This is a genomic window from Geodermatophilus poikilotrophus (assembly GCF_900111455.1).
GTDB lineage: Bacteria > Actinomycetota > Actinomycetes > Mycobacteriales > Geodermatophilaceae > Geodermatophilus > Geodermatophilus poikilotrophus.
Genome location: NZ_FOIE01000001.1, coordinates 404877 through 446365, shown reverse-complemented (window position 1 = coordinate 446365; position 41489 = coordinate 404877). Strand labels below are relative to the sequence as shown.

Here is a 41489-nt window from a genome sequence, read left to right as displayed (position 1 = left end):
GGGGGGGGGGGGGGGGGGGGGGGGGGGGGGGGGGGGGGGGGGGGGGGGGGGGGGGGGGGGGGGGGGGGGGGGGGGGGGGGGGGGGGGGGGGGGGGATCGGGCGCACGACCCCGCCCACGTGGGCGGCCGGCCGCCTCTCGCACGGCGACGCCGCCCGCCGGCGACGGCACTGACGCAGCCCGTCGGCCGGCACGGTCGAGGCTCCGTCGGTGGTGACGTGCCGGCTGCCCGCTGGTATCGGAGCGGCAGCGGTACGACTCAGCAGTACCGGACCCCCGGCGCAGGTCGGTGGTCCGAGCGACGCGACCGGAGCCGGGAGACGGGACCCCTGGGCCGTCACGGGTCCGGTTGCTCGACCGAGAGAAAGGACGAGTTCCGTGGACCCTCCACCAGCCACCCGCGTCACGCTGCTCGACGGCTTCGGCCTCGAGGTCCCTGGCCTCGACCGGCGGTCGACCGCCGACCTGCCGCGCGGGGTGCAGCGACTGGTGGCGCACCTGTGCCTGTCGCACGGGCCGACCCGGACCGCGACGGCCGGCCACCTGTGGCCCGACGTGCCGGAGGCGCACGCGCACGGGAGCCTGCGGTCGGCGCTGTGGCGGCTCAACAAGGTGGCGCCCGGCCTCATCGAGGTGTCGGGGAGTGCACTCCGGCTGGCGGCCGACGTCCGTGTCGACGTCCGGGAGCTCAACGCCTGGGCGCAGCAAGCGATCGCCCCTCCCGGAGGTGCCGACGACGTCGCGCTCCCCGACGCGGCGCTCCTCGGCGATCTGCTGCCCGGCTGGTACGACGACTGGGTCCTCCTCGAACGTGAGCGGCTGCGTCAGCTCCGCATGCAGGGGCTGGAGGCGGTGGCAGCGAGACTCGCCTTCCTCGGCCGCCACTGCGAGGCCCTGGAGGCCGCCTATGCCGCGGTCCGCGCCGAACCGCTGCGGGAGAGCGCCCACCGGACGGTGGTCCGTGTCCACTTGGCCCAGGGGAACCTGGCGGAGGCCCTCCGGGCCTACGACTTCTTCCGGACGCTGGTGCACGAGGAGCTGGGCGTGCTCCCGACGGAGCAGATGACCCGGCTGGTCCAGGACATCCCGCGGGTCCGCCGGGCGCTCCCCGGAGAGCGCCCGGCTCTGCAGGCAGCCGTGATCCGGCCCGGCGCGGTGGTCCCCGCGCGGCTCGGACGGCGTCCGACCGGCGGGGGTGCGCCGGCCTGACCCGCCGCGGCGGTGCACGCAGCTGGAGACCGGTCCGCGGGACGGGCGGCCCCGGCGAGCCCGCGCCGCTCCCGCTCCTGCGTCGGACGACGACGCCCCCGTGGTCGGCCGGCGTGGTCCTGGCGTCCCGCGCGCAGCATGCCCGGCTGCGACGCCGGCCGCGTCGGTGGGTCATCCGTACGGGGGACTGCGCCACGGGGCCCGATCTCCCAGCATGGTTTCTCGCACGTTGACCGGATCGCGCTGTTCTCGTAAGCCGGGCTCTGCAACGCTGCGTGGTACCCCAGAGGAGAGGCGACGTGGTCGACCCCAGTGCGGCACTGCTCATCCGCGTCTGGCTCGAGGGCTCCCGGGAGTTCCGGGCGCGGCTCCTCACGTTGCGAGGCGCCACCGCAGGGACGCCTGCGGAGGAGGTGACGGTCGCCGTGACGTCGTCACCCGATGAGGTGCTCGACGCCGTACGGAGCTGGCTCGACGGCTTCACCCGGGACGCCACCACCTGGAACGACCGCCACGGGTGAGCCCTCGGGCGTGACGGGGTGCGAGCACGGCGGTTCCCGCACTCGACGGACCGGCGACCTCCCCAGGTCGCACCCCGGCTGCACCCTGTCGTCCGGGAGGCTCCGCCACCTATGGTCTTCCCGTGTCGCCTCGATCACCTGGGTGGTGGCTGCAGGGCCTCGGTCTGGTGCACGCGGTCGTCGGCGTGGTGCTGTACCGGAAGCCGCTGGCGCAGATCGCCCGGGACGGGTTGATCCACTCCGTGCCGGACCTGGGCGACCGGGCCACCGCGTTCTGGTTCATGGCCGCAGCGCCCACCCTGTGGCTCAGCGGGCGGCTCCTCCGATCCGCCGAGTCGCTCGGTGACCTCGCCGCCCAGCGCGCCGCGGGCGGGGTCCTCACCGTGACCGGCGTCGTGGGTTCGGCTGTGATGCCCGCCAGCGGCTTCTGGGGAGTGGTGGCGGTGGGCATCTCGTCGCTGCGCCGGGGCACCCGGCGCAGGTAGGCCTCACCCCTCGGCCACCGGACCCGTCGCCGGACGCCGTCACGTCCCCACCGCCACGCGCCGGCAGGACGCGGTGTCACGACGTCGAGGCAACGGTCGCCCCGGCGGCTACCTCCGGACGCCCGGGGTGCGAGGGCCTCAGCCCGCCGTCGGTGACGCGGTGGTGAGACCGCGGACGATCCCCCCGAGGAGCGCTGCGCGGGCGGCCGGGTCGGGCACCTGTTCGATGCCGAAGCCGAGCAGCACGGTGTCCTCGGTGGTGATCGCCCCCCCGACCTGCGACTGCGCCCGCACGAAGTCCCCGGCGTTCGGGGGGCTGCCGTCGGGCGCGCCGGGCACCGTCCACGGCGCGAGGTCGGTCTCGAAGCCCTGCGGCTCGACGGCCGTGCCACCCACCACCAGGCGCGTCCGGTCCACGAACACGCCGGCCCCGCCGGTGGCCGGGTCGGTGACGTAGCTGATCGCCACCTCGACCTGCCCGCCGGCGTAGGCGGACAGGTCGAAGCCGACCTGCTGCCAACCTCCGGAGGTGCCGGTGATCCGGTTCCACGCGCCGGTGGTCCCGGTCGGCTGGCAGGGGTCGCCGCCGGTCAGGTAGTGCGAGAGGAACGGGTGCCGCTCCAGCAGCAGCCCGGTCTCGCACCCCGTCGGCGGTTCGCTGTCGCTGAGCCCGCCGACCTCCGGCAGCGTCGTCCAGGCACCGGTGCCGACGGGGTGGGCCTCGACGACGACGTTGTCGTAGCCGGCCTCCACGTCGTGGGACAGCGCGAACTCGAGCGTCGGCGTCTGCGCCGCGGGAACGCCGGTGAGGTCGACGGTGCGGGTGAGCCGCATGTACGAGTTGTCGGCGTGCGCTGCCGCGGCGAACCACTCGCCCTCGAAGGTCTCGAGGCTGCCGGGCGGGCCGCCCCGGTACTCGCCGGACACGGCACTCGCGAACTGCGGGAACCGGTCCGGGGTCAGGACGGCGCTCGTGGGGACGAAGGTCCCGGCCTCGTCGATCGGGTTGCTCGGCGTGGCCGCCAGCTGCGTGCTGGTCCCGCCGATCGGCGCGCCCGTGCCGTCCAGGAACTCCGGCGCCGCACGCGGCGACCGGGTGAACGCGCCCAGGTAGTACTGGAAGAAGTCGTCCGCGAGCAGCAGGCAGTCGCTGAAGGGGTCGGCCGTCACCACGCAGTCCTGGTCCGGCGCGCCGTCCAGTGCGTAGTAGATGCCGCCGAGCCCCGTGCCGAGGGCCCCGTGGTAGCCCGCCGTCTCACCGGCGAGCGCGAGGGTGCCGCCCCCGTTGAGGTAGTCGCGGACCGCCAGGGTCAAGAACTGCTGTCGTTCGGCGACGGCCGCGTCCTCCAGCGGCGCGCCGAGGACGTCGGTGAGGACGTCCTCGGCGTCCTGGGTCAGCCGGTTGTCACCGAGGTACCAGACCACGCTGTCGAAGTGGCCGAGCACGCCGAGGTCGTGGGGCACGCCCTCCGCGGACACGTCCCACACGGCGGAGTCGATCCCGGCGTCGGTGAGCGCGTCGACGTACTGCTGCGCGTACCGGGGTGCGGTGGCGGCACCCGGCTCGCCGGGGTTGAAGCCCTCGTAGTCCTCGTTGGCCAGCACCAGGACCGACCCGCCGTCGTGCCCCACGGTGTAGCTGAACCGCTCGCTGGTGACCAGGCCGCGGCCGGGCCGCACGCCGGTGAACCACACCTCGACGTCCTGTCCCGCGCTCGCGCCGCGGACCTCCCCGCGGAGTTCCGCGTAGTAGGTGTCGCCCTCGTCCCCGTAGCGCTCGCCGCCGGCCCACTCGCGCACGCCGGCGCGCTCCTCGGGCCCGCCGTCGACCCGGTAGCGCAGCTCGACGTCGCGCAGGTCGCGCCGGGCCGTGACGGCGACCGTCTGCGGGGTCCCGTAGGAGACGGGGAAGGGGTCGAGCACGAAGTCCGGCACCGTGCGGCCCACGACCGAGACGGGGTTCGACGGGTCCTGCGCCGATCGGGCCACGGCCAGCGCGAAGGGGAGGTTCTTGTCGAACTCGGCCTGGACCAGCGGCTCCGAGTCGGGGAACTCGAACACGCTCCCGCAGGCGCCGGGCTCGAAGGCGTCGCCCGGGTCGGCTGCGCTGGCCGTCTGGCACGTCGCCATCTCGGGCGTGAACGCCAGCGTGCCGTAGGCCTCCTGCGCGTGCTCGGTCGTCTCCCCGTTGGTGGTGTAGAGCTCGGCGGAGATGTCCGGGTCGTAGCCGGGCACCGCCGGAGCGGCGTCGTCGCCGGCCAGAGCCTCGTAGACGACGTCGTCGGGCGTCGGGGTGGCGACCTGCCAGCCGGTGCCGTAGAGGAGCAGTTCTGCCGCGGAGTGGTAGGTGACGAGGAACTCGAAGCCGACCCGGCGCAGGAGCCCGTCGAGGGCGCGCGTCTCGGGTTCGGACGACGGCGCCGGGCCACGGTGGACCTCGCTGTCCGGCGACGGGGACGAGCCCTCGTCGTCGTAGCCCCAGCGGGTCGGGAAGTTGCGGTTGAGGTCGACGCCGTCGACCTCGGTGATCACGCCGTCGCCGTCGTTGTCGCGCAGGTTCTTGCGCCACAACCGCTCGGTGGTGAACGTGTGGTCGTAGCCGTCCGGGTTCGCCACGGGGACGAACCACAGCTCGGTGCGGTCCAGCAGGTCGCGGAGTCCGGTGTCGGTGCGGGAGCCGTCGAGGACGTGGCGCACCAGCCGCCGGGTCATCTCCGGGGTGATCCACTCGCGCGCGTGCTGGGCCGAGACGTACAGCACCGCGGGGCGGTGACCGTCGGGCACCCGTGGGGCATCGGTGGTCACCCTGAAGGCGAGGATCTCCTGCCCGGTGACGGACCGGCCGATCACGACCTGCTCCACCAGGTCCGGGTGCGCCTCCGCGAGCGCGACGAACTCCGCACGCAGCCCGCCCGCACCGCTCCACGGCCGGAAGACACCGGCCGCCGTCGCAGCGGTCTGCGCCGTCGCCGCCCGCGCCTGCAGCGGCACCCCCTGCGCCAGCAGGGCGTCCGCCCTGCGCTCGCCGAGCACCACCTCCACCCGTACCGAACCGGGGGCAGCACCGGGCGCGGTCAGCACCTCGCGGCGGTCGAGCCCGCTGTCCAGCACCAGGTCCAGCTGCTCGGGCGTCAGCTCGCCCGTGTAGGCGACCGGGCCCCCGCCACCGGATGGCGGACCGGCGTTCGCGGTGGTCGCCGTGCCGGCCAGCACCCCCAGCGCGAGCAGCAGGACCACGAGGGCGGGAGCGGGCCTGCCGCGGAGGCGTCCAACCGTGAGCACCATGTCGACCGTCCAGACCGCGGGGCAGGGGAGCGAGGCACGAGGGCCTGCACAGCGTCCGCGTGCGACGGGACGACCACCCGGTGTCCACGCGCGGGTCGGGGCGAGGCCGGAGCCGGCTCGGGGCGTGCTGCCGGAGCGGCCGCACACCACCACGCTGCGTCATGACCGCCGCCGGGCTCGGGAAGCCCGGCGCCGTCCCGGTCCCTCCTCCGTCACGCTGCGGGGGCGCGGTACGAGCCCCGCCGTCCTGGGGATCCCCTCCAGCTGCTCCGCTCCCGCCGCGGGTGGCACGATGCGGCCATGGCCTCGCCGCGGGTGCCCGCCGGCCGGGGCGGCACCGCATTCGTCCTCGGTGGCGGCGGAGTGCTCGGCGCGGCCGAGGTCGGGATGCTGCAGGCGCTGTTCGAGCACGACGTGCGGCCGGACCTGGTCGTGGGCACGTCGGTGGGCGCCATCAACGGCGCGCTCGTCGCCGCCGACCCGGCGCCGAGCGCGGTGGACCGGTTGCGCGCCGTGTGGGAGGAGCTGGCCTCCCGGCAGATCTTCGCCGGGTCCGTGCTGGCCCGCCTGGGCACCCTGGCGCGGACCCGCACCCACCTGCACCCGCGTGAGCCACTGCGGGAGCTGCTCGAGGCGCACCTGCCGGTGCAGACCTTCGCCGAGCTGCGGGTCCCGTTCCAGTGCGTCGCGGCCAGCATCGAGCGGGCCGCCGAACGCTGGTTCACCGACGGCGCACTGGTCGAGGCGGTGCTCGCCTCCTGCGCGGTACCCGGGCTGCTGCCGCCCGTGGAGATCGACGGCGAGCACTACCTGGACGGCGGACTGGTGCACAGCATCCCGGTCGGCCGGGCGGTCGCGCTCGGCGCCGACACCGTCTACGTGCTGCACGTCGGACGGATCGACCGCCCGCTGCGCCCGCCGGCCCGGCCGTGGGAGGTGGCCACGGTCGCCTTCGAGATCGCCCGCCGGCACCGGTTCGCCGCCGACCTCGCCGCGCTGCCGTCGGGCGTCACGGTGCACGTGCTGCCCGCGGGAGATTCGGCTCCGCCCGGCGCCGGCAACCTGCGCTACCGCGACTTCTCCGCGGTGCCCGCCCGGATCGAGCGCGCGCACGCCGCCGCCCGCGAGCACCTCGACCGGATCGCCGCGTCCCGGGACGGGGTGGTCTGAGGTGCTGCCCCCGCGCCGCGTGCGCCGGGTCGCCGGTCCGCTGCTCCCCGGCGCGCTGGTGGTCGGCGTCGTCCTGCTGCCCGTGCTCGCGGTGGTGGCGGTGCTCGCCTCGGCCTTCCTGCCCGGCCGGCTCCGCGCTCTGCGGCTGTTGGTCTTCGCGCTCGGGTACCTCGCACTGGAGGTGGCCGGGCTGGTCGTCGCGGGGGTGTTGTGGGTGCTCAGCGGCTTCGGTCGCCGCCTGCACACCCCGGCGTTCCGGGCGGCCCACTACACCGTCCTTCGGCTGCTGCTCGACGTCCTCATGCGCCTGGCGCAGCGGCTGTTCGCGCTGCGCCTGGTCACCGACGGCGAGTCCTGGTCGCCGCTGGACGACGGGATCCCCGGCTCGACCAACGCCATGGTCGTGCTCTCCCGGCACGCCGGTCCGGGCGACTCGTTCCTGCTCGTGCGCACGCTGATGGACCGCGACCACCTGCGCCAGCCGCGGATCGTGCTCAAGGACGTGCTGCAGCTCGACCCGTTGATCGACGTGTACCTCAACCGGCTGCCCAACCACTTCGTCTCGTCGGACCCTGCGGTGGGGTTCGGCTCGGAGGAGGCGATCGCCGACCTGGCCCGCGACCTGGGGGAGGAGGACGCGCTGCTGATCTTCCCCGAGGGCGCCAACTTCACCCCGCGGCGCAAGGTCCGGGCCCTCCAGCGGCTGCGCGACCGTGGGCTGGTGGCCGCCGTGCGCCGGGCCGAGGCGATGCGGCACCTGCTGCCGCCGCGGCCGGGTGGCGTCGTCGCGGCGCTGAACGCGGCCCCGCACGCCGACGTCGTCCTCGTCGCGCACACCGGGCTGGAGCACCTGAGCACGGTCCGCGACCTGTGGCGGAGCCTGCCCATGGACAAGACCCTGCACCTGCGCTGGTGGTTCATCCCGGCCGCCGAGGTGCCGCGGGACGAGGCGCAGCTGACCGAGTGGCTGTACCACTGGTGGGAGACGATCGACGCCTGGATCACCACGACCTCCGCTGCGGCTCAGCCGGCGCGGGGCCTGCGGCGGACCGGTGTGCCGGGGAGCCCCGACGTGGCCGGCGCGACCGGGAGCGAGCCGTCGTAGCGCCCACCCGCGGGCGGTGCGGACGGCGGCCGGTGCGTCATCCCTCGCCCGGGAACGGGGGCGCGCTGTCCGCCACGACCGCCCCCCGCGCACCCAGCGGCTGCTCGGGCCCGACCGTCGAGTCACGGGCGGTCTGCCGCTCCGTCTCGGCGTTGACCGCCGCGCCCACGATGACCAGGAAGACGGTCGTCCACAGCCAGAACATGCTGATCGCCACCCCGGCGAGGGACCCGTACGTCGACTGGTAGCTGCCGAGGCGCTCGACGTAGGCGAAGAGCCCCGCCGTGGTGGCCAGCCAGAGCACCGTGGCGATGGTCGAGCCCAAGGTGATCCACCGCCAGCGGGCCTCCTTCCGGTCGGGTGCGTACCGGTACAGGACGGCGAGCACCACGGTCACGAGGACGGCGAGTCCGGCCCAGGACACCACCGGCAGGACGGTGCGGACCGGCCCGGGCACCCCGGCGAGCGCTCTGGAGCCCGCGCCGGCCGCGGCCATGACGGCGCCGAGGAGGAGGGCCCCGCTCAGCACGAACACGAGCGCGAGCCCGCTGCGACGCAGGAACCCCCGCGTCTCGGTCTCGTGGTAGGCGAGGGTCAACCCGTCGATCAGGTAGGTCATCGCGGTCGTCGCCGTCCACAGCGCCACCACCAGGCCGGTCAGCCCGCGCCAGGTGAGCACCTGGGTGGAGGCGGCCGTGATGGTCGTGAGCTGGTCGGCCACCACCAACCGGAGGTCGGCGGGCAGCACCCCCGCCACGCTCGACAGCTGCTGGAGCGCCTGCTCCGGCGTGTTGACGGCGCCGTACACCGAGATCGCCGTCACCAGCACCGGGGCGATCGAGAGGACGGCGAAGAAGGCCACTCCCGCGCTCTGCACCATGAGGCGGTCGCTCAGCACGTGCCCCGCGACGCGCCGGAGGATGCGGCGCCAGCCCGCGGCGGTGATCCGGCGGGGCGAGTCCGCGTCGCTCGGCCGGGGATCGTGTCCTCGCTCCGCTGCCCGCAGGGCGCGCCCGTCGTCCCGAGCCCAGGTCATGGCCCATCCCACCTGCGGCCGGGACGGGCCGCACACCCCGCTGCCGGGCTCAGGCGGGCCCGGTCCCGATCGGCTCCTGGTCGGGCCGGCTCGCGCCGGACCCGGGCCGGGAGAGCGGCGTGGTCGGCCCGAGGACGACGGGCAGGGACTCGTGACCGCGCAGGATGACCGTGCCGCGGCGGCGCCCGGGACCCGCGGGGCCGAGGTCGGGGAACCGCTCGAACAGCGCCTGCAGCGCGACCTCGCCCTCCATCCGCGCGAGCGCGGCGCCGAGGCAGAAGTGGATGCCGCTCCCGAAGGCGAGGTGGTCGCGCGCGTTGGGGCGCGTCACGTCGAAGACGTGCGGATCGGGGAACACCCGCGGGTCCCGGTCGGCCGCGGCGAGCAGGAGGATCAGCCACTCGCCCTCGGCGACGGGGACCCCGTGGACGGTGGTGGGCCGCCTGGCCCGTCGTGCGGTCCGCTGCACCGGGGGGTCGACGCGGAGGACCTCGTCGACCGCGTTCGGCCACAGCGACGGGTCCTCGGCCAGCAGTCGGCGCTGGTCGGGGTGGGCGAACAGCAGGGCGGCGCCGTTGCCGATGAGGTTGACGGTCGTCTCGAACCCGGCGCCCACGACCAGCGCGGCCGTGGCCCGCAGCTCGGTCTCGGTGAGGCCGCCACCGTCCTCGTCGACCGTGGTCACCAGGGCGGACAGCAGGTCCGGGCCCGGGTCCCGGCGCAGTTGCTGCAGGTGCCCGCGCCACCAGGTGTCGAGCTCGGCGAGGCTGCGCTCGACGTCGCGGTGGGTCGACCAGTCCAGGCCCATGTCCAGGACCGGCGCGGCGCGGTCGCCCCAGGCGAGGAACTGCTCGCGCATCGCCACCGGGACGCCCAGCACCTCGGAGATGACCGTGACCGGCAGCAGGCTGGCGTAGCGGGCGGCGAGGTCCACCTGACCGCCGTGCGCGGCGGCCTCGCGCTCCAGGTCGTCGAGGAGCTCGTCGGCGATCTGGCGGGTGCGCTCGCGCAGCCCGGCGACGGCGCGGGCGCTGAACGCGCGGCTGACCAGCCGGCGGTAGCGCGTGTGCTCGGGCGGGTCGACGGCGACCATCGACGGCGGGTCGATGGGGCTCACGCTCGGCCGGGGCCCGGCCAGCCGCAGCGCCAGCCGCAACACCGGCGGGAGCCGGTCGGTCCGGTACGCACCGATCTGCCCGAAGTCCTCGCTGCGCAGGACGTCGGTGCACACGTCGTGGTGCACGCTGACGCGGGCCAGGGCCCCGTCGGCGAAGGGAGCCGCCGTCCGCAGCCGTTCGTAGTGCGCGTACGGGTCCCCGCGGAGGACCGGGTCGGTCATCACCTGGGCGTCCGGGTTGCCCGCGCGGGCCTTCGCCCGGATCGCCACCCGCATCGCTCCGTGGGTGGCCGCCCAGCGGACCGCACTGCGCACCACGTCGTCCATCGCCCTCGCCCCCCTCGGCGGCCGGGTCCTGCCCGGCCGGCGTGCCCTCATCCTCGGGGACACGGCCCCCCGGTGCCAGCGTCGACGGCGCCGATCCCGCGGCAGGGGTCGCTGCCGTCCGCTGGCGGCGATCGCGATCCGCCCCGACACGGCGTACCCCGGCTCCGCTCCGGCCGGAAGCCGGACGACCCGTCCCCGGTTGGCCCCTGCTGTGAGGCTCTCGCTGCTCGACCGCTCCCGGACCCGCGCAGGCTCCCCCGAGGGGGCCGCGCTGACGCACACCGTGGAGCGGGCGGTCGCGGCGGAGGGGCTCGGCTACCACCGGTTCTGGGTTGCCGAGCACCACGGCGTGCCGGGGATCGCGTCGGGAGCGCCGGCGGTGCTGCTCGCGGCGATCGGGGCCCACACGGCGACGATCCGGCTCGGGTCGGGCGGGGTGATGCTGCCGCACCACCAGCCCCTCGTCGTGGCCGAGCAGTTCCTGGTCCTCGCCGGGCTGTACCCGGGCCGGATCGACCTCGGCCTGGGCCGCTCGCTCGGCTTCACCCCGCCCGTCCGGCGCGCCCTCCGTCGCTCCGCCGACGAGCCGGACACGTTCGCCGACGACGTCGTCGAGCTCCGCAGCTACCTCGAGCGGACCGCACTGGTCACCGCGCACCCGGTCCCCGAGGCGCCGGTCCCGCTGTTCGTGCTCGCCACCGGCCGCGGGGTCGAGGTCGCCGCCCGGCTCGGGCTCCCGGTCGTGCTGGGTGGCCCGGTGCTCGACCAGCCGGACCTGGGGGACCGGCTCGCGGCCTACCGCCGCGACTTCCGTCCCCATCGGGATGGCCGTCCGCACGTCGTGGTCTCGCTCGACGTGCTCGTCGCCGACACCGATGCCGAGGCCCGCGAGCTGGCTCTGCCCGAGGTGTGGGCGATGGTCCGCTCGCGGCGCACCGGCGTCTTCGACGTCCTCGAGCCGGTTGCGGCCATCCGCGACCAGCGCTGGGACGACCGCGTCGCCGGCCAGGTCGAGCACGGGCTCGACGCCGTCACCACCGGCAGCCCGGAGACGGTCCGCCGCCGCCTCGAGCAGCTCGCCGATCGCACCGGCGCCGACGAACTGCTGGCCACGGGTGCCACCTACGACCGCGCTGCGCTCGCCGACTCCGACGCCTCGCTCGCGGGGCTGCTGGCCTGAACGGACCAGCAGCCCCGGCTCGAGGCTCCCGTCCCAGGACGCGGTCAGGGCCGGGGCGGCTCCGGACGCCCTCACTGCGTTGACGTCCCGGTGACGTACCGGCCCTAGCGTCGGGCGCCGACGGCACCCGTCCGGCGACAGCTGCACCGGTCAGCACCACCCGCGACCGGGAGGAGCGCCGACCGCCGGCCCCAGGAGGAGACCTCGTGGACCCGTACGGCATCCAGCTCCGTCAGCCGTTGCCCAAGGACCTCATCGGCTCCAGCGTGGCCATCGCCGCGATCGGGACCGCGTTCGAGGCGTCGTACGGCTGGCGCCTCCTCTCCAACGGGCACGAACTCGCCGGGGGCTTCTTCCAGGCCGGTTCGATGGGGTTGCTGGAGTCGTTCGTCCACCACGCCGAGGTCCACACCGACCACATCGGGCCGGCCGACTTCCAGCTGTTCGGGGACGACCCCTCCGGGGAACGGCCGCCGGGCCTGGACACCCAGACGGTCCCCGTTCTGGTCATCGCCGGGATGCGGGGCTACCGGGTGCACCAGGTCGTCCGGGGGGACACCCTCCACGCCATCGCCCGTCAGTACGGCACCGACGTCCGACGCCTCACCGTGGCGAACGAGCTCCCGGATCCGGACCGGATCCTGGTGGGCCAGGTCCTCCGCGTCCCTCAGGACCTGGGTGGGTGAGGACAGCGACGCACGTGTGCGGCCGTCCCGGTGATGCCGCGGTGACGGCTGCCACCCGGCGTCGCCCGGACGCCCGGGCTCCGGGACCCCCGTGACCGCTCGACGCGGAGGGGCGTCAGGGGAGGACGTGCAGACGGCCGGACGTCGATGGGCAACACCGGCCGCACGCCGCTGCGGTGGCGGCCAGTCCGGTCGACCTCGCCCTCCAGGCGAGCCACCGGGCGACCTCCGGCGCGTTACCTGCCGCCTTCTGCGCCGAAGTGGGCCGCCGGATGCTGCTCGCCCAGCTGCACTTCGGGATGGGGGTCCTGCGCCGCGTCGAGACGATCGCCTTTCAGGACGAGCGCAGCGCCGTCAGGGAGATGACCGTCTACCTGCGTGTCCGTGACGACGCAGCGGTCTTCGTCAACGACGCCGGCGTCGAGTACTGGTTGGTGCCCCTCACCCTGATGCGCCGGCGGACGCTGGTCGACTTCCACATGCCCACCGAGGACGACCAGCCGGTCAGGATGCCGGGCCTGCGACTGGCGCAGCAGCTGGACGAGTCGATCCTGATGGCCGCTGCAGCGACCACGACGCGGCAGCTGCATCCGGTCGTCGTCCTCGGACACCCGCCCGTACGACCGCGGACGTCCGTCCATGCCGCGACCCGGGCGGACGCGGCTGCAGCGCCCATGGGGCCGGGTGACGGCGTGGCCGGTCGACCGAGCAGGGGACACCCGGACGTGGTGGAGCCGTCACGCTCGCCCCGCGCCGGGACCGGCGCCGGGAGCCGGCCCGGATCGCCGGCACCCGCGGGCTGCCGTCCCCCCTGTGTGGTCATCGCCGGGCCGCCGAGGGTGAGGCGCCGGAGTCGACCGAGGTCAGGGCGGACCCGAACGGGATCGGCGTCATCGCAGCAGCTCCGCGGCCCGTGGCCCGCTCCGGCGCCCGAGCGACTGGCGGTCGCCGAGGTCACGAACCGCCCGTGGGCGTGTAGGTCTTGCCGCCGACCGAGTCGAAGACGGTCTGCGCCTGCCGGTCGACGAGCCCGGTGAACAGCTGCTGACCCGCGCCGAAGACCACCGCCCAGGCGAGGATCTGGGGCGTCGTGTCGAGTGCCGTCAGCCCGGGGACGAACCCGCCCCGCATCAGCATGAGGCCGAGGACGGCGGTCAACGCCCCGGTGGGCAGCTTGAGGACGATGAGCGCCACGGGGACGCCGAACGGCGTCGACGAGCCGCGCAGGTGGCGCAGGGCGACCGCCCCGGTGACGCCGGCCGCCACCAGCCCGATGACCTCGATCAACGGCACGTCCCACGAGGTCACCGTCTTCCGCACGGCGTCGTCCACGTCCTGCTCGGCGTCATCCGGAGCGGGCAGGCGGCTCTGGCCGGTGGGGCAGACGATCACGCGCTCGCTCGACAGCTCGACCTGGGGTTCGAAGCACAGAGCGACTGCTTCGGGCCGGAGTGCTCCCAGCACCCCCACCAGGCCGGCGATGACGAAGAGCAGGACCGTGGCTGCCGCGAGGACGGTGCGGAAGTTGCGGATCCGCTGTTGTTCGCGCTCTGCGGCCGAACTCGCCGCCCGGGTCGCAGCGATGAGGCTCTCGCGATCCCGCTGGGTCAGGACCCGGCCCTCGTCCCTGAGTCTGCGGGTGAGGTCCTCCACCTGGCTGCGGCGGGGGTCGTCCGCCGGCAGGTGACGCTTGACGTGCGCTTCCAGGCTCGGGAGCTCACCGCAGACGTACTCCAGAGGGGCCCGACGCAGCAGATCGGCTTCGGCGGCGTGCAGGTTGCTCGCGACCCTCCCCAGGCGGGCGCCGGTCCGCATCCGTGGTCCCTCGGCCGTGGCGGCATTCCGGACGGCTCCGATGTGGACCCGGATGGCGTTGGCGAGGTGCCTGTCGGCGCCGTGCTCGGGTTCACCTCGTCTGCCGGGCGGCAGGTCGTCGATCCAGTTCGACAGGGTCTCGACCTCGGCTGCGCGGGCGAGGGCCTCCTCGCGCCAGGCGCGGGTCGTCAGGTCCGGACTCGCGAGGCGTGGTGCGTGCGGGAGGTGTGTGGTCCTGCGTTGGGCCGAGGTCGGCTGACCGGCCTGGGCGGTCGCACCGGTTCGGTCGTCCTGCGGGGAAGTCATCGGAGATCTCGCCTCACTCCACGACGCGGGGAAGACGTCGGCCACGCGACGTGTCGACTGCGGCCGAAAGTCGCTGCACGACCGGGCCGGCACTCGTCCGGCCGAGCGGACGATCCCTCGGGTCCGGTGCCCCGGCACGCCCCGGGAGGGCGGCGTCTCCCGACGGACCGCCTCCTCGCCGGCACCGAGCACGACCGCCGTCTCCGGGACGTGCCGACGGGCTCGTTCACCACTGGTAGAGGTGCTGGTTCCACTCGGGATACCAGCCGGTGCCGTACACGACGCCGCCGTCGGAGTCCCACACGGCGACGTGCCCGCCCCAGTACACCGTCTCGTCGAGCTGGAAGACCGCCCACCAGCCCGTGCCCTCCTGCAGGGTCCGGCTGGTCCGGACCGCCTTGGACTGGAACCACTTCCACATGTTCCGGGCCCGGATCGGCCGCTTCGCCGAGGTGCCACACCGAGCCTCGATGTGGGGGTTGGGAGCGGCCAGATCCGAGAAGCCGGCACTGATGAAGGCGTCGGACAGGAAGTGCGCGCAGTTGTTGGCGTACCGGTCCCCGCCCGCGCAGCTGTCCGTCCAGTGCGCCCCCACGGACTCCAGGGTGGCCGCCGCGGCGAGCTCCACCGTGTCGGTGCGGTCGTCGCCGCGGCCGGGCGCGCGCGCGAAGTCGGCGGAGGGGGGCGGGACGACGTACTCCATCCCCACGCCGAACGGCGAGTGCGGATCGGTGGAGGGCGGGTACGAGTCGCCGACGAGGAACGGCTCGATGCGGAACGCCTGAGCCCCCGGGCGGATCCGGAGCCGGACGCGTCCGTGCCCTGCTTCCTCCTGGTGCTCGACGTCCGCCTTGGGCACGGAGTACAGCAGTTGCGGCGACTGCGCCACCACCACGTTGCCCGGCAGGTTGCGGTCGTCGGCGGCGTACCCCTCGATGAGCAGAGCCGTGGAGTGACCCTCCGCGGCGAGCTCCATCAGCGTGGTCAGGTTCGCGTCCCGTGCTGCCATGACTGTTCCTCCGCTCTGCGGTCACCACGGCCGGATGTCTCGTCGTGCTGTCCCCGGTGACCTGGGCGCGGGCCCGGCCGACTGCCCGTCGGCTCCGGGGCCGCGCCCAGGTCGGGGGAGTGCTCCGCCTCGGCCGGGCCGCCCGTGGTCCCCGGCACGTCGACCGGGCGGGCACGGGAGGAGCGGCGGCCCTCCTCGTCAGCGGTTCGGGAGGCCCCCGTTCCCCGGGAGTCGGAGCGCGACGGAGGAGCTGCCGACGGCGCGGAGGTGCTCGGCGATGTCGCACCGCCGACGGACGAACCGGAGCGCTCCACCGCCGACCGCCTTGACGGCGAACGGGCACCCGGGCCGGTCGACGAGGACCCTGTCCTCGGCGGCCGAGTCCGTCCTCGGCGCCCGCAGCGACCCCAGAGCCGAGCGGTGCGTCTCCTGGAACCGGCTGACGGCTCGCCGGAAGGCGCTCTGTGCGGGGTCGTCCGCGCCCAGGTCCTCGGTCCAGGCGGGCGGGTCCGTGACGAGGAGGACGGCGTTCCAGCAGTCGTCCAGGACCAGCGTGCCACCGTTGAACACCGACACACCCACGAGCTCGGGGCCGTTCTCGCCCCAGACCTCCTGCTGGACGACGTACTCGTACGCGTAGTGCAGGTAGCGCTCGGTGACCGCCCCGGTCTCCACCCCGCTCCGGGCGGCGTCGGCCTCCCGGACCGCGGTGCTGAGCTGCGGGGTGAGCAGGCGGACCCCGGGGCCGGCCGGGATGCGCAGCGCGTCGGCGTGGTGGGCGACGAGCGCGGCCCGGGCACCGACGCTCAGCGCGTCCCAGTCCTGGAAGTTCAGCCCGATCCCGGGTGGCGTGAACGCCAGTTCCGGGTCCCACAGACCACGCCGCTCGAAGACCCGCTGGGCGATGTCCCGGGACAGCGCGTCGTTCGGGAAGAGCCGCTGGTCGGCCTCGTACACCATGCGGGCCAGCACCGGCATCGTGACGCCCGTGGGCGGCACGTAGGAGAGGGCACGCAGGGTCATCCGCCGCAGCCGCCGGGTCGCGGTGACCACCGCCTGCTTGAAGGAGTCGAGGTCCCGCCGTCCCTCGGGGTCGGGGCAGTCGGTCTCCAGGACGGCGTCGACGAGCTCCACGAGGATGTCGTAGACGGCGGCCGTCCACACCGTCGATCGGGCGTGCGGTTCCTTGTCGGCCTCGTCGTACGGCGGCCCCTCCAGGGCGGATCGCAGGTAGGCGGATCCGCTGCCGCGCAGGCCGATCCCGAACTCCTCGGCCAGGCCGCTGACGAGCGTCGGCCGGCGCATGTCCCCGCCGGAGTCCGCGAAGATGCGCTCGACGACGGGTGCGTGCTCCAGCGCGGAGAACAGCGCCAGCAGGTCGCCCAGGGACTCGTGCAGCGCCGCGGCGTCCAGTTCCGCTGAGTAGAGGAACAGCGGGCGGAAGGAGTCGAAGACGGCGTGCCCCAGCTCGTGCGCCACGATGTCGTGGGACAGGCAGGTCCACACCGTCGCCGCGCGGATGGGGGAGCGGAAGTAGCCGAAGTTCAGCGACGGTGACATCCCGTCGTAGTAGGCGTTGGCCCCCTCGAAGGCGTGCGGCCGGATCACCAGGGGGCCCCCGTGGCGCCACTGGATCTCCCGCCCCAGCGCCTCCTCGAACGCCCGGAGGGTGTGGCCGGCCACGGCGAAGACGTTCACCTGGTGGAACTGCGCGTTCTCGAGCAGCGGACGCTCGGCCGGTGCACGGTTGAACTCGCCGTAGGTCAGCGCCAGGCCGGGGTCGGACCAGTCCGCGGAGTCGAAGACGGGGTTGTCCAGGTGGTCGGCGTCGCGGACCACGAACTTGCTGGACCCGGTGCCGAGCAGGTAGTCGGTGTCGAGCGGGAACGGCCAGTCCTCGTGCAGGTGCTCGCCGCCAGCATCCCGGATGGACGGGTCCTGCAACAGCATGGCCATCGGCTTGGTCGCCTTGTGCTCGATCATCTCTTCCCCATCCTCGGTTGACGTGAGCAGTGGGTGAGCTGGCGCTCGGCACCGAGGGTCCGCTGCGGTGCGTCACGAGTTCGTCATCGCGGCATCACCGACGGCGCCCGGTGGCGGCCCCTCGAGGGCCGAGGGCGTCCAGGCGGCCGGCCGCCGGCCCGCGGGACGGGGTGACGGCGTCGTGACGTCGCAGTGACACGGGGACTGCCATCGTCAGGCTCCAGGTGACGGCTGGGGATCGCTCCGTCAGGACCTCACCCGAGTCCGCGACGTGGCGGCACGGGTCCTGGGGATGTCTCCACCGGGAGTTGCGGACGGGAGTGTGCGATGGCCACCAAGCCGGAGCTCCGGTTGGCCCTGGCGATGCGCGGCGGTGTGAGCCTGGCGGTCTGGATGGGTGGCGCGTGCAGCGAGGTCGACCGGATGCGTCGGGCGTCCTTAGGAGCGGGGCCGCAGACCTCGACCTACGGACGGATGCTGGACGCAGCCGGGTACGGCTCGGTCGCCGTCGACGTCCTCGCCGGTGCGAGTGCCGGAGGGCTCAACTGCGCGCTGATGTCGTGCAGCGTGGTCTACGGCATGCCCTTCGACGGTCGCATCCGCGACCTGTGGCTGCGCCTGGGGGACATCGGCCGCCTCAGGCGGCGTGCCGGCCTCCGGTCACCGGTGTCGCTCCTCGACGGCGACCGCGCCTTCTACGGGGCACTCGCCCCGCAGTTGCTCGACCTCGTCGGGCAGGTCGACGCCCCCCCGGGCCGGGCACGGTTGGACACCGTGCTGACCGGGACCCTGTTCTCGCCGGTGCCGCGCACCCGCTACCAGGACCTCGGTCCGCCCCTGGTGGAGCGGCGCAACCGCGCGTGGTTCCGCTTTCGGCACCTGGGGCGTGACCTGTCCGACTTCCCCGATCAACCCCCGGACCGCGACGAGGCGCTCCGCCGGCTCGCCTACGCTGCGCGCGCCACCTCGTCCTTCCCCGGCGCCTTCGAGCCGGCGAGCGTCGGCTTCACACCGCCGGGCGAGAACGGAGATCCCCCCGCGGGACTCCCCGGCACCCACTACGGCACCTTCAGCGAATCCCGCACCCGCGACGGCGAGGTGGACCGGGACCACGTCATCGACGGCGGCGTCCTGGACAACATCCCGGTCGCCTGGGCCATCCGGTCCATCGCGGCCGCTCCGGCCGACACACCGGTGCACCGCTGGCTGGTCTACCTCCAGCCGGTGCCGTTCGAGGCACCGTCGCCCGCGGCGAAGCAGGGGAGGGCCGACCTCCTGACGACGGTCCGCCGGGCGCGCAGCCTCCAGGGCGGCACCGAGGTGCTCGCCGACGACCTCGACGAGCTGGAGACCCTGCAACGCAGGGCGCTGACCCGGCAGGGGTTCCGGCAGGTCCTGGAGTACGCCCTGGGTCAGGTGCCCTCCGACCAGACCCGCGCTGCCTTCCTGTCCGGGCTGTACGAGCGAGCGCTGGCCGCCGTGCCGGACTACCGGCAGCGCGCCGGCCTGGTCGAGGCCAGCCGCGTGCGTGCCCTGTGGATCGACCCGCTGCCCGTGCTGGGCGCCGACCCCCTCGGGTTCCGCGGGACGACGAGGACCCCGTTGGCCTGCTGCGCGGACCCCACGGCCGTCCTGGCCACGCTCCCTGCCGCGGGTCCCGAGCTGGTGCTCAGCGGGGAGACCCCGGCCGGTGAGCCCCGGCGGATCCTGGCGGACCTGGGGCCCCGCTTCCGCTCGCCACAGGTGCTCGCCCGGACGGTCGCCGTGCTGCTGGACGGCGCTCGGGAGCTCGGCGAGCAGGGGCTGAAGGTCAAGGGGGACCTGTACCAGCTCCGATCGCGGATCGAGGCGCTCGTGGCCGAGGCCGACCGTCGCCTCGCGGCGGCGCCGACGGCGAACCGCGGCCTGGAGGACGCCGAGGAGCTGGTTCGTCGGGCGGCAGCGGCAACTGCAGGTGCGGACGAGGGCTGGCCGACCTGGGACACGCTGTGGCAGGACCTGGTGGCGCAGGCGCAGGCTCTCGCGGCTGCCGCCGGCAATCGGCCGGTCCGGGCGTTCCTCGGGTGCCTGGTGGGAGCAGCTGCCGGCTGCGAGGGCTCTGACGAAGCCACCGCCGCGGTGCTGGCGGCGACCGAGTTGCTCACCGGCCCGCTGCGGCCCGACCCCCTCGCGGAGACCGCTCCGGTGCGTTTCCACATGCTGTCCGCACAGAACCAGAGCCCGCTGGTGAGCGACCCGGACGGGAAGCCCTTCTCGGTCGGGGACAAGCTCGCCGGCAACCAGTTGAGGAACTTCGCCGCCTTCCTCTCCGCGCGCTGGCGCCTCAACGACTGGACCTGGGGCCGGCTCGACGCCGCGTGCAGCCTGGTCGACATCGTCACGGAGCCCCGGCAGGGCGAGGACGTCCTGCCGGCCTTGCGTGACATCGCCGGCCTACCAGAGGCGGCGGAGCTGGCGCAGGTGCGGGACGTCCTCGTCAGGCAGCTCCACGACGAGATACTCCGAGAAGAGCTGCCGCAGTTCAGCGGACTGGGGGCCGGCCCGCCGCCCGACCACCAGGCGGCGCGTCCGGCTTTGCGGCCAGGTGCCTGTCTGGACACCTCCTCCCTCCTCGAGGCCGGCAGGGCGACCGTGCCGCAGCTCGTCCGCGGTGAACCGGGCCGGCTGCCGGTCATCGCGGGTCTGGTCGTCGTCGGTGCACACGCGGTCCTCGGCTCGCTGACCGCTCGGGCCGTCGGGCACTTGCGGGGCAACCGGCACGGCTGACGGCCCGGGACCGGCGAGACGGACCCTCGGGCCTCAGGGCTGGACCGCCCCGCTCGCGCTGTCCGCCGGGCCCCTCGTCCTCATCCAGGCGCACGTTCCGGGGAGCGAGCGAGACGGGCGGGACCCAGAGCCTCCGACCGGAGGACGACGAGGAAGGAGGGTGCCGTGCCCCTCACCCTGCTGCGAGGACAGTTCCGGATCGTCGGGACGTCCCCCGACGGTGATTCCATCCGGTTCTACCCGGCCGACCCAGGGATCTGGGCCCGGGCGCGGATCGAGGTACGCGCCAACGCGCACGGCGGGGTCCAGCTCCGGCTGGATGCCGTCGATGCCCTGGAGACGCACTACACCCCGCGGTCCAGCCCGCACACCTGGCGTCAGAATCCCCAGGTGGGCAACGGCGCTGCCGCCGCGCTGCTCGAGCTGCTCGGTTTCGGCGACGTGGTCAGGGACGAGCAGGAGACCGTCACCGCCGCCACCCCGAGCGCGCGACCGGGCGCCATCCTGACCCGGTTCGCCGACAAGTACGGTCGCGCGGTCGCCATGGTGTTCGCCGACGGGCAGCAGCCGGCCGGTGACGACGGCGCCCCGGTGTTCCTCGATGCGGTCGGACTCAGGACCTCGGTCAACTCCCGGCTGCTCGAGGCCGGCTGGGCGTACCCCACCTTCTACTCCCGGCTGTACCACGATCTCCGGGACGCGCTGGCCGAAGGGGCGCGGACCTCCCGCGACGCGGGGAGGGGCGTGTGGGCGGCAGACAGCACCAACGCGGGGTTCGAGCTGCGGTCACGCGAGCAGTTGACGACCGAGCTGGTCCTCCTGCCGAAGCTGTTCCGACGGCTCGCGGACTACCTCGCGCTCGACAACACCGGGGGAGTCGACCTCGGCGGCTTCGTCGCCTTCCTCGCAGCCTGGCCCGACCGCCTGTTCACGGTCCCGGACGGGCAGTCCACGAACCTGGACACCTTCGTGGAGGTGCACGGCCAGCACCTGCGCCTCACCCGGCCGCCGGAGCGACTGGTGTTCCTCGAGAAGTGAGGTCTCGCCCAACGGCGGGCGGGTCCGAGGGGAGCACTCCGCGGAGCATGGGTCGCACCCGGCGACGCCATCCGTCGTAGCGGGAGGGCGCGGGTGGTGACCGGGGGTGGTCCGGGATGCCGGGGAGGGCGGCGAACGGGCGCCGGTCGCCGCCCGGTTCCGGCTCCCTCCGCCGTCTCGGCCCCCGATGGCATCGCGTCGCCATCCCGGGATCCTCCCGCCCGCCCACTCCGCGGCCAGGGTGACGGCCGCGGCGTCCAGCTCCCACCGTCCCGTGAGGACCTCGGTCTCTCCTGCGCGGTGCAGGAACCCCCAACCGCGGTCGATCGCATCCGCCTGGTAGGCCTCCGTCGCCAGGTTTAGTAGTCCGCGATGAGCGCGGTCAGCGGCGCTTCCTCACACGGGGGTGGCTCCCGGTCGTCGACGGCTCCCCGCAGCAGCACAGGCGCGGGGTGCGGCGCGCCCAGCGAGGATCCCTCCTGGAGACGGTCCTGGGGCGCTCCTGCCAGCCATTCGGACGTGCACCATGCGAGGACCTGATGGTTCGAGGAGGTCGATGCCCTGCTCGGCCCCGTCGACACCGCCGGCGGCTCCGCCGAGCTCCCTCGACGCCACCAGCCGTGACGACTCCGCCTCCATCGACATCGGGTTACCCGTGTCCGGTACGCCGAGCTTGCTCAGCCGGGGTCACCCGCACGGGACTCGGCCGACGGGCGGGGGTCATCGGGACCACCCGACGAAGCGGGCGTAGACCACGACGTTGGCCAGGTACGCGCGCTGGGCGCGGTCGAAGACGCCTCCGCAGGTGACGAGTCGGAGCACCGGGTCGCCACTGGTGCCGTACACCGCCTCGGTGGGGAACGCGGTCTTCGGGTACGTGTGCACCGACTCGACGGCGAAGACGACGGAGCGACCGTCGGCGCGTCGGACGACGACGGCGTCCGACGGCGCCAGGTCCGGCAACCGGTGGAAGACGGCAGGTCCTCGATGGCTGTCGACGTGGCCGAGGAGGACCGCCGGGCCCGGCTCCCCCGGGGAGGCCAGGTACTGGTACCAACCGGCCGGGGATCCGGGGTCCAGCGGTGGTACCGCCACCGTCCCGTCCGGGTTCAGGCCCAGGGCGATGAGTTCCGTGTGCACGCCGATCCGTGGGATGTCGAGCCGGACCGGCACGGACCGGGGCAGCGCGTCGACCGGCGGCCGCAGCCGGGGCGTGCTGGTTGCGTCGGGGGTGATGTCCACCGGGAGCGACGGCGCGGCGCGGGCCGGCTCCGGTGCCGGGGACGACGCGGGGGCACGCACCCCTAGCAGCAGCAGGACCAGGCCGATGCCGGCGAGGACGGCGCCGACCACGAGTGCGACCCGTCGTCGGTCGCCGCGCACGGACGTGGGCTCCTCGGCTCACCGCCGTCGGGCGCCGGTCACGACGGCCCGTCCGCGGGAGGCCCACCACGAGCGGGCACGCTCGTGCGCCGACGCGCGGCATGGCCAACGATGAACCCGGCCACCAGCAGGGTGCTGCCGCCGACGACGACGAGCAGGACGTCGGGCCCTGATGCCGCGCCACCGGCACCGGTCTGCGGTGCTCCGACGGGCGTGCCGGGCGACGTGGTCCTCGTCGGCTGGGCACCACCGGTCTCCGCAGGAGACGTGGCGGGTCCAGCGGTGGCGTCCCGCCCGGGAGGTCCACTGGGACCAGGAGGTCCGCTGGGTCCCGGAGGCCCACTCGGTCCGGGTGGGCCGGTTGGCCCCGTCGGTCCGGTCGGCCCCGCCGGGCCAGTGGGTCCCGGGACGACCGAGGTCGAACTGGCCCCGTTCGGAGGCGGAGGGGGTTCGTCACCCGGCGGAAGGAACCAGCCGACCAAGCCGATCAGGAGCGCCAGGACCGCCAGCGGGTACGCGAGGTTCCATCGCCGCGGCGGACCTCCTCGGGCGTGTTCTCCTCGTGGGCCTTCCGGGTCCGGCGTCCTCGGACCCTCAGGGTCGTAGGCTCGCGCGCCTTCAGGATCGGACACGGCGCACTCCTTTCCGCCCGGAGGCATGGCCGGCCGGCGAGGTGGCCCCGTCGCGGTTCTCCGTGGTGGGACCACTCCTGCCGGGCTGTGGCAGCGCCTCGTGCAGGACAGCACGACCGGTGTCACCGATCTGTCAACGACGAGGAGAGCGCCGGGTGGGACCGCTCCGGCCGCCCGTCGGTCATGACCTGCCCTGGCCACCCACCGGAGCCAGCCGATGTCCGGTCGGACATGCCGGTCACAAGGCGGAGGCTCGAGTCCGTCAAGCCCGTGCGGCTCGACAGGCGCCGCACGCGCCCGAACCGGTGACGGCACGTTGACATCGACGTGACGCGTGCGGCCGTAGCGTCCTCGCGGCGTGGTGCCGCGACCGAGGTCGGCCGGAGCACCGCGGCCGCCACGCCTGAGTGCCCACTCGACCCCGCTGTCTGTGAGGCGGAGCCGCGTGGGTCGTCCTGAGGGGAGCCGGGGTCGGGGTCGGAGGCCGGTGCCGACGTCCCGACGCAGGCCCGGTGTCTCCCGACCGGTGGCGTTCGAGGAAGAAGGGTGACCCCCATGGCACTGATGCAAGTCGCTCGGTACTACACCCGATGGGACGTCGACAACCACGACGGTCGCATCGCGCTGTACGACGCCGGCAACTCGCAGCTCGACAACCGGACCTACTCCAACGCCCAGGAGTTCCAGGTGATCGTCGAGATGCTGCGCTACGAGAAGCCCGTCTGGTTCGACGACGAGGTCAAGCACATCCGGACCGGGTTCGGCGCGACAGGTGAGCCGACCGGCGAGGAGGAGAAGACTTAGACGTCGGCTGGCGTCCCTCCGGTCGCCCCGCGACCGGAGGGCGCACGTGCCCAGGGCGAGCGCGGCATGCACGCACGCCGGCGGCGGAGCCGGCCAGACCACGTCTCGCCAGTCGTCAGCGAGCCGGGGAGGAACTCGTCGAGAGGCCGCTCTGCTACCGGTTCCCCCGCTCCTCCAGCCCGGGCCGGGGTCCCGCCCCTGCGGGACCCCGTGACGTCGAATGGTCGGAACGGCGGACGGCGCGCCTGCCGCCCAGCGCAGCGCCGGACCATCCCGCGTGGTCGGAAGACGACATCGCCCGGAGCGGCGCAGTCCCGGCGAGACCACCGAGATCCTCCCGACCCAGGGTGGAGTCGCCGATCGCAGCGGCGCCGTCGTCCTCGGCAGCTCCCCACGGGTGACCTCCTCTGGGGACCACTCGCTGCCGAACCTGCCCGCGGACGGTCGCAATCTCCCCGTCCCACGACGTCCCGATCTTCGTCCGCACCGCTCCCTGGTCGACGACCGCGGGAGTGCGCTGAATGGAGCCGCTCGGTCGTCGAGCGGGCTGTTCGCACGCCCGCCGGGTGTGACGCGGCGGTCATGGCCAGCTCCTCGCTAGGGGAGGAACGGCCGAGAGACGCCCGCGGCCAACGTCCCCGAGAGCCACATCCGACAACCGCAGCCGACCCGGCACCGCGATCGGGGACGCGCCCACGCATCACGTCCCCGAGTGGGTTGGCAGTTCCGTCGACGGCACGGATCGCCCGGAGGTGACGCCGCCGTGACGCTGCGGTGACGCGCGTGGGCCAGCATTCGCGCGGTGACCCCGCGAGACCTCGGTCTCACTCCCTGAGGGCTCGGCAGAGGGAGCCCATGGTGGTCGCCAGCCGGAGCGGAGGGCAGCGGAATGAGCATGCGGGACGACCAGGCCGCGGCCAGTGGCTCCGCGACCAACGCTTCGGGCGGCCAGAGGGACACGGCGCAGTCCCGCGCCTACTCCGCGGGGGGGCAGTCGGACCCCGAGACCCGGACGAAGCCGTCCGAGCCGCCGGAGAACCTGGCCGAGATGCTGCCTGCCATCAGGTTGCGCCAGTCGCAGCTGTCGGTTGGCGTGGACCGGGACAAGGCGGCGCTGGCCGGACAGCAGATCCGGCAGCAGACGGGCAAGAGGCAGCTCACCGACCTGGAGCGCGCGGTGGGCGAACTCGAGAAGGCGCGGGCCGAGAGCGCCGCTGCCGTCAGGGACACGGACCAGGCAGTCGAGGCGGCCCAGCCGCTCATCAAACAGCTCGGCGACGACATCAAGACGAACCTCAAGGAGAAGGTCAAGAACATCGACGCGGCCATCCGCGACAAGCGGAGCAAGGTCGACTCCGAGTGGAAGGAGCTGGACGAGCGGCAGACGAAGCGGGACGAGCAGCGGCTGGTGCAGACCCGGAAGCAGAGCGCCTACGACGATGCGAGCGCTCGTCTCGTGGGGCTGCCCGAGGCCATCAGGAAGCTCACCGGCCGCCTCAAGTCCCGTCGGCCGGAGCTCGTCGCCGCGACCACGGCCGGGGACGCCAGGAAGGCCTGCGTGATCGCCGCCGACATCCAGTCCGCCGTGACCGAGCTCGACCGGCTCCGAGGTCCCGGCTGCGAGACCGAGCTGGTCAAGGCCGTCCACGCAGCGGCAACAGCACTCGAGACGGCCAACGGCGACCTGGCCAAGGCCGAGAACGCGGTCGGTGAGACGCAGGCTCAGGTCGCCGCATCCGCCGCCGACCAAGCAGCACTCGAAGGGTCCCGCGCCGGCGACCTGCAGAAGCTGCACGAGGCGCCGCCCGACGCCGCGCCCCAGGGGACGGCCACCGACCCCGAAGCCCAAGGAGCGTAGGCCCATGCCCACGCAACTCAGCTATCCCGGTGTGTACGTCGAGGAGATCCCGAGCGGCGTGCGGGCCATCACCGGGGTCGCGACGTCGATCGCCGCGTTCGTCGGCTGGACCCCGCGCGGGCCGGTCGACCAGGCCGGCCACGTCTTCTCGTGGGGCGACTACGACCGCCTCTTCGGCGGGCTGCACCGCAACAGCACCGTGAGCTACGCGGTGTCGCACTTCTTCGCCGCCGGCGGTCAGGAGGCCTACGTCATCCGCGTCGCCGACCCCGCCGCCACGTTCGCGTCGACCACGGTGGGCGACGTGACCCTGACGGCGACCGGTCCGGGCCTGTGGGCGGAGGACTACGTCGTCGACGTCACCCCGATCGATGGGGAGCCGGGCCGCTTCGGTCTGACGATCTCCCGTTACCCACCCGGCGGCAGCAAGCAGCTGGTCGAGGCCTTCGAGAACCTCTCCGTGGACCCCGCCGACTCGCGGTTCGTGGAGAGCGTCGTCAACGAGGAGTCCGAGATCCTCAACGCGCAGGCGCCCGAGGACGGGGGGAGCATCTCCCCGGTCACGGACCAGAGGCTCGACGGCGGCTCGGACGGCGACCCGCTCCTTCCCGACACCGACGACTTCTGGGCTCAGGTCGTGCCCACCGAGGCGGACGAGGACGGTCACCTCGGCGGCGTGTTCCACCTGGACCGGGTCGACCTGTTCAACCTGCTGTGCGTCCCAGGACTCACCGACCTCGAGAGGCTGGCGCAGTTGGCGGACTTCTGCCAGAGGAAGCGGGCTTTCCTCATCGCCGACGGCGGCACCACGACCAACGAGTCGACGGTCAGGCCGATCACGGGCGCCGCCGGCATCAACGCCGCCATCTACTACCCGTGGGTCAGGATCGGCGACCCCCTCCAGGAGGGACGGGCCCGCGCCTTCCCCCCGAGCGGCCTGGTGGCAGGCATCTACGCGCGGACCGACACCACCCGCGGGGTCTGGAAGGCGCCCGCGGGCATCGACGCCAGCCTCGGTGCCGTCCGCGGCCTGGTGAACACGCTGACCGACCCGGAGTCCGGGCAGCTCAACAAGAGGGGCGTCAACGCGCTGCGGACCTTCCCGGTCTACGGCTCGGTGGTGTGGGGCGCCCGTACCTGCCGCGGCAACGACGAGATCGGCTCGGAGTGGAAGTACGTGCCGGTGCGCCGGACCGCGCTGTTCATCGAGGAGACCCTCCGCCGCAGCCTCGCGTGGGTCGTGTTCGAGCCCAACGACGAACCGCTGTGGGCCCAGATCCGGCTCAACGTCGGTGCGTTCATGAACGACCAGTTCCGCAAGGGGGCCTTCCAGGGCGCCACACCACGGGACGCCTACTTCGTCAAGTGCGACAAGGAGACGACGACGCAGAACGACGTCAACCTCGGCATCGTCAACGTCGTCGTGGGCTTCGCGCCGCTGAAGCCGGCCGAGTTCGTCGTGCTCAAGCTCCAGCAGATGGCTGGACAGGTCCAGGCCTGAGGAGGCGACGATGGCGCAGTTCAACGTCAACGTCCACCGCTTCGACCCGTACAAGAACTTCAAGTTCCGGGTCAGGTGGGAGGGCCGGAACGTCGCCGGCATCAGCAAGGTGAGCGCCCTCAAGCGGACGACGGAGGTGGTCGAGCACCGCGAGGGCGGCGACCCCAGCAGCAGCCGCCGGGCTCCCGGCCGGACCAAGTACGAGGCGATCACCCTCGAACGCGGCGTCACGCACGACGTCGAGTTCGAGCAGTGGGCCAACAAGGTGTGGCACTACGGCAACGGGCTCGGGCAGGAGATGTCGCTCAAGGACTTCCGGCGCGACATCCTGATCGACCTCTACAACGAGGCCGGCCAGGTCGTGAAGACCTTCAAGGTCTACCGCTGCTGGGTCTCGGAGTTCCAGACGCTGCCGGACCTCGACGCCAACGCCAACGCGGTCGCCATCGAGACGATCAAGCTCGAGAACGAGGGTTGGGAGCGCGACCTCGACGTGCCCGAGCCCTCCGAGCCGACCCTCAACCAGTGACGCCATGCACGCCGCCGACCTCGTTGCCGCATGGGAGGAGGGACGGGGCCGGACGCCCGGTCGCCGCGGCCTGTCCCTCCTCGGGCTGCTCGGGGTGGACGCCGCCCGACGGCCAGGCCTGAGCGTCGGCCAGCGCGACGCGCTGCTCCTGGACCTGCGCGGACAGCTCTTCGGTCCCGCCGTCGTGGCCGTCACCTCCTGCCCCGGGTGCGGCGAGCGGGTGGAGCTGGGTTTCGACGTCGACGACGTGCGGGTGCCCCCGCCCGGCGACCCGACGGAGACCTTCGAACTCCGCCACGACGGCTACACCGTGCGGGCCCGGCCGCCGACGGCCGGCGACCTCGTCGCGCTGGAGACCGCCCGGTCGGCCCCGGAGGGACGCGCGGCGCTGCTCGGCCGCTGCGTCCTCAGTGCCCGCTGCGGCGACGCGGACGTCACGCCCGCCGAGCTCCCCGACGGGGTGCACGCGGAACTGGCGGCCCGCATGGCGGAGGTCGACCCGCAGGCTGACACCCGGCTGGCGCTCAGCTGCCCGACCTGCGGCCGGGCCTGGGCGGCGACCTTCGACATCGTCTCGTTCCTGTGGCAGGAGCTCGACGACTGGACCCGGGGCCTCGTCCAGGACGTCCACGGCCTCGCCTGGGCCTACGGCTGGTCCGAGGCCGACATCCTCGCCATGAGCCCGGCGCGCCGGTCCCTCTACCTGGACCTGGTCCGGCGATGACGGACTTCCTCGGCTCCCTCGTCGCGCGCAGCGTGGGCCCACGGGAGGAGCTGGCGCCTCGACCGCGGGCCCGGTTCGAGCCGGCGGTCGCCCCGATCACGACGGGCGCAGACATCCCGGACGACGACCTCGTCGAGGCGCAGGACGAAACGCGACGGCAGCCGCACCACGGTCCCGGTCCCGGTGCCCGTGGATCTGCAGGGCCCGCGTCGCCGGCTCCCGGTCAGGCGTCGCGGGAGCCGGGGGAACCGCATGTCCCGCCCGCCGTGCGGTCCCCGGAGCGGGTCGAGCGTCGGGCGCCGGTCACACCGGCACCGGCACCGGTCGAGGACGGCCCGGCGCCCTCGACCCCTGCGGTGACCGCGGCCCGGGACAGCGGGGTCCGGCCGCCGGTCACCGGGGACGCACAGGACCTGCCGGAGGCGACCGCACGTCCCCCGGCGGCGCCGGCGGCAGCGGTGGCTCCCCCGAGGGCGCCGGGCGACGTGCCTCCGCCACCGCCGTCGCCACCGCGCGCGGGGCCGCCGGCACCGCGGCGCCCGGGCGACGAGGCCCCGGCGGCGCCCGACCCGGCACCGTCCGCGCAGTCCTCACCGGTCGAGCCGACCCGGCGGGAGCCGACGGCACCACCGTCCTCTCCGCGCGCCCGGAGGACCCCCGCCCCGCCGGCCGAGGCACCGGTGGAGCGACGACCGGGGGGCTCCACCGACGTCCGGCCGGGGCCACCGGCGCCGCCGGTCCGGGTCAGGGAGGTCGGAGAGGATGCCGCACCGGGGGGATGGTTGCGGCCCCCGGCGCCCGACCAGTTCCGCGCCCACCGCGAGGAGACGGGGACCCGGGACGAGGTCGTCGTCGAGGTGACGATCGGGCGGGTCGAGGTGCGCAGCCGGCCCACCGCGCCCGCGCCCGGGCGGCGACCCGTCCCGGCTCCCGGCGTCCTGCCGCTCGCCGAGTACCTGGCGCGGCGGGGAGGCCGCTGATGGCCAACCACCTCGCCATCGCGACGGTCACCGAGGCCCTGAGACTCCGACTCGCCGGGGCCATCGGGGCGGAGGTCGCCGGTGCCGACGTAGCGGCGCGGCGCCCGCAGGCGACGGACGGCGACGCGCGCAGCCAGGTGACCATCTTCCTCTACCGCATCACCCCCAACGCCGCGCTGCGCAACGAGGACCTGCCGACCCGGGGATCCGACCCCACGGAGGTCCGTAGGCGTCCACGCGCGGCCGTCGACCTGCACTACCTGCTGAGCTTCTCCGGCGACGAGGAGCAGCTCGTGCCTCAGCGGATGCTCGGGACCTCGCTGGCGGCCCTGCACAGTGCGCCGGGCCTGAGCCGGGCGGAGCTGGCCGCAGCCAGCCAGGGCGAACCGTGGCTGACCGAGTCGGACCTCGCCGAGGAGCTGGAGTCGGTGCACTTCTCCCCGGGGGACCTGAGCCTGGACGACATGTCGAAGGTCTGGTCGACCTTCCTCCAGGTGCCCTATCGCCTCTCGGTCGCCTACGGGGCCAGCGTCGTCCTCATCGAGGCGCCCGTGGCGACGCGGGAACCGCTGCCGGTGCAGCAGGGCGGCGTCGACGCCGTGGCCGCCCGGCAACCCGTCGTCGACCGGGTCCGTCCCGGCGGCGGCGACGCGGCCGCCGGTGCGCCGTCGGAACTGGAGGTCCTCGGCCGGAACCTCCGCGGCCCGTCCACCGCCGTCCGCTTCGACGGCGGTGACCCCCGGCCGGTCACCACGGTCACCGACACGCGGATCGTCGTGCCCGCCGCGGGGCTCCCGGCCGGGGTCCACGTGGTGCAGGTGGTGCACCGGGTGGCCATCGGGGTGCCCCCTTTGCCGCACGACGCGGTCGAGTCGGCAGGGGTCTCCTTCGTGCTGCGGCCGGCGGTCACGGCCACGTTCGAGCCCGCCGCGGGGCCGTCGCCGGATCCCGCAGCCGGGGCCGTCGTGGTCGAGTTCGCGCCGTCCCTCGCCGCCGGGCAGCGGGTCGTCCTGATGCTCAACGAACACCTCGACCCCCTGCCGAGCGGGCGGACGCTGGGCTTCCACCGGCTGGAGCCGGAGGCCGTCCCGTCCGCGGGGGCCACCACCCTGCGGTTCCGGCGCGGCACCGTACCGGCCGGGACCTACCTCGTCCGTGTCCAGGTGGACGGGGCCGAGAGCACCCTCGACCTCCGCCGTGGCGGGACCCCGCCGTCGGCCCCGACCCCACAGGTGACCCTGCCATGACCACGACAGACCTCCGGGACACCGACGACCGGTTGATGGACGCCACCATGACCTGGCTGAGGGCGGTCCTCGTCCCGCCCCGGCAGCACGGGCACGCCCCCGCCGCGGTGGACCCGGAGTCCCCCGCCTACGCCCCGACGTCCGGCCGCCTCTGGGGTCGTCGGCCGCCCCCCCGTCCGGAGTTGGTCGTCCCCGACCCGGAGCCGGAGGACCGGCGGGGGGCGGCGCGGCGGGCGCGGCGGCGGCTCGAGGAAGCCCTGGCAGCCCAGCCCAGACCGCGGTTCACGCGCCTCTGCGACGCCCTGGGCCTGCGCCCCTTCGAGCAGGACGTGGCTCTGCTGTGCCTCGCGCACGCCGTGAGCACCGAGATAGCGGCCCTGTGCCGGGCGATGCCCGAGAGCGCGGCCGGCGCCCCGACCTTCGCCCTCTCCCTGAGCCTGGCCATGGACGACGAGTTCGACGCGGCGTCGCCCGAGCGCAGAGCGGAGATGACCCGGATCGCCGCCGTCCCGGAGTGGGCGGCGCTCGGACCGGACCGCCCGCTGCGTTCCTGGCGCCTGGTCGACATCATCCAGGGGCCGGCTCAGGCCCTCGTGAGCAGTGCCCTGCGGATGGACGAGCGGATCGTCGACCACGTGCGGGGCCGGGACTACGTGGACGACCGGCTCGCGCCCGTCCTCGACGCCCTGCACGCCGACCGGCGCGACACCGTGGTGAGCCCGGCCCAGCGGAGCCGTCTCGACCTCGCGCTCGACCACCTGCGCCGCCTGCCGCCCGGCAGCGACCGGCTGCTGGTCCAGATGCCCGGCGGCGACAGCGCCACCAAGCGGCTGTTCGCCCATCGGATAGCCGGGGCGGTCGGTCTCGACCTGTGCCGGCTGCCGGTCGCGCAGATCCCCCCCGGTGTGGACCTGGCGGTCCTGGTGGACCTGTGGAACCGGGAGACCCGGCTGCAGGGCGTGGCCCTGCTCGTGGAAGCCGACTCCGCCACCGAGGAGGCCACCCGGGTGCTGGGGCGCCTGCTCACCCGGCTGGTCGGTCTGGTGTTCCTCGACGTGCGCGAACCCCTGTCGCAGCAGGACACCACGTTCGTCCTCGACGTGAGCCGCCCGCGGGCCGCCGAGCAGCGCTCGATGTGGGAGGAGGTCCTCGCCGGGACCCCGGGGGAGTGGCCCGAGCGACTGGCCGGGCAGTTCGACCTCAACGCCGGGGAGATCGCCGACGTGGCCGACGAGGTCGGCGACGACGGGGCCGGCGCCTGGGACACCTGCCGGCTGCGGGTCCGCCCCCGCCTCGAGGGCCTCGCCCAGCGGATCGTCACCGAGACGAGGCTCGCGGACGTCAAGCTCCCCGAGCGCGAGCAGCGCCTCCTGGAGCAGGTCCGCGACCAGGCACGCCATCGGGTCCGCGTCTACGACGAGTACGGGTTCCGGTCGCGGCTCTCCCGCGGGCTCGGGATCACCGCCCTCCTGGCGGGCGAGAGCGGCACGGGCAAGACGATGGCGGCCGAGGCCCTCGCGAACGAGCTCCGGCTCGACCTCTACCGCATCGACCTGGCCAGCGTGGTCAGCAAGTACATCGGGGAGACCGAGAAGAACCTCCGGCAGGTGTTCGACGCGGCCGAGCAGGGCGGCTCCGTCCTGCTCTTCGACGAGGCCGACGCGATCTTCGGCAAGCGCAGCGAGGTGCAGGACAGCCACGACCGGTACGCCAACATCGAGGTCAGCTACCTCCTCCAGCGCATGGAGGCCTACCGGGGGCTGGCCATCCTGACCACCAACATGAAGGCCGCCCTCGATCCCGCCTTCCTGCGGCGCCTGCGCTTCGTGATCGCCTTCCCGTTCCCCGGGCCGGTCGAGCGCGAGCGGATCTGGCGGGCAGTCTTCCCGGAGGACACCACGCCCGACCCCGAGACGGGCCAGGTGGGGACTGCGGGGGGGCCGCGGCGCTGGCAGGTGCCCGGGGTCGACCGGCTGGACATGGTCGCGCTGGCCCGTCCCGGTATGACCGGCGGGCAGATCCGCAACGTCGCGCTCAACGCCACCTTCCTGGCCGTGGCCCGTGACGGAGCCGTCACGATGGAGCTGCTGGAGGAGGCGGCCCGCCAGGAGCTCCGCAAGAGCGGACGCCCCTTCGTCGCGGCCGACTTCGCGGGCTGGGTCACGCGTCCGGACCGGCCGGCCGACGCGCACCGGACGGAGCTCGACGGGGTGCGTGAGCCGGTGCTGGTGGGGAGGCCGTCGTGAACCTGCGCGTGCACATCCAGCGCCTCGTGCTCGAGGACCCCACGGCCGACCTCGACCGTGCGGCGCTGGCCAGGGCCGTCGAGGGCGAGCTCGCCCGGCTGCTCCGCTCCACACCGCCGGCCCCGGACCTCACCGTCCGGACCGTCGTGCCGGCACTCCGCGGTGGGGACCTGGGGGCGCCGGCCGCGCACCCGGAGGCGCTCGGCCTCCAGATCGCGGCGGCCGTCCACGCCGGCCTGGCGAGCGGACGGCGGCCAGCGGCGACACCGGCGGATGCCGGTCCCCGAACGCCGGGGAGGACGGCGCCGTGACCGCGTTCCCGGCGATCGCCCCCCGCATCCTCAAGGGGGGCATCGCCCAGATCGACCCGGACTCGGGTCGGGTCATCCGCATCATCGCGCTGCAGTACAACCCCGAGACGCTCAGCCGGTCCTTCCAGGCCCAGGCCGTGGGTGCCGACGGCGGCACCGACCGCTCCCAGGCCCTGCGGCTCAAGGGACCGGCGATCGAGACCTACAAGCTCGACGCGGAGATCGACGCCGTCGACCAGCTCGACGACGGCGACGCCCTGGTCGGCCGCTTCGGCATCCAGCCGCACCTGGCCTCGCTCGAGCTCCTCGTGTACCCGACCAGTGCGCAGCTGCGGGACCAGCACGCGGCCGCCGCCCGCGGAGAGCTGCAGATCGCCCCCCTCGAGGCCCCGCTGACGCTGTTCATCTGGAGCACGAGCCGGGTCGCTCCGGTCCGGGTCACCGACTTCAGCGTCAACGAGGAGTTCTTCGACACCCGACTCAATCCCATCCGGGCCAAGGTCACCCTCGGCATGCGCGTCCTCAGCGTCAGCGACCTCGGGCACGACCACCGGGGCGGGGGCCTCTACCTGCGCTACCAGCAGGAGAAGGAGCGCCTGGCGGCCAGCGTCCCCGGGGCCTCACCCGCCCTCCTGGGACTGCGGGAGGTGCCGACGTGACGATCAACGAGCAGGAGCAGCGGCTGCGGGACCTGCTGCAACCGGCCCCGGCAGCCGTCGTGTCCCCGACCAGCCGGTACGCCGCCGTCGGTACCGCGGTGTTCGACCCAGACGGCGAGCGCCCGATCGTGTACCTCCTGCGCCGTCTCGTCCCGCGCCCCGAACGGCTGCTGCAGCGGGACACGTACGCGGTCAGCGCCGGTGACCGCACCGACCGCATCGCGGCGGCGGTGTTCGGCGACCCGGAGCTCTTCTGGCGGCTGTGCGACGGCAACCGCGCCGTCTTCCCCGAGCAGCTGGTCCAGGAGCCCGGCCGCCGGCTGCGGGTCACCGAACCCGAGGGCACCCCGGGAGCCGCATCGTGAGCGGCCCCGTCACCCTCTCCCTCTACCTGGGGCCGGCCGTGCCCCTTCCCGCGCCCCGTGTCGTGGTCGAGGCCCTCACCGAGGTGACCGTGACCGCGGGCAGCGGGGAGAGCGACGGCTTCGAGCTGAAGTTCAGCCTGGGCAGCGAGGCGTCCGTGCTGCAGACCGCGTTCCTGCTCTCGGGCGGCGCCGTCCCCGCTCTCCTCCGGGTGGTCCTCGCCGCCGGCGTCCGCGGCTCGGCCGACGTCCTCATGGACGGCGTCGTGACACAGACCCAGATCGCGCCCGACACCGGGTCGGGACCCACCCAGCTGATCGTCAAGGGCCGCGACATCAGCCAGGTGATGGACAACGTCGACCTCAGCGGGCTCTTCCCGTACCCGGCGATGCCCATCGAGGCCCGGGTGGCGCTGATCCTCGCCAAGTACGTGGTCCTGGGCGTCGTGCCCCTGATCGTGCCGACGCCGACGGTGGACCTGAACAACCCGCTCGAGCGCATCGACCAGCACTGGGGCACCGACCTGGCCTACCTGCGGGAGCTGGCCGACATGGTCGGCTACACCTTCTACGTCGAGCCCGGACCCGTCGCCGGCGCCAGCGTCGCCTACTGGGGGCCCACCCTGCGGGTCGGACCGGTGCAGACGGCGCTCAACGTCGACATGGACGTCGAGACCAACGTCGAGTCGATCAGCTGCAGCTTCGACCACGACTCCGCCGGCATGCCGATCGTCAACGTCGAGAACCCCGTCACGCGGCTCCCGGCGATCCCCGTGCCGGTCGGTCTTGTCAACCCGCTGGACCCGCCCCTCGGGCTCATCCCCCCGATCCCCAAGAAGTTCGACATCGTCGCGGACACCGCGTTCAAGAGCTTCCCGCGCGCCCTGATGCAGGCCTGGGCCGACCAGGCGGCGACCAAGCGTTCCGTCTCGGCGCAGGGGAGCCTCGACGTCCTGCGCTACGGCGAGGTCCTCCGGCCGCGCCGCCTCGTCGGGCTGCGGGGCGTGGGCACCGCCTTCGACGGCCTCTACTACACCCAGCAGGTGACCAGCACCCTGCGGCGGGGGGAGTTCAAGCAGGCCTTCACGCTCGTGCGCAACGGACTGGTCTCGACCGTCGGAAGGATCCCGGTGTGAGCATCACGACAGCTGCCGGTGCCGCTGCCCGGCGCGCCAAGAAGCAGTACCTCGGCAAGTACCGGGGGGTTGTCCTGCAGAACATCGACCCGATGGGCATCGGCCGGCTCCAGGTCCAGGTCATCGGGGTCTTCACCGTCACGTCCAGCTGGGCGATGCCGAGCTTCCCCGTCGCCGGCTTCCAGACCGGTGCCGTCGCCGTGCCGCCGATCGGCGCGGGGGTGTGGGTCGAGTTCGAGCGCGGCGATCCCGACTACCCGATCTGGACCGGCTGCTACTTCAGTACCCGGGCGGAGGTCCCCCCGCTGGTCCAGCTGGTCCCTCCACCGATCCCGGCCATGACGCTGCAGACGCCCCTGAAGAACGCCATCCAGGTCAGCGACGCCCCGCCGACGCCGGTGACCGGGGGAGTCGTGCTGCGCAGCACCACCGGCGCGTCGATCGTCGTCAACGACTCCGGCATCTTCCTCTCGAACGGCAAGGGCGCTTCCATCGCGATGGTCGGCAAGGTCGTCACCGTCAACACCGGCGCTCTCGTCGTCATGTAGGGGGACGACGACATGCCAGGCTTCCTGCTGACCGTCGGGTCTGGGGTCCAGTGCACCCACGCGGGCGCCGCGACCGCGCAGACGGCCAACGCCCGCGTCCTCACGGCCGCCGGCCCGGTGGTGACCGCCGCCGACGTGCACCTGGTCGCCGGCTGCCCCTTCACGGTGCCGGGCCCGAAGCCGCAGCCGTGCACCACGATCCGCTGGGTCCCGGCCACCCGCGTGCTCGTCAACGGGCAGCCGGCGGTCGTCCAGGTGCCCGGCACCGGCCAGGGCGTGTGCCAGAGCCCCGAGCAGATCCCGCAGGGACCGCCGCTCATCACCGCCGTCCAGGCCCGCGTGCTGGGGGTGTGACCGGTGTACGTCGACTTCCCCTGGAGCTACGACGGCCGCGGCCGCACGGCCGAGACCACGCGCGCCGACCACGTCCGCGACCTGCTCGTCCTGACCGCCCTGACCGAGGCCGGCGAGCGGGTCAACCGGCCCGGGTTCGGCTGCGGACTGCGCCAGCTGGTCTTCGCGCCGAACAGCGCCGAACTCGCCGCCGCGCTGCAGTTCACGATGCAGGGCGCCATCGAGCGCGAGCTGGGCGACGTCCTGACCCTGCGTGCGATGCAGGTCACGAGCGAGGACGCGATCCTCGACGTCTCGGTCACGTACGTCCTGCGTGAGACGGGGGCGGAGGAGACGGTCACGGTGCGGCGGGAGGCAGGGCCGTGAGCGACCTCCCCGTCCGCTGCCGCACGGACCGTCGGCGGCCGCGGGTCCGGGCCTCCGGGCGCACCAACGGCATCGACTACGTGGAGGTCGAGGAGCGCGAGGGCCGCGTCGAGCTGCACCTGTCCCTCCTGCGCTCGCTCCCGCCCGACGATGCCGACACCGCCCTGTTCGCAGCCGAGAACATCGAGATCACCGGGGGTCCGGCCGACGCCGACGTGGAGGTCGGTGAGCCGGACTTCCGGCGGGCCCCGGACCCCGCTCGCGACGACGTCGCGGTCGTCGAGGTGGCCGGGCTCGGCCCCCGGTCGCGCTACACCCTCCGCCTCGTCGACACCCCGACCCGGCCGCTCGCCGACATCGACCCCCGCTACCGGACGGCGGACTTCACCCTGGCGGCCGGCCGGCCCACCGACGTCGACTGCCTCCCCGCCGAGTGCGGGACCCCGCCGTCGTCCCCACCGGACCTCGACCACCTGGCGAAGGACTACGCGAGCTTCCGCCGGCTGCTCCTCGACCGCCTGGCCGTCACGCTGCCCGGCTGGGACGAGCGGCACGCTGCGGACCTGTACCTGACCCTGGTCGAGGTCCTCGCCTACGAGGCGGACCGGCTCAGCTACGCGCAGGACGCCGTCGCGACCGAGGCCTACCTCGACACGGCCCGGTTGCGCACCTCGGTGCGTCGGCACGCGCGGCTGGTCGACCACGTCCTGCACGAGGGGTGCAACGCGCGGGCGTGGGTGTGCCTCGAGGTCCAGGGGGACCCGGTCGTCGACGCGGACGCGCTGTCCTTCACCACCCGGCCCGCGGGCATACCCACCGACAGCGCCACCATCACCCCCGAGGACCTGCTCCGCGCGCCGCGGCACAGCTACGAGGTCTTCGAGCCGTGCCTGCCGACCGGCCGCGCACGGATCACCGCCCACGACGTGACCGACCCGTGGCTGGTCGCCGGTCGCATAACGACCGGCGGGGACCCGGCCCTGGACCACGTGCGGGGGACCCTGTCCGAGGACGAGCGGCGGCTCCTCGGGCAGGACGACCACGAGGACGAGCAGCTACCCGCTCTGGCCACCGTGATCGGTCGGCGGCTCGACGCCCTGCTGCAGGACGTCGGCCTGGTCCACCGTGCCCCCGGAGGGGTGGACCGCGCGATCTCCCGCCACGGCACGCTCAACGCCCTCACCGGCGGGCGGCTCGCCACGAACAACCGGGACGAACTGGCGCGGTTGTTCCCCGAGGGCCTGGTGTCCCCGACGCAGCTCCGGCTCCACCAGGGGCACAACGAGATCCCCCTCTACACGTGGGGCTACACCGAGTGCTGTCTCCCAGCCGGAGCGACGTCCGCGACGCTGCAGGACACCCGCGACCCGGAGTCCGGCACGCGCGGGCTGCGCCACCTGCGGCCCGGTGACGTACTGGTCCTCGAGGAGGTGCTGGGCCCTCGCTCCGGGGTGGCGGCCGACGCCCGTCCCACCCAGCGGCACGCCGTCCGGCTCACGGCCGTCCAGCCCGGCGTGGACGAGTTGCGCGGGGTGCCGGTGGTGGCGGTGTCCTGGGACCGGGCGGACGCTCTGCCCTTCCCGTTGGTCCTCTCGGTGATCGGCCCCCCGCCGGAGTGCGCGCTGATCGAGGACGTGACGGTCGCCCGGGGCAACGTCGTGCTGGTCGACCACGGCGAGACCGTGCGGGGACCCGGCGAGGTGCGGCTGCTCGACCGGGGACGCACGGTCGTCGCCGTCCCCTTCGTGCCACCGCACGAGGTCGTCCCGGCCGGCGAGGTCGAGCTGTGCTGCACAGGGGACGGCGCACCGGCCGAACGCCCGTCCCGCGATCCCGACTACGAGCCGGTGCTGCCGCGGTCGCCGTTGGTCTTCCGCGAACCGCTCCAGCCCGACGCGTCGGCGCGCGCCGCACTGGAGCAGGACCCACGGCGGGCCGTCCCCGCCCTCGCCGTCTTCGGCCCGGTGACCGGACCGCACCCGGCCCCGGACGTCGTCGAGCGCCTGGGGGCCGTGGCCGGTACCCGGCCGACGGGGGTCCGCTACCGGCGGTGGGCGCCGCGGCGGGACCTGCTGAGCAGCGGACCCGACGACCGGCACGTGGTCGCCGAGGTGGACGACGACGGCGTGGCGCACCTCCGCTTCGGCGTGGAGACAGGCGCCCGCCCCACGCCGGGGACCCGCATGCTCGTCGCCTTCCGCACCGGCGGCGGCTCGGCCGGCAACGTCGGCGACGGCGCCATCCGCCACGTCGTCCCCCACGGGGGCCTGTCCGGTGGCCGGGTCCTCGCGGTGTCGAACCCGCTGCCGGCCTCGGGCGGCACCGACCCCGAGCCGCTGGACCAGGTGCGGCTGCTCGCGCCGCACGCGTTCCGCGCGCACCTGGAGCGCGCCGTGGTGGCCGAGGACTACGCGGCCATCGTCCAGCGCGACTTCCCCCAGGTCCAGCGGGCGGTCGCCACGGTCGGTGTCACGGAGGGCCGGACCGAGGTCGTCGTACGGGTGGACCCCCTCGGCACGTCGGCGGACGAGCCCGACCTCCTCCGGCTGATCGAGCAGCACCTCGGCCGGTACCGGCGGATCGGGCACACGGTGCGGGTGCAGCAGAGCACCTACCGGTCGATCGAGCTGGTGGTGGTGGTCCGCGCGCTCCCCGGGCACCAGCCGGGTGCGGTCCGCACGGCGGTGCAGGACCGGCTGGGCAACCGCATGCTCCCTGACGGCACCCGCGGCCTCTTCCACCCGGACGCCTTCACGTTCGGCCAGCCCGTCCCGATCAGCGTGGTCCTCGGGGCGGTCCACCGGGTTCCCGGCGTCGCCACCGCGGCGGTCACGCGCCTGCGGTTCCAGGGCGTCGGCCAGGACCTCCCGGACGGCGACGTCCTGCAGGTCGGGCCCGACGAGGTCGTGCAGTTGGACAACGACCCCGACCACCCCGACCACGGGTCGCTGACCGTCCGGCTGCAGCCCACGTACCGGGCCATCGACCTGGTGGTGGAGATCAGCGTGCTCCCCGGGCACCAGCCGGACGCGGTGCGCGCCGCGGTGCAGGAGCGGCTGGGCAACCGCACGCTGCCGGACGGCACCCGCGGCTTCTTCCACCCGGACGCGTTCACGTTCGGCCAGCCCGTCCCGATCAGCGCGGTCCTCGAGGCGGTCGAGAGCGTGCCCGGCGTCGCTGCCGCGAAGGTCACGCGCCTGCGGTTCCGGGGGACCGCTCAGGAGCTCCCGTCCGGCGACGTCCTCCGCGTCGCGCGCGACCAGGTCGTCCGGCTGGACGACGACCCCGACCGCCCGGAGCACGGGACCCTGACCGTCAGACTGGAGGGGGAGTCGTGATCGTCTGCTACGGCACCGAGGGCGTCGGGTGTGGCTGCGGACGCGCACCGGAGCTCGGCTGCGGGCGCTGCCCGTGCCCGGAAGGGCCCCCGGCCAACCCCCCGGGCGCCGGGTCGATCGCGCTCACCCGGACCGCCCATCCCGACGCCTGGGACCGGATGCGACAGCGGCTGTCCGCCGCGGACCTCCCCGCCCTCCGGGCCCTCACCGCCCGGCGTCCCGACCCACCGCTGGACCCTGCGCTGGCCCTCCTCGACGCCTGGGCCTGCCTGGGGCACGTCCTCGGCTTCTACGGGGACCGGCTCGTCAACGAGCACTACCTGCGCACGTGCCTGAACCGCCGGTCCGCCGTGGAACTGGGGCGGTTGGTCGGGTACGCGCCACGTCCAGGCGTGGCCGCCGACGTGCACCTGGCCTTCACCCTCGACGACCTGGACCCCGAGGCCGAGCTGGAGGTCCCCGCCGGGACGCGGGCCTACAGCCAGCCCGGGCCCGGGGAGACGATGCAGCCGTTCGAGACCGTGGAGCGGCTGACCGGGCGGCCCCGGTGGAGCCTCATGCACCCTCGGCGCACCGGTCCGCAGCGTCTCAGCGTCGAGGACCTCAAGCCGGAGCCTGCCAGCGACGAGACGCAGGCTGCCTCCGGCAAGCAGCCCCCGACCCTCCACCTCCAGGGCACCGCGACCGGATTGAGCAAGGGGGACAGCCTCCTCGTCGAGATCGGCGGCACCCACCGCCAGCGGGTCACCGTCGCTGCCGTCGAGGCGCTGTTCGAGGAGGACCGCACCAGGGTGGTCCTGGAGCGGCAGGAGACGCGCGGTCCGGCCCGGGACCCCGTGATCGTCGGCACCGGGCTCCTCCAAGCGCTCCTCAAGCCACCGGCATCGACCGTCAGCGACCCCGCGCAGCTGAAGCCCGACCCGGACCAGCTCTTCCAGCCGGACTCCTACGCCGCCTACGGCCTGGTGGCCGGGGCCTACCCCCAGCTGCGCGGGCTGCTCAGCGTGGCGCTCGGCGGCACGACCCACGCGGACCCGACCGGTGACGTGAAGGTCTACGCGATGAGGGTGAAGGCCTCCCTCCATGGCCACAACGCACCGTTGATCGCGCACGTGAACCCGAAGACCCGGCTGGTCGACCACTACCTGGAGTGGAACGACGACGGGACGGGCCCGGCTGGCGACGGGGAGGCGCCGTCGCTGCCCGGAACCCTAAAGCCTCTCGAGGGGACGTACCTCGCACTCGACGGGGTCTACGACGGCATCCTTCCGGAAAGCTGGATCGTCATCGACCCGCCTACGAAGGGTGATAAGGCGAACGGCCTGCACCAGGTCAAGCAAGTCCGCACGGTCACGCGCAATGCGTTCAACCTGCCGGCGCGGGTCACCCTCCTCACGCTGAAGGCCGACTGGCGCGGCGGTGGTGAGGGCCAGGGCGGTGGTGAGGGCCAGGGCGGTGGTGAGGGCCAGGGCGG

34 protein-coding genes are annotated in these 41489 nt (G+C 74.0%); 26 read left to right on the top strand and 8 right to left on the bottom strand.

The genetic code is table 11. The annotated features are described in order from the left end of the window. The first annotated feature begins 377 nt into the window (after positions 1 to 377). The 3 genes from BMW27_RS24240 to BMW27_RS01975 all read left to right on the top strand — a co-directional run bounded on the left by BMW27_RS24240 (position 378) and on the right by BMW27_RS01975 (position 2214). Positions 378 to 1208 carry an AfsR/SARP family transcriptional regulator gene (locus tag BMW27_RS24240; RefSeq protein WP_091438265.1) on the top strand — a complete coding sequence of 277 codons (831 nt, stop codon included), beginning with the start codon at positions 378 to 380 and terminating at the stop codon, positions 1206 to 1208. A gap of 299 nt (positions 1209 to 1507) precedes the next feature. Continuing rightward, the gene (locus BMW27_RS01980; protein WP_091438262.1) at positions 1508 to 1729 is read left to right on the top strand and encodes a hypothetical protein; all 222 of its coding nucleotides are present in this window, start codon (positions 1508 to 1510) and stop codon (positions 1727 to 1729) included. 122 nt (positions 1730 to 1851) lie between these two features. Beyond that, complete coding sequence (locus tag BMW27_RS01975) at positions 1852 to 2214, top strand: DUF6463 family protein (RefSeq protein WP_245743253.1); 363 nt, start codon at positions 1852 to 1854, stop codon at positions 2212 to 2214. A 138-nt stretch (positions 2215 to 2352) separates the two neighbouring features. On the opposite strand, the gene BMW27_RS01970 is transcribed toward BMW27_RS01975, so the two are convergent. Next, the gene (locus tag BMW27_RS01970) at positions 2353 to 5499 is read right to left on the bottom strand and encodes a M14 family metallopeptidase (protein WP_091438255.1); all 3147 of its coding nucleotides are present in this window, start codon (positions 5497 to 5499) and stop codon (positions 2353 to 2355) included. A gap of 300 nt (positions 5500 to 5799) precedes the next feature. On the opposite strand from BMW27_RS01970, the gene BMW27_RS01965 reads away from it, so the two are divergent. Both BMW27_RS01965 and BMW27_RS01960 read left to right on the top strand, forming a co-directional pair. After that, positions 5800 to 6669, top strand: coding sequence for a patatin-like phospholipase family protein (locus BMW27_RS01965; protein WP_091438252.1), 870 nt, complete (start codon positions 5800 to 5802; stop codon positions 6667 to 6669). A gap of 1 nt (position 6670) precedes the next feature. After that, positions 6671 to 7774: a lysophospholipid acyltransferase family protein gene (locus tag BMW27_RS01960; RefSeq protein WP_091438248.1), complete on the top strand. Its 1104-nt coding sequence runs from the start codon at positions 6671 to 6673 to the stop codon at positions 7772 to 7774. Between the two features lie 37 nt (positions 7775 to 7811). Here the strand turns inward: BMW27_RS01960 and BMW27_RS01955 are convergent, their stop codons facing one another. Then, positions 7812 to 8810, bottom strand: a complete 999-nt coding sequence (locus BMW27_RS01955) for a YihY/virulence factor BrkB family protein (protein WP_091438245.1) — start codon at positions 8808 to 8810, stop codon at positions 7812 to 7814. A 49-nt stretch (positions 8811 to 8859) separates the two neighbouring features. Then, entirely contained in the window at positions 8860 to 10254 is a 1395-nt protein-coding gene (locus BMW27_RS01950; RefSeq protein WP_091438242.1) for a cytochrome P450, read from the bottom strand. 211 nt (positions 10255 to 10465) lie between these two features. Here BMW27_RS01950 and BMW27_RS01945 point away from each other — a divergent pair, with 211 nt between their 5' ends. Both BMW27_RS01945 and BMW27_RS23620 read left to right on the top strand, forming a co-directional pair. Continuing rightward, a complete protein-coding gene (locus BMW27_RS01945; RefSeq protein WP_091438240.1) occupies positions 10466 to 11434 on the top strand; it encodes an LLM class flavin-dependent oxidoreductase in 969 nt (322 codons plus the stop codon). Positions 11435 to 11640: 206 nt separating this feature from the next. After that, positions 11641 to 12120, top strand: a complete 480-nt coding sequence (locus BMW27_RS23620) for a LysM peptidoglycan-binding domain-containing protein (protein WP_217638014.1) — start codon at positions 11641 to 11643, stop codon at positions 12118 to 12120. Positions 12121 to 12356: 236 nt separating this feature from the next. Here BMW27_RS23620 and BMW27_RS01935 read toward each other — a convergent pair whose 3' ends face one another. From BMW27_RS01935 to BMW27_RS01920, 4 genes are all read right to left on the bottom strand, one after another. After that, the gene (locus BMW27_RS01935) at positions 12357 to 12731 is read right to left on the bottom strand and encodes a hypothetical protein (RefSeq protein WP_091438237.1); all 375 of its coding nucleotides are present in this window, start codon (positions 12729 to 12731) and stop codon (positions 12357 to 12359) included. Between the two features lie 343 nt (positions 12732 to 13074). After that, positions 13075 to 13935, bottom strand: a complete 861-nt coding sequence (locus tag BMW27_RS01930) for a hypothetical protein (protein ID WP_139206808.1) — start codon at positions 13933 to 13935, stop codon at positions 13075 to 13077. Between the two features lie 532 nt (positions 13936 to 14467). Then, complete coding sequence (locus BMW27_RS01925) at positions 14468 to 15250, bottom strand: hypothetical protein (RefSeq protein ID WP_091438232.1); 783 nt, start codon at positions 15248 to 15250, stop codon at positions 14468 to 14470. Positions 15251 to 15448: 198 nt separating this feature from the next. Further along, positions 15449 to 17233, bottom strand: coding sequence for a gluzincin family metallopeptidase (locus tag BMW27_RS01920; protein WP_091438228.1), 1785 nt, complete (start codon positions 17231 to 17233; stop codon positions 15449 to 15451). Between the two features lie 327 nt (positions 17234 to 17560). Here BMW27_RS01920 and BMW27_RS23165 point away from each other — a divergent pair, with 327 nt between their 5' ends. Together BMW27_RS23165 and BMW27_RS01910 are read left to right on the top strand one after the other, a co-directional pair. Further along, on the top strand, positions 17561 to 19999 hold the full coding sequence (locus tag BMW27_RS23165; protein ID WP_091438225.1) for a patatin-like protein: 2439 nt from the start codon (positions 17561 to 17563) through the stop codon (positions 19997 to 19999). 165 nt (positions 20000 to 20164) lie between these two features. Then, positions 20165 to 21037, top strand: coding sequence for a thermonuclease family protein (locus BMW27_RS01910; protein WP_091438222.1), 873 nt, complete (start codon positions 20165 to 20167; stop codon positions 21035 to 21037). Between the two features lie 720 nt (positions 21038 to 21757). Here BMW27_RS01910 and BMW27_RS01905 read toward each other — a convergent pair. Continuing rightward, positions 21758 to 22420, bottom strand: a complete 663-nt coding sequence (locus tag BMW27_RS01905) for a class F sortase (protein WP_091438219.1) — start codon at positions 22418 to 22420, stop codon at positions 21758 to 21760. Positions 22421 to 23607: 1187 nt separating this feature from the next. Between BMW27_RS01905 and BMW27_RS01895 the strand changes: the two genes are divergently transcribed. From BMW27_RS01895 to BMW27_RS23155, 17 genes are all read left to right on the top strand, one after another. Further along, entirely contained in the window at positions 23608 to 23856 is a 249-nt protein-coding gene (locus BMW27_RS01895; RefSeq protein ID WP_091439733.1) for a hypothetical protein, read from the top strand. Between the two features lie 889 nt (positions 23857 to 24745). Then, entirely contained in the window at positions 24746 to 25714 is a 969-nt protein-coding gene (locus tag BMW27_RS01890; protein WP_091438215.1) for a hypothetical protein, read from the top strand. 4 nt (positions 25715 to 25718) lie between these two features. Next, entirely contained in the window at positions 25719 to 27215 is a 1497-nt protein-coding gene (locus tag BMW27_RS01885; protein ID WP_091438212.1) for a phage tail sheath family protein, read from the top strand. A gap of 10 nt (positions 27216 to 27225) precedes the next feature. Continuing rightward, on the top strand, positions 27226 to 27744 hold the full coding sequence (locus BMW27_RS01880) for a phage tail protein (protein ID WP_091438209.1): 519 nt from the start codon (positions 27226 to 27228) through the stop codon (positions 27742 to 27744). 4 nt (positions 27745 to 27748) lie between these two features. After that, positions 27749 to 28468: a T4 family baseplate hub assembly chaperone gene (locus BMW27_RS01875; protein ID WP_091438206.1), complete on the top strand. Its 720-nt coding sequence runs from the start codon at positions 27749 to 27751 to the stop codon at positions 28466 to 28468. Positions 28469 to 29250: 782 nt separating this feature from the next. Next, entirely contained in the window at positions 29251 to 29448 is a 198-nt protein-coding gene (locus tag BMW27_RS23160; RefSeq protein ID WP_175486287.1) for a hypothetical protein, read from the top strand. Continuing rightward, entirely contained in the window at positions 29448 to 30695 is a 1248-nt protein-coding gene (locus BMW27_RS01865; protein ID WP_175486286.1) for a Pvc16 family protein, read from the top strand. The genes BMW27_RS23160 and BMW27_RS01865 overlap by 1 nt, the downstream gene beginning before the upstream one ends. Then, positions 30692 to 32941, top strand: coding sequence for an ATP-binding protein (locus tag BMW27_RS01860; protein WP_091438197.1), 2250 nt, complete (start codon positions 30692 to 30694; stop codon positions 32939 to 32941). Before BMW27_RS01865 ends, BMW27_RS01860 begins: the two co-directional genes overlap by 4 nt. Then, positions 32938 to 33252: a hypothetical protein gene (locus BMW27_RS01855; RefSeq protein WP_091438194.1), complete on the top strand. Its 315-nt coding sequence runs from the start codon at positions 32938 to 32940 to the stop codon at positions 33250 to 33252. The genes BMW27_RS01860 and BMW27_RS01855 overlap by 4 nt, the downstream gene beginning before the upstream one ends. Then, a complete protein-coding gene (locus tag BMW27_RS01850) occupies positions 33249 to 33911 on the top strand; it encodes a hypothetical protein (protein WP_091438192.1) in 663 nt (220 codons plus the stop codon). Before BMW27_RS01855 ends, BMW27_RS01850 begins: the two co-directional genes overlap by 4 nt. Continuing rightward, positions 33908 to 34276: a LysM domain-containing protein gene (locus BMW27_RS01845; protein ID WP_217638013.1), complete on the top strand. Its 369-nt coding sequence runs from the start codon at positions 33908 to 33910 to the stop codon at positions 34274 to 34276. The genes BMW27_RS01850 and BMW27_RS01845 overlap by 4 nt, the downstream gene beginning before the upstream one ends. Continuing rightward, on the top strand, positions 34273 to 35409 hold the full coding sequence (locus BMW27_RS01840; RefSeq protein WP_217638012.1) for a hypothetical protein: 1137 nt from the start codon (positions 34273 to 34275) through the stop codon (positions 35407 to 35409). Before BMW27_RS01845 ends, BMW27_RS01840 begins: the two co-directional genes overlap by 4 nt. After that, on the top strand, positions 35406 to 35957 hold the full coding sequence (locus BMW27_RS01835) for a phage baseplate assembly protein V (RefSeq protein ID WP_217638011.1): 552 nt from the start codon (positions 35406 to 35408) through the stop codon (positions 35955 to 35957). Before BMW27_RS01840 ends, BMW27_RS01835 begins: the two co-directional genes overlap by 4 nt. A 12-nt stretch (positions 35958 to 35969) precedes the next feature. Continuing rightward, on the top strand, positions 35970 to 36311 hold the full coding sequence (locus BMW27_RS01830) for a hypothetical protein (RefSeq protein ID WP_091438189.1): 342 nt from the start codon (positions 35970 to 35972) through the stop codon (positions 36309 to 36311). Between the two features lie 3 nt (positions 36312 to 36314). Continuing rightward, the gene (locus tag BMW27_RS01825) at positions 36315 to 36677 is read left to right on the top strand and encodes a GPW/gp25 family protein (protein ID WP_091438185.1); all 363 of its coding nucleotides are present in this window, start codon (positions 36315 to 36317) and stop codon (positions 36675 to 36677) included. Further along, positions 36674 to 40015 (top strand): baseplate J/gp47 family protein, encoded by a 3342-nt coding sequence (locus tag BMW27_RS01820; RefSeq protein ID WP_091438182.1) that lies wholly within the window; start codon positions 36674 to 36676, stop codon positions 40013 to 40015. The genes BMW27_RS01825 and BMW27_RS01820 overlap by 4 nt, the downstream gene beginning before the upstream one ends. Positions 40016 to 40173: 158 nt before the next feature. Continuing rightward, positions 40174 to 41489, top strand: a 1316-nt coding sequence (locus BMW27_RS23155) for a hypothetical protein (protein ID WP_217638010.1), incomplete at its 3' end; no start/stop codon positions are given.

Coding starts and splice junctions, on each gene's coding strand:
- BMW27_RS01970 (WP_091438255.1), bottom strand. CDS start 5,499: ATGGTGCTCACGGTTGGACGCCTCCGCGGCAGGCCCGCTCCCGCCCTC.
- BMW27_RS01965 (WP_091438252.1), top strand. CDS start 5,800: ATGGCCTCGCCGCGGGTGCCCGCCGGCCGGGGCGGCACCGCATTCGTC.
- BMW27_RS01955 (WP_091438245.1), bottom strand. CDS start 8,810: ATGACCTGGGCTCGGGACGACGGGCGCGCCCTGCGGGCAGCGGAGCGA.
- BMW27_RS01950 (WP_091438242.1), bottom strand. CDS start 10,254: ATGGACGACGTGGTGCGCAGTGCGGTCCGCTGGGCGGCCACCCACGGA.
- BMW27_RS01930 (WP_139206808.1), bottom strand. CDS start 13,935: ATGCGGACCGGCGCCCGCCTGGGGAGGGTCGCGAGCAACCTGCACGCC.
- BMW27_RS01925 (WP_091438232.1), bottom strand. CDS start 15,250: ATGGCAGCACGGGACGCGAACCTGACCACGCTGATGGAGCTCGCCGCG.
- BMW27_RS01920 (WP_091438228.1), bottom strand. CDS start 17,233: ATGATCGAGCACAAGGCGACCAAGCCGATGGCCATGCTGTTGCAGGAC.
- BMW27_RS23165 (WP_091438225.1), top strand. CDS start 17,561: ATGGCCACCAAGCCGGAGCTCCGGTTGGCCCTGGCGATGCGCGGCGGT.
- BMW27_RS01895 (WP_091439733.1), top strand. CDS start 23,608: ATGGCACTGATGCAAGTCGCTCGGTACTACACCCGATGGGACGTCGAC.
- BMW27_RS01890 (WP_091438215.1), top strand. CDS start 24,746: ATGAGCATGCGGGACGACCAGGCCGCGGCCAGTGGCTCCGCGACCAAC.
- BMW27_RS01885 (WP_091438212.1), top strand. CDS start 25,719: ATGCCCACGCAACTCAGCTATCCCGGTGTGTACGTCGAGGAGATCCCG.
- BMW27_RS01880 (WP_091438209.1), top strand. CDS start 27,226: ATGGCGCAGTTCAACGTCAACGTCCACCGCTTCGACCCGTACAAGAAC.
- BMW27_RS01875 (WP_091438206.1), top strand. CDS start 27,749: ATGCACGCCGCCGACCTCGTTGCCGCATGGGAGGAGGGACGGGGCCGG.
- BMW27_RS01865 (WP_175486286.1), top strand. CDS start 29,448: ATGGCCAACCACCTCGCCATCGCGACGGTCACCGAGGCCCTGAGACTC.
- BMW27_RS01860 (WP_091438197.1), top strand. CDS start 30,692: ATGACCACGACAGACCTCCGGGACACCGACGACCGGTTGATGGACGCC.
- BMW27_RS01830 (WP_091438189.1), top strand. CDS start 35,970: ATGCCAGGCTTCCTGCTGACCGTCGGGTCTGGGGTCCAGTGCACCCAC.